Here is a 55934-nt window from a genome sequence, read left to right as displayed (position 1 = left end):
CTCAGGCGCGGTGCTGCGCTTGCTGAAGGCGGTGTAGGAGGGCTCGCTCTCCACCACCAGGGGTGCGGGCGCCAAGCGCTCATCCAGGGCCAGGCGGCGCAGTTCGTAGGCGGCGGTCAGCTCGTCCACCAGCATGCCGTCGATGCGCTCGCGGTCCAGCATCAGCCACAGGCTGCGCCGGTTCACCACGGTGTGGATATGCGGCTGCAGGGCCGGATCCTGCTGCAGCGCGCTGAACTCAGGCCCGTAGACGACGCCGGGCAGCACCCCGAGCGTGACGCCGCCCTGCAGCCACTCGCGCAGGTTGCGCGCCCTGAAGCCGGGTAGGTCGGCGCGGCGCACGAACAGGCGCTTGCGGGCCTGCAGCACCGGGGCGGAAAACCAGGCAAAGCGCTCGCGCTCGGGGCGGCGGAAGGCGCTGCCCATCATGTCCAGGCTGCCGGCTTCGAGCTCGCGCAGGCCGCGGCCGAAGGGCATTTCCTTGAACTCCAACTGGCAGCCCAGGCGGCGCATCAGCTCCTGATTGATTTCGATGTCGATGCCCTGGAGTTCGCCATCGGCTCCACGCGCGCTGTAGGGGGCGTCGTCACTCCAGCGCAGGCTCTTCACGCAGGCCGGCGCAGGCAGGCCCAGGCCCAGGGCCAGCAGGGGCAGGAGGAAGCGCAGCAGCGAAGGCTTGCGAAACATCGCGGGTGGTGGAATGCGGGCTTGTTCGATGCTAGCCGCGGGCTGCCGCGCGCCACCATGAAATCCTGCCCGCTCTGCGCCACCGAAGGTGGCCTGACCCTGTACCGCGATGAGCTGTTGCGCGTGGTGCGGGTGACGGACACCCCCGAGCACCCGGCCTTCTACCGGGTCATCCTGAACGCCCACGTGGCGGAGTTCAGCGCGCTGCCGCGCACGGAGCGGGAGCGCTTGATGGAGACCGTTGTGGCGGTGGAGCGGCTCCTGCTTGACACCCTGCGCCCGGCCAAGATCAACCTCGCCAGCCTGGGCAATGTGGTGCCCCATCTGCACTGGCATGTGATTGCCCGCTTCGCGGACGACGCCCAGTTCCCGGCGCCCATCTGGGCCAACGCCCAACGTGAACGGCCCACCGCAGCGCTGCAGGCCCTGCAGGCGCAATGGCCTGTACTGGATGCCCAGATCGCCCAGGCCGCGGCTTCAGTGCGCTGAGCCGACCGGGCGCTGCAGCGCGCCGCGGGCATCCAGCCCGTAGGGGGCCAGCAGGGTGGCGTAGCGGCCACTGGTCTTCAGCGTCTGCAGTGCGCCGTTGAAGCGCTCGACGAACTCGGCCTCGGTGCTGTGCCGGCTCCAGGCGCTGCCGCCGCGCTCGACGGCCAGCGCCAGCTCGCTGGGCACGATCAGATCCTGCAGGCCGAGGGCGCGCAGCTCGTGCACGCCGGTCAGCTCGTTGGCCAGCACGCCGTCAAGCCGGTGGCGCGCCAGCATTTGCCACAGGCTTTGCCGGTAGGGCACCTGGACGATCTGGCCGCGATACCTGCGATCTTCCAGCAGGGCCACGAACTCGCTGCCATAGGCCACCCCGGTCTGGCCGCCCAGGCGCCAGCCGGCGGCCACCAGACCGGCTAGGCGCAGATGCTGGGTGGGGCCGGTGTCCGGGCGGCGCACGAACAGCACATTGCGCAGCTGCAGCAGCGGGCGCGAGAAGCGCGCATAGGCCTCGCGTTCGGGCCTCGCCAGCGTGGCGGGGATCACGTCCACCTCGCCCGCGCGCAGGGCGGCCAGGGCGCGGGCGAAGGGCAGCTCCTGCAAGCGCAGCTCGCAACCCAGCAGGGCCAGCAGTTCGCGGTGCAGCTCGATTTCAATGCCCCCCACGCTGCCGTCGGGCAGGCGCATGGTGTGGGGCGGGTCCTCGCTCCAGGCCAGCGTCTTGACGCAGGCTGCTCCGGCGGGCACCGCCATGCCGAGCAGGCCGAGCAGCAGGCTGGCAAAAGCCTGGGCAAGGGCGCGGCGGGACACGGCAGGCGGCATGGGCGATTTGAGTGTGGAGGGCCTGGCTGACGCCAAGCTGGCGCGCCCGGGAGCAGGCAGGCACCCGCATGGTGCGGGCTGTGCGCAGTGTGGTGCAAGATGGGTTTCACCTTGCTCCGAAGTGGGGCGCGGGCCCAAGCGCAAGCTCGACAGACTGCTAGTCTCGCTCGGCACGACCCTTGCACCGCCCTTGTGCATCCACCGGGAGTCCCATGCACGCACTCCAGCTACCGCCGCCCCAGCATTTCGACGAGATGCTGCTGGCCAGCGGCGCCATCCGTCCGCAGTACCAGGGCTTTGCCGACTGGCTGCAGGGGCAGACGCCGCGGCAACTGGCCGCCAAGCGCGCCGAGGCCGATCTGCTGTTCCACAAGGTCGGCATCACCTTCGCCGTCTACGGCGACGAGGCCGGCGCCGAGCGCCTGATTCCCTTCGACACCGTGCCCCGCATCGTCCCTGCCGACGAGTGGGCGACGCTGCAGCGTGGCCTGGCCCAGCGCGTCACGGCGCTGAACCGCTTCCTGCACGACATCTACCACGGCCACGACATCGTCAAGGCCGGGCTGGTGCCGGCCGAGCAGGTGTTTGCCAATGCCCAGTACCAGCCCGCCATGCAGGGGCTGGACCTGCCGCATGGCATCTACGCGCACATCACCGGCGTGGACCTGATCCGCCATGCCGACGGGCATTACTACGTGCTGGAGGACAACCTGCGCGTGCCCAGCGGCGTCAGCTACATGCTGGAGAACCGCAAGATGATGATGCGGCTCTTCCCCGAGCTGTTCGACCGCTACTCGGTGGCGCCCGTGGCCCACTACCCGACGCTGCTGCTCGACACGCTGCGCCAGTCCGCCACCGCCGACGACCCTACCGTGGTGGTGCTGACGCCGGGCCCTGCCAACAGCGCCTACTTCGAGCACGCCTTCCTGGCCCAGCAGATGGGCGTGGAACTGGTGGAGGGGCAGGACCTGTTCGTCAAGGGCGGCTATCTGTACATGCGCACCACGGTGGGACCTAAGCGGGTGGATGTGATCTACCGCCGCATCGACGACGCCTTCCTCGACCCGCTCGCCTTCCGCGCCGATTCGATGCTGGGCGTGCCGGGGCTTCTATCTGTCTACAAGCTCGGCCACCTGGTGCTGGCCAATGCCATCGGCACCGGCGTGGCGGACGACAAGTCCATCTACCCCTATGTGCCGGACATGGTGCGCTTCTACCTGGGCGAAGAGCCCATCCTGCGCAACGTACCGACCTGGCAATGCCGCAAGCCCGACGAGTGCGCCCATGTGCTGGCGAACCTGAAGGACCTCGTCGTCAAGGAGGTGCACGGGGCCGGCGGCTACGGCATGTTGGTGGGGCCGGCGGCCACCGCGCAGGAGATTTCCGACTTCGCCGAGCGCGTCAAGGCCGACCCCGGCAACTACATCGCCCAGCCCACGCTGGCGCTCTCCAGCTGCCCAACCTTCGTGGAGAGCGGCATCGCGCCGCGTCACATCGACCTGCGTCCCTTCGTGCTGAGCGGCCGCGAGGTGCGCATGGTGGCGGGCGGGCTGACGCGGGTGGCCCTGAAGGCCGGTTCGCTCGTCGTCAACTCCTCGCAGGGTGGCGGCACCAAAGACACCTGGATCCTGGAGGCCTGAGATGCTCTCGCGAACCGCCTCCCAGCTCTACTGGATGAGCCGCTACATGGAACGGGCCGAAAACCTGGTGCGCATGCTCGACGTCACCCAGAGCCTGAGCCTGATGCCGCAGAGCCGCGGCGCCGCCACCGAGCTGGCCGCACCGCTGGCCGTGACGGGTGCCCTGCAGGCCTACCAGGCGCGCCACCCGCGCTTCGACGCCCGCAGCCTGTTCGAGTTCATGGCGCTGGACCTGGACAACCCGGCCTCGGTGCGTTCCTGCCTGCGCAGCAGCCGCGAGAACGCCCACGCGGTGCGCGGCCAGATCACCGCCGAGATGTGGGAGGCTGTCAACGCCACCTGGCTGGAAGCCAAGAGCCTGCCAGCACGGCTGCGCGACAACCCATCCAGCTTCTTCGACTGGGTGAAGGAGCGCTCGCACCTGATGCGCGGGGCCACGGTGGGCACCTTGCAGCGCAACGACGCCTACTGCTTCATCCGCCTGGGCACCTTCATCGAACGCGCCGACAACACCGCGCGCCTGCTGGACGTGAAAAGCCAGTTGATCGAGCCGGCCGAGGACAGCCTGCAGCCGGTGGCGGCGCGCCAGGACAGCAGCGCCGAGTTCTACGCCTGGAGCGCGCTGCTGCGCTCACTCTCGGCCTTCGAGGCCTATCACGCGGTGTACCGCGACAGCCTGGACGCGCGTCGCGTGGCTGAGCTCCTGATCCTGCGCGATGACGTGCCTCGCTCGCTGCGCAGCTGCGCCGCCCAGGTGGCCGATGTGCTGCCGCAGATCGAGTGCCAGAGCGGCAGCCTGGACGCCGGCCGCACCCCGAAGCTGCTGGCCGGGCAGATGGCGCTGCAACTGCAGCATGCGGACATCGATGCCATCTTGGACACCGGCCTGCATGCCTGGATCACGCGCTTCCTGGAGGAGTCCGCGCAGCTCTCCGGCGCCATCAGCCGTGCCTACTTCGAGGCGCATTGACCATGTTGTTGCACATCGCCCACGACACCACCTACCGCTACGACGCCCCGCTGCGCCTTTCCACCCAGTACCTTCGTCTGAGCCCGCGGCCCACGCCCGGTCTGCAGGTGCTGCGCTGGGCCCTGGAACTGCCGGGCCCGGCCGTGCAGGCGCTCGATGCCTGGGGCAACACCCTGCATGTGCTGACGCTGGAAGGCGACCGCCGCGAGATCCATCTGCGCGCTTTTGGCGAGGTGCTGACACCGGACGGCCCGCAGCCGCCCGAGCCCGAGGACGCCTTGCCGGCCCCGGTGTTCCTGCGCCCCACGCTGCTGACCACCCCTGACGCGGCCCTGCAGGCCTTCGCCCTGCAGCACGCCGCCTCCGTGCAGGCGGCGCCCGCGGCCGGCCTGATGCAGCTCATCGAAGCCCTGCTGCAGCGCATGCCCTACATCCCTGGCGGCACCGACGCCGCCACCCCGGCCGGCCAGGCTTTCGCCACCGGCCATGGCGTGTGCCAGGACCACGCGCAGGTCTTCATCACCTGCTGCCGTCTGCTGGGCCTGCCGGCCCGCTATGTGTCCGGCTACCTGGCCACCGACGCCGAGCATGTGGCCAGCCACGCCTGGGCCGAGGCGCGGCTGCCGGCCGGCTGGGTGGGTTTCGACATTTCGAACCGCTGCCGCGCCGACGGGCATCACGTGCGGCTGGCTTTCGGGGCGGATTACGCGGATGCCTGCCCGGTGCGTGGCATGCGCAGCGGTGGCGGCCTGGAACAATTGGCGACTTCCGTCCGAGTCACCGCTGCCCCCGACCAATGACCTACTGTGTCGCCATGCGCCTGCGCGCCGGCCTGCTGTTTGCGTCCGACACCCGCACCAATGCCGGTGTCGACCACATCGCGCAGTTCCGCAAGATGACGCTGTTCCACATCCCGCACCAGCGCGAGATCGTGATGCTGAATGCCGGCAACCTGGCCACCACGCAATCGGTGGTCTCGCTGCTGCAGCAGCGCCTGCTGCACGAGGTGCCGAACATGCTCAACGTGTCCAGCCTGTACGACGCCGCCGTGCTGGTGGGCCAGACCTTGCGCGAGGTGGTGGCGCGCGACAGCGATGCCGGCCACGGCCCCAGCCAGGGCGTCGACTTCGGGGCCAACTTCCTGCTCGGCGGCCAGATCATGGGTGAGGGCCCGCGGCTCTTCCACATCTACCCGCAAGGCAATTTCATCGAGGCGACGGAAGACACGCCGTACTTCCAGATCGGCGAGAGCAAGTACGGCAAACCCATCATCGACCGCGTCATCCGCTACGACAGCACCGAGCTGCCCGAGGCGGCCAAGTGCACGCTGGTCAGCTTCGACTCCACCATCCGCTCCAACCTCAGCGTCGGCCTGCCCATCGACATGGTGCTGCTGCGCGCCAACCGCTTCGAGGAGCCGATGAAGGCGCACCGCGTGACCGCCGAGTCGGCCTACTTCCAGCAGCTGCGCAAGGGCTGGAGCGAGGGCTTGCGCAAGGTCTTCGAATCGCTGCCCGACGAGCCCTGGTTCGAGACCTGATGCGCATCGCGCTGTTCAGCGCCAAGCGCTACGACCGCCAGAGCTTTCTGGCAGCCGGCGCACGCGACATCGAGTTCATCGAAGCCCGGCTCGACCTGCACAGCGTGGGCGCGGCGCAGGGCTGCGAGGCCGTGTGCGCCTTCGTCAATGATCAGCTCGATGCGGCCGTGCTGGCGCAGTTGCAACGGCTCGGGGTGCGCCTGCTGCTGTTGCGCTGTGCGGGCTACAACCATGTGGACCTGGCGGCCGCGCAGCGCCTTGGGCTGGTGGTGGCACGGGTGCCCGAGTACTCGGCGCATGCGGTGGCCGAGCACACCCTGGCCCTGCTGCTGACCCTGATTCGCAAGACACACCGCGCCCATGCCCGGGTGCGCGAGGGCAATTTCGAGCTCGACGGTTTGCTGGGCTTCGACTTGCACGGCAAGACGGTCGGCGTGATCGGCACCGGGCGCATCGGCCGCTGTGTGCTGCGCATCTTCCAGGGCCTGGGCTGCGAATTGGTGGCGCATGACCCCCAGCCGGACGCCACGCTGGGCGTGGCCTATGTGGGCCTGCAGGAATTGCTGCAGCGCTCCCGCGTGGTGCTTCTGCAATGCCCGCTGAACGGGCACACGCACCACCTGATCAACGCCGAGCGCCTGAGCTGGATGCAGCCCGGCGCGGTGCTGGTCAACACCAGCCGGGGCGCGGTGATCGACACGCCGGCAGTGATCCAGGCGCTCAAGAGTGGGCAGCTGGGTGGGCTGGCCATCGATGTCTACGAAGAGGAGGCCGAACTCTTCTTCGCCGACCATTCGGACGAAATCCTGACCGACGACGTGTTCGCGCGCCTGCTGACCTTTCCGAACGTGCTGGTGACGGCGCACCAGGCCTTCTTTACCGAAGAAGCGCTGGCCGCCATTGCACGGACCACGCTGGACAACGCGGCCGCCTATGCCGCCCAGGGCCTACCGCTGCATCCCGTGGCCGCTTGAAACGACAAAGCCCGGCAAGGCCGGGCTTTGTAGGCATGCAGGCTTGCGCGCAGATCAGCGGCGGCGACGTGCTGCGCCCCCGGCGCAGAGCAGCGACAGCCCTAGCAGCGCCAGGCTCGCGGGCTCCGGCACCTGGCCGGGATTCGGCTTGCCGAAGCGGGCGTTGTCCGTGTCGGCCACGAAGCTGAAGTCGCCCACCAAGCCGGTGTCACCGAAGCTCAGGGTCAGGTTCGAGTAGAGGTCGAACGGGGTGTCGCTGTAGTCGAAGCCTTGCAGCAGAGTGCGATCCGAAAAGATCGCATTGACCTCCAGGCCGGCCGCGCCTTGCGCAAGCGGCGGTGGGGGGCAGTCTCCGTCCACTTCGCAGGCCTGGACGTCGTAGAAGGCGGCGCCGAGCGCCGAGCCTGTGCTGACCTCTTGGTCCCCGACGACGTCGAACACGATGCCACCGGGCATGCCTTCGATGAGGAGCGACAAGATGGGCGAATTGGTGCTGCTGTTGGAGAGTGTCCAGTAGTTGTTGATGCTGTCGCCCTCCAGCGTCAAGCTCCAGCCGCTGCCGGTCACGCCGCCGAAGCCAGACCCAGCGGCACCGGAGACCCAAGTACGCGCATCGGCGCCCGAGGCAAAGAAGGCCGTCACCCGGATGCCTGCCATGTGCTCGCCCGTGGTGAGAAAACCATTCACCTCGTTGAGGCTCTGAAGGGTGCCAGCGGTCTGGTTGACGCTGACGAGGACGGGGTCCGCGGAGGCGCTGGCAGCACACGCCAGCAGCGTGGCGACTTGGGCCCATTTGCGAAAGATTGGCATGGCGACTCCTGTTCAAAGTTGAAGCGGGCGAGGGAATTGAGAACTCTCGCGCTACTTGTGTAGGTTGAAAGCAAGTCTTGTTCCTACCTTTTGAAACAAGTACTTGGCGCGCGTTTCGGAGCGATTGGGCGTTGCCTGTAAAGCAGGCCGACGCGTGATCGCCCGCCTGCGGGCCGACCCGCTCGGGTCAACCCGAGCGGGGAAAGTCCCCGCGTTGCTGGTACACACAGTTACGCCGAAAGGAGGATTGATCTTCCTAGACTTCCGCCCCAGCCGAACGGGTCAACCCCGGGCGGCCAACGGGGCGATCGCGCGCCCCACCTGCTCAGGCAGTACGAGGGGCTTGCGGTCAAAGCTCCCGTGTAGGCAAAGAAAGCGGCACCCCGCCGCTCGCGTTCCCGCAGTAACCGGATGACCTCCGGACCGCAGTTCGCATGACCCCTACCGGGGTCCCTTTGTTTCTCCCATTTGGAGCGTTGGAATGTCGATCTCGAAGAAGGCCCCGCAGCGGGCCCTGTTGTCCCTTTGCCTGAGCGTTGGCCTGGTGGGCCTGGCCCAGGCAGGTGGTGCGGCCGATACCGTGAACACCGTCCGCGGCGCGTTCACCGACCGCATGATCATCAAGTACCGCGACGGTGCTCCGGCTGCCCTGATGGCGGCCGACGGTGCGTTCGTGCCCCCGGGCTTGGCCCGGATGGCCCAGGAGGCTGGCCTGAGCATGAGCGAGCTCAAGACCAATGGCCTCGGCGCCAAGGTCTACAAGCTCAACAAGTGGGCTAGCGTGAGCGAGCTGCAGGCCATGGCCGCGCGAATGGCGGCAGCCGACAGCACCATCGAGTACGCCGAGCCGGACCGTCGCATGTACGCGCTGATGACGCCCAACGACACCGACTTCAGCAAGCTCTGGGGCATGGGCACGGGCGCTGGCGGCATCCGTGCCACCACCGCCTGGGACACCCACAACGGCGCCGGCGTCGTCGTGGCCGTGCTGGACACCGGCATCCGCGCCTCGCACCCCGACCTGAGCGGCCAGACCGTGGCCGGCTACGACATGATTGCCGACACCTTCGTGTCGAACGACGGCAATGCGCGTGACAGCGACCCGTCTGACCCGGGTGACTGGTCCACCGCCGGTCAGTGCGGCACCGGTGAGCCGGCCTCGAACTCCAGCTGGCACGGCACCCACGTGGCCGGCACCATTGCGGCCAAGGGCAATAACAGCCTGGGCGTGATCGGCGTGGCCTACGGCGCCAAGATCCAGGCCGTGCGCGTGCTGGGTCGTTGTGGCGGATACACCTCGGACATCGCTGACGCCATGATCTGGGCCTCGGGCGGCACTGTCTCCGGTGTGCCGGCCAATGCCACGCCGGCCAAGGTCATCAATATGAGCCTGGGTGGCGGCGGCGCTTGCGACACGACCAGCCAGAACGCCATCAACAGCGCCCGCTCGCGCGGCACGACAGTGGTGGTGGCTGCGGGCAATGAGAACCAGAACGCCAGCAACAGCAACCCCGCCAACTGCGCCGGCGTCATCGCCGTGGCAGCCGTGGGCCCGACCGGTGGCCGTGCGTCCTACTCCAACTACGGCACCGTGGTCGATGTTGCGGCTCCTGGCGGCAATATGAGCACGGGCACGGCCAACGGCATCTACTCGACGCTGAACGCTGGCACGCAAGGCCCGGGCGCTGACAACTACGCCTACTACCAAGGCACCTCGATGGCCACGCCGCACGTGGCTGGCGTTGCGGCGCTGCTGTACCAGGCCAAGCCGACGGCGACGCCGGACCAGATCGAGGCCGCCATCAAGAACAGTGCCCGTGCCTTCCCGGCTACCTGCAGCCAGTGCGGCACCGGCATCGTCGACGCCCCGGCGGCCATCGCGGCCATCACCGGCGGCACCACCCAGCCTCCGGGCGGTACGGCCAATGAAGTCGAGTCCAACAACACCACTGGCACCGCCAATCTGGTGGCCACCAGCAACACCACGGTGAATGGCAGCCTGTCCAGCACGACCGACACGGACTACTTCCGCGTCGATCTGCCGGCCGGCAAGACCCTGACCGCCACGCTCAACGGTGGCACCAAGGACTACGACCTGTACATCTACAACAGCTCCGGGACCACCCTGGCCTACAGCGACAAGAGCGCCGGCCAGATCGATACCGCCAGCAGCGCCAATACCGGGACGACCACCTCGACCCGCTATGTCCGCGTCAAGTACTACAGCGGCGGCACTGGCACCTACACCTTGAACCTGAAGTGGTAAGCCCCTTCTAGGAACTCGGCTGCGAGGCCCCGGGCGACCCCCGGGGCCTTTTTCATGGGCTTCTTACACTTCAGCCTTTCCGCCTTTCCCACCATGGCCGGCCTGCGTCCCGAATCTCCCCGCCCCACCGCCATCACCTTGCACCAGGCCAGCCAGCGCCTGGAGCTCAGCTTTGACGACGGTGCCGCGTTCAGCCTGCCCTTCGAACTGCTGCGCGTGTGCAGCCCCTCGGCCGAGGTGCAAGGGCATGGCCCTGGGCAGGAGGTGCTGCAGGTGGGCAAGCGTGGCGTGCAGATCACGGCGCTGGAGCCCGTCGGGCATTACGCCCTGCGCCCGGTGTTCAGCGATGGCCACGACAGCGGCCTGTACTCCTGGGATTACCTCTACCAGCTCGGACGCGACCAGGATCGCCTCTGGGCCGACTACGAAAGCCGGTTGCGCGCCGCAGGCGCCAGCCGCGATCCGGCATGACTGACGACAAGACCCATTTCGGCTTCCAGCAGGTCGACGAGCGCGAGAAGGCGCGCAAGGTGCGCGGGGTGTTTGATTCCGTGGCCTCGCGCTACGACCTGATGAACGACCTGATGTCGGCTGGCGCCCACCGCGCCTGGAAGGCCTACACGGTGGCCGTTGCCGGCCTCGTGGGGGGCGAGACCGTGCTGGACATCGCGGCCGGCACCGGCGACCTGACGCAGGCCTTCGCCAAGCGCGTCGGTCTGCGTGGCCTGGTGCTGCATTCCGACATCAACGAGGCCATGCTGCGCCAGGGGCGCGACCGCCTGCTCGATGCCGGCACGCTGACCCCCAGCCTGCTGGCCGATGCCGAGGCGCTGCCCTTTGCCAGCGAGCGCTTTGATCTCGTCAGCGTGGCCTTCGGCCTGCGCAACATGACGCACAAGGACAAGGCTCTGGCCGAGATGAACCGCGTGCTCAAGCCCGGCGGTCGCCTGCTGGTGCTGGAGTTCAGCAAGGTGGCCGCACCCCTGCAGAAAGCCTACGACTGGTACAGCTTCTCGGTGCTGCCGCGCTTGGGCCAGTGGATTGCCGGTGATGCCGAAAGCTACCGCTACCTGGCCGAGTCGATCCGCATGCACCCCGATGCCGCCACCCTCAAGCAGATGATGAAGAGCGCCGGCTTCGGTCATGTGGATGTGCACAAGCTCAGCGCCGGCGTGGTGGCCCTGCACGTGGGCATCAAATGCTGAAGCGCGGCCTGGGACTGCTGGCCACTGCCCTGACCCTGGCGGCCTGTTCGCCGAGTGACCCGGACCACAAGGTGGCGGCGCGGGTGAACCGCGAGGAAATCAGCGAGCGCCAGGTGGACGCCTTCATCAAGCAGCAGCCGCAGGCGAAGCCGGAGCAGGGCGAGGCCCTGAGCCGCAAGGCCCTGGACCTGCTGATCGACCAGGAGCTCGCGGTGCAGAAGGCCGAGGAGCTGCGTCTGCACAAGGACCCCAAGGTGCTGCAGCAGATGGAAGCGGCGCGCCGCCAGATCCTGGCCGCTGCCTATGCCGACCAGGTGCGTGCCGCGGCCGGCAAGCCCACGCTGGAAGAGGTGCAGCGCTATTACGACGCCACCCCCGCGCTGTTTGCCGAGCGCCGCATCTACAACCTGCAGCGCCTTGACATCGAAGCGCCGCCCGAGCAGCTGGACACCCTGCGCGCACGCCTGGCCGCCAGCAAGAACCTGACCGAGTTCACCGCCTACCTGAAGGCGCAGAACCTGCGCTTTGCTGCGCAGCAGACGGTGGCCGCGGCCAATGAATTGCCGCTCGCCAGCCTCGGCACCCTGGCGCAGATGAAGGACGGGCAATCGCTGCTCAACCGCACGCCCAATGGCTTGCAGGTCGTCATCCTGCTCAGCTCGCGCCCGCAGCCGGTGGATCTGGAGCGCGCCCGGCCGATGATTGAGAACTTCCTTGGCAACCAGCGCCGCAACGAGCACTGGCAACAGGAACTCAAGACCCTGCGCGCGGCGGCCAAGATCGAATACCAGGGGCGCTTCGCCACAGCCCCCACCGCGCCGGCCGCTTCGTCGCCTGCGGCGGCCGGGGCCTCAGCCGTGCTGGCCCCCAACCCCTCGACCACGCCTCAGTACACGCACTGAGGGCGGCGCGGGCTCAGGCGCCCAGACGCCCGGCCAGGATCTGCACGATGCGCTCGGCCGCCTTGCCGTCCCACAGGGCGGGGCGGCGGCCGCGCTTGCCACTCCCGGCCAGCACACCCTCGCAGGCGGCGATGACGGCGGCGGGCTCGGTGCCGGCCAGGATGTTGCTGCCTTCATCCACGGTGATCGGACGCTCGGTGTTGTCGCGCATGGTCACGCAGGGCACGCCCAGTGCCGTGGTCTCTTCCTGCAGGCCACCGCTATCGGTCAGCACCAACGCGGCGTCCTTCCACAGATGCAGGAAGGCCATATAGGGCTGCGGGCCCAGCAGGGTGACGTTGGGGCCCAGGTCGATGCCGGCGGCTTCCAGGTTCTTGCGCGTGCGCGGGTGCACCGGGAAGCAGACCGGCACCTGCTCGCCGATGCGGCGCAGCACGCCGGCTACGCGGCGCAGGTTGTCATCGCCATCCACATTGCTGGGGCGGTGCAGGGTCACCACCGCGTAGCGCGGGTGCGCGGCCTTGAAGGCCTGGGTCTCGAAGCCCGAGGTGTCGGCCGTGGCCAGCTTGGCGGCCTGGTAGAGCACGTTGTCCACCATCACATGGCCGACGTCGAACACCGCGTCCATCGGCTTGCCCTCGCGCTTCAGGTGCTCCAGGCCGCTGGGTTCGGTGACGAAGAACCAGTCGCTGATCGCGTCGGTGACGAGGCGGTTGATTTCCTCCGGCATGGCCATGTCGCCGCTGCGCAGGCCCGCTTCCACATGGGCCACCGGGATCTGCGCCTTCTTGGCCACGATGGAGCAGGCCAGCGTCGAGTTCACGTCGCCCACCACCAGGCAGCAATCGGGGCGCTGTTCGTTGCAGAGCTGCTCGTAGGCCAGCATGATCTTGCCGGTCTGCTCGGCATGGCTGCCGCCGCCGCAGCCCAGGCGCACATCGGGCTGGGGGATGCCGAGCTCCTCGAAGAAGATCTCGTTCATCTCGCGGTCGTAATGCTGACCGGTGTGCACGATCTTGAAGTCCAGCCGGCCATCCAGCTGCAACGCCCGCACCAGCGGGGCGATCTTCATGAAATTGGGACGCGCACCGGCGACCAGGTGGATCAGGGGCTTGGCCATTGGATTCAGGGGGAGGGAAGGCTGCGCGGATTCTCCGCGCAGGGCGAGAATGCCGCGCCCTCAAGACCCCCTTGTTCGCGGAGTTCCCCATGAAGATCCTCGTCACCGGCGCGGCCGGTTTCATTGGCATGCACGTCAGCCAGATCCTGCTGGCACGTGGCGACGAGGTCCTGGGCCTGGACAACCTGAACGACTACTACGACCCCCAACTCAAGCACGACCGCTTGGCGCGCCTGACGCCGCAGCCGGGCTTCCGCTTCGTGAAGCTGAGCGTGGAGGACCGCGCCGGCATGGAAGCGCTGTTCGCGGCGGAGAAGTTCGACCGCGTCGTCCACCTGGCCGCGCAGGCCGGCGTGCGCTACTCGCTCACCAACCCGCACGCCTACATCGACGCCAACATCCAGGGCTTCATGAACATCCTGGAGGGCTGCCGGCACCATCAGATCCAGCATCTGGTCTACGCCTCCAGCTCCAGCGTGTACGGGGGCAACACCCTGATGCCCTTCAGTGAGCACCACAGCGTGGACCACCCGGTCAGCCTGTACGCCGCCACCAAGAAGGCCAACGAGCTGATGGCACACACCTACAGCCATCTCTACCGGCTGCCCACCACGGGCCTGCGCTTCTTCACGGTGTACGGCCCCTGGGGCCGGCCGGACATGGCGTTGTTCCTGTTCACCAAGGCCATCCTGGAAGGGCGCGCCATCGACGTCTTCAACCACGGCCAGATGGTGCGCGACTTCACCTACATCGACGACATCGCCGAAGGCGTGGTGCGCGTGCTGGATCGCCCGGCCGAGGCGGACCCTGCCTACGACCCGATCCAGGCCGATCCGGCGCGCTCGAACGCGCCGTATCGCGTGTTCAACATCGGCAACCACGACCCGGTGACGCTGATGCAGTTCATCGAGGCCATCGAGGCAGCCATCGGCGTGGAGGCCAAGAAGAATTTCATGGATCTGCAGCCGGGCGATGTGCCGGCCACGCATGCCGATGTGTCGGAGCTGGAGGCCACCACCGGCTTCAAGCCAGCGATGCCGGTGCCGCAGGGCATCAAGAACTTCGTCGCCTGGTACCGCGACTACTTCAAGGCTTGATCAAAGCGGGCTCAGGTCCTTCAGGGCCTGACCCTTCAAGTCCTTCTCAGCCAACATCGGCGCCACACCCACGTCGGGCCACTGGATCCCGATGTCTGCATCGTCCCAGCGCACACAGCCCTCGGCCTGCGGGGCGTAGTAGTCAGTGGTCTTGTAGAGGAAGTCGGCCGAATCGCTCAGGGTCAGGAAACCATGGCCGAAGCCGGCCGGGATCCAGAGCTGGCGGTGGTTGTCGGCGTTCAATTCCACGCCCACCCAGCGGCCGAACGTGGCGCTGCCTTGGCGCAGATCGACTGCGACATCGAAGACAGCCCCGGCCACGCAGCGCACCAGCTTGCCCTGGGCGTGCGGCGCGCGCTGGAAGTGCAAGCCGCGCAGCACACCCTTGGCCGAGCGGCTGTGGTTGTCCTGCACGAAGCGCACCGTGCTGCCCACGGTGGCGTTGAACCGTGCCTCGTTCCAGCTCTCGGTGAAGAAGCCGCGTGCATCGCCGAAGACCTTGGGCTCCAGGATCAGCACGCCGGGCAGGGCGGTCTCAATGACGTTCATGGGTCAATCTCTGCAGGTACTGGCCGTACTGCGTCTTGGCCAGGGGCGCGGCCAGGCGCAGCAGCTGTTCGGTGTCGATCCAGCGCTTGGCATAGGCAATCTCTTCGGGGCAGGCCACCTTCAGGCCCTGGCGCTTTTCCAGCGTGGCGATGAACTGGCCGGCTTCGAGCAGACTGTCGTGCGTGCCGGTGTCCAGCCAGGCATAGCCACGGCCCATGATGGAAACGTGGAGCTGCTGCATCGCCAGGTAACGGGCGTTCAAGTCGGTGATCTCCAACTCGCCGCGCGGGCTCGGTTTGAGGTCGCGCGCCAGGTCGCAGACCTGGGTGTCGTAGAAGTAGAGCCCGGTGACGGCGTAGTTGCTCTTCGGCGCCTTGGGCTTTTCTTCGATCGAGACCGCGCGCTTGTGCTCGTCAAAGGCCACCACGCCATAGCGCTCGGGGTCGGTGACGTGGTACGCGAACACCGAGGCGCCTTGCTGGCGCGCGTCGGCCTCCTGCAGCAGCACGGGCAGGTGGTGGCCGTAGAAGATGTTGTCGCCCAGCACCAGGCTGGAGGGCGCACCGCCAATGAAGTCTCGGCCGATCAGGAAGGCCTGCGCCAGGCCATCGGGGCTGGGCTGCACCGCGTAGCGGATGCTCATGCCCCATTGCGAGCCATCGCCCAGCAACTGCTCGAAGCGCGGCGTGTCCTGCGGGGTGGAGATCAGCAGCACCTCGCGGATGCCCGCCAGCATCAGGGTGCTGAGCGGGTAGTAAACCATCGGCTTGTCGTACACCGGCAGCAGTTGCTTGCTGACGGCCAGCGTGGCCGGGTGCAGGCGCGTGCCGGCGCCGCCGGCCAGGATGATGCCCTTGCGATGGCTCGTCATGCGATCACCTCGTCAAGCATGCGGCGCACGCCTTGCTCCCAATGGGGCAGGCGCAGGCCAAACGTGGATTCAAAGCGGCGGCAGTCCAGGCGCGAATTGAGCGGTCGGCGCGCCGGAGTGGGGTAGTCGCTGCTCGGGATGCCCTGGACCTCCTGGCAGCGCAGGGCCTGGCCCTTGGCGCGCGCCTGTTCGACGACGAAGCGGGCGTACGCGGCCCAGCTCGTCTCGCCGCTGGCGCACAGGTGGTAGGTGCCGGAGCGCTCGGGCTGGTCCAGCAGGCTGCGCAAGGCATGGGCCGCGCCATCGGCCAGCAGCTCGGCGCCGGTGGGCGCGCCGATCTGGTCGTTCACCACACGCAGCTGTTCGCGCTCCGCGGCCAGCCGCAGCATGGTCTTGGCGAAGTTGCCGCCGCGCGCCGCATAGACCCAGGAGGTGCGCAGGATCAGGTGCGTGCAGCCGCTGGCGCGGATGCCTTGCTCGCCCGCCAGCTTGCTGGCGCCGTAAACGGAGAGTGGGCCGGTGGTGGCGTCTTCGTCGCGCGGCTGATCGCCACTGCCGTCGAAGACGTAGTCGGTGCTGTAGTGCACCAGCGGGATGCCCAACTCGGCTGCCAGCGCCGCCAGGCGCTTTGGCGCCTCGGCGTTGACGCGCTGCGCCAGTTCGGGCTCGCTCTCGGCCTTGTCCACGGCGGTGTAGGCCGCGGCATTGACGATGGCCTGCGGTGCCACCGCACGCAGCTGCGCCGCCAGGGCCTCCGGGTTGGCGAGGTCGGCGCGCTCGCGGTCCCAGGCCAGCAGCTCGCCCAGCGGCGCCAGGGCCCGTTGCAGCTCCCAGCCCACCTGGCCCTTGGCCCCCAACAGAACGACTTTCATGCGTATTGGGTTTCGATCCAGTCGCGATAGGCGCCGCTTTGCACGCGCGCCACCCAGTCCGGGTGGTCGAGGTACCACTGCACGGTCTTGCGGATGCCGGTCTCGAAGGTCTCGGCCGGGCGCCAGCCCAGCTCGCGCTCGATCTTGCGGGCGTCGATGGCGTAGCGGCGGTCGTGGCCGGGACGGTCCTTGACGTAGGTGATCAGGCGCGCGTACGGACCCTCGGCGCTCGGGCGCAACTCGTCCAGCAAGGCGCAGACGGTCTGGACGATGTCGACGTTGGCCTTCTCGTTCCAGCCGCCGACGTTGTAGGTCTCGCCCACGCGGCCACGCGCCAGTACGGTACGGATGGCGCTGCAGTGATCCTTCACATACAGCCAGTCGCGGATCTGTTGACCATCGCCATACACCGGCAGGGGCTTGCCCGCCAGCGCGTTGACGATCATCAGCGGGATCAGCTTCTCGGGGAAATGGAAGGGCCCGTAGTTGTTGCTGCAATTGGTCGTCAGCACCGGCAGCCCGTAGGTGTGGTGCCAGGCGCGCACCAGGTGGTCGCTGGCAGCCTTGCTGGCGCTGTAGGGGCTGTTGGGCTCGTAGGGGTGGGTCTCGGTGAAGGCTGGGGCGTCGGGTGCCAGGCTGCCGTAGACCTCGTCGGTGCTGACATGCAGGAAACGGAAGTCGCCCTTGATGTCCTCGCTCAGGCCCGACCAGTAGGTGCGCGCCGCTTCCAGCAGGGTGAAGGTGCCTTCGACGTTCGTCTTGATGAAGGCGCCCGGGCCGTGGATGGAGCGGTCCACATGGCTTTCGGCTGCGAAATGAAGGATGGCGCGCGGCTGGTGGGTGGCGAGCAATTGGTCGAGCAGGGCGCGATCGCCGATGTCGCCATGCACGAAGTGGTGGCGTTCGTCGCCCTTCAGGCTGGCGAGGTTCTCGCGGTTGCCGGCGTAGGTCAGGGCGTCGAGCGTGACGACCTTCTCGTGGCTTTGCGCCAGCCAGTCGAGCACGAAGTTGCTGCCGATGAAACCGGCGCCGCCGGTCACAAGAATCGTCATGGCCTCAGGCCCTTCCGTAGGTGTCGGAGTAGCGGACGATGTCGTCTTCGCCCAGGTAGCTGCCGCTCTGCACCTCGATGATCTCCAGCGGCACCTTGCCCGGGTTGGCCAGGCGGTGCACCTCGCCCAGCGGGATGTAGGTGCTCTGGTTCTCGCTCAGCAGGGTGGTCTTGTCGCCCACCGTCACCTCGGCCGTGCCGCTGACGACGATCCAATGCTCGGCGCGGTGATGGTGCATCTGCAGGCTCAAGGAGGCGCCCGGCTTGACCTGGATGCGCTTGACCTGGAAGCGCTCGCCGTGGTCGATGCCGTCGTACCAGCCCCAGGGGCGGTGCACCTTGCGGTGCAGCAACTGCTCGCCGCGGCCTTCCTTCTGGAGGCGCTCGACGATGGCCTTGACCTCCTGGCTGCGCGCGCGGTCGATCACCAGCACCGCGTCCGGCGTCTCGACCACCATCACGTTCTCCACGCCCACCGCGGCCACCAGGCGCGAGCCGGCGTGCACCAGGGTGTTGCGGCAGTTGGAAAGCAGGGCGTCGCCGCGCGTCACGTTGCCGCTGGCGTCCTTCTCGCCCACCTGCCAGACGGCTTCCCAGGCGCCCAGGTCGTTCCAGCCGGCGCTCAAGGGCACCATGGCCAGCGGATGCGCGCTGCCGGGGCAGCGCTCCATCACTGCGTAGTCCACCGATTCGCTGGGCACGGCGGCGAACAGGGTCTTGTCCGGACGCACGAACACGCTGTCCTGTTGGCGCTGGGCAAACGCGGCCTCGGTGGCGGCCAGGATGTCGGGGCGGAACTCGGCCAGGGCCTGGAGCCAGCTGCTGGCGCGCATCACGAACATGCCGGCGTTCCAGCTGTAGCCGCCCTCGCTGAGATAGCGCTGGGCCGTGGGGAGGTCGGGCTTTTCCACGAAAGCCTGCACCACCTCGCCGGCGCTGCGGATGTAGCCATAGCCCGTCTCGGGGCGGTCGGGCGTGACGCCCAGCACCACCAGGCTGCCGTCGGCAGCTCGGCGGGCCGCCTGGCGCATGGCGGCGGCGAAGGCGGCGGGGTCGGTCACCGTCTGGTCGGCCGGGGTCACCACCAGGATCGGGTCGCGGCCTTCCAGCGCGGCCTGCAGCGCAGCCAGCGTCACGGCGGGAGCGGTGTTGCGGCCGCAGGGCTCCAGCAGCACGGCACCAGGCGTCAGGCGTACTTCGCGCAGCTGTTCCAGCACCAGAAAGCGGTGTTCCTCATTGCCCACCACCAGCGGAGCGGCCACGGCCAAGCCCGGTTCGGCCAGCGCGGCCAGGCGTTCGGCGGCCTGCTGGAACAGGCTGCTGTTGCCGGACAGCACGAGGAATTGCTTGGGGTAACCGGCGCGCGACAGCGGCCACAGCCGCGTGCCGCTGCCGCCGGCCATGATGACCGGCTGGATGTCGAGGGGGGTGCTCATGGCGGAATGCTGAAAGCTGCCGCAGGGCGGCACAGGGCCGCGATCGTAGTGGAGGGGTCATTGCGGGCCCGCAGGCCGCCCCTGGGGCAGGGGGCTTTCTAGAATGCCCGCATGCTGATCGAACCCTTCGCCCCCGCCCTGCAGGAGCAGCTGGTGCTGTGGCTGAACCATGTGATGAGCCGTGAACCCGCGGCCATGGCCAAGCTGAAAGACTTCGTGGGGCGCCGCCTGAGTGTGGCGGTGCGCGGGGCACCCGCCTGGGCGCCGCAGCTGCCCGATCTGCACCTGGCCATCACCCCGGCCGGCCTGTTCGAGCGCCTGGCGCCCGAGGAGGCCGGTGAGGCCGCGCTGGCCATCGAGCTGGACGCCAGCAACCCGCTGCAATCGGCGCTGGCCGCGCTGAAGGGCCAGCGCGAGGGCGTCAGCGTGCGCGGTGACGCGGCCCTGGCCGGCGCGGTGAATTGGCTGTTCGACAATCTGCGCTGGGACCCGGCCGACGACATCGCCCGCTTCGTGGGTCCTGCACCGGCGCAGATGCTGGCCCAGGCTGCCGCGGGTCTGAAGGCCGCGCTCAGCCAGTTGCTGAAGCGCTGATGCGGCGCTTTCTGCGCCTGGCGCTGATCTTCTGGACCGTCGTCCGCTACGGTCTGGACGACCTGGCCCTGTCGGGCTTTTCCGACCAGCGGGTGCGCTGGCTGCGCCGGCTCACGAGCGTGGGTCGCAGCTGGGAGCAGCCGCGCGGCGTGCGCCTGCGCCTGGCGCTGGAGCGTCTGGGGCCGATCTTCGTCAAGTTTGGCCAGGTGCTTTCCACCCGGCGCGATCTGGTGCCGCCCGACATTGCCGAGGAGCTCGCCAAGCTGCAGGACCGCGTGCCACCCTTCTCGGCGGAGCTGAGCCGCCGCCTGGTCGAGCGCGCGTTCGCCAAACCCATCGAGGCCCTGTTCGCGCGCTTCGACGCCGAACCGGTGGCCAGCGCGTCGATTGCCCAGGTGCACTTCGCCCAGCTGCACGATGGGCGCGAGGTCGCCGTCAAGGTGCTGCGCCCGGGCATGCTGGACATCATCGAAGACGATCTCGGCCTGTTGCGCACGCTGGCGGCCTGGGTCGAGCGCCTCAGCGCCGATGGCCGCCGCCTGAAGCCGCGCGAGGTCGTGGCCGAGTTCGACATGTACCTGCATGACGAGCTCGACCTGGTGCGCGAGGCCGCCAATGCCGCGCAGCTGCGCCGCAATATGGACGGGCTGAACCTGGTGATGGTGCCCGAGATGATCTGGGACCTCTGCACCGCAGAGGTGATCGTCATGCAGCGCATGCACGGCCTGCCCATCAGCCAGGTGGACGGCCTGCGCGAGGCTGGCGTGGACATCAAGAAGCTGGCGCGCGACGGCGTCACCATCTTCTTCACCCAGGTGTTCCGCGACGGCTTCTTCCACGCCGACATGCACCCCGGCAACATCCTGGTCAGCGTCGCGCCCGAGACGTTCCAGCGCTATGTGGCACTCGATTTCGGGATCGTCGGCACACTCTCCGAGTTCGACAAGGACTACCTGGCGCAGAACTTCGTCGCTTTCTTCCGGCGCGACTACAAGCGCGTGGCCGAGCTGCATGTGGAGTCGGGTTGGGTGCCGCCCGACACGCGCATCGACGCACTGGAAGCCGCCATCCGCACCGTCTGCGAGCCGCAGTTCGACCGCCCGCTCAAGGACATCTCGCTCGGCCAGGTGCTGCTGCGCCTGTTCCAGACCTCGCGCCGCTTCAATGTCGAGATCCAGCCCCAGTTGGTGCTGCTGCAAAAGACCCTGCTGAACGTCGAAGGCCTGGGCCGCCAGCTTGACCCCGACCTCGACCTCTGGGCGACGGCCAAGCCCTTCCTGGAGCGCTGGATGGACGAGCAGGTCGGCGCACGTGCGCTGGCGCGCGTGCTGAAAAAGGAAGCGCCACGCCTGGCCCAGTTCCTGCCCGAGCTGCCGCGCCTGCTGCACGACGCCCTCAAGCAGCAGGCCGCCGGGCGCTCGACCGAGGCCACGCAGCAGCTGGTGAACGAGCTGCGCCGCACCAACCGCATGCTGCAGTCCCTGCTGTGGGCGCTGCTGGGCTTCACCGGTGGTGCGGTGGCGGCGGTGCTGCTGCTGCGTTGGTTCCAGCTGCCCCTGCTCTGAGGCGCGCCGGCCCCCTCGTGGGCCCCACCGGGTTTGGGGTAAAGGTCTAGAAGCGGGCGCCACCCCCGCCACCATAATCCCGCCCGCGCCGCCGCCCCCTGCCCGGGAGCCGCGGCGCCTTTCCATCCGTCCCGGTGCCGTGCCCATGAACACCACGCTGATCGTCTTCGTCGTCCTGTACCTGCTCGGCACCCTGGCCATCGGGGTCTGGGCCGGCTCCCGCATCAAGAACACCTCGGACTTCGCGATTGCCGGTCGCAGCCTGCCGCTGGTGATGGTGATCACGACCACCTTCGCCACCTGGTTCGGTGCCGAGACGGTGATGGGCATCCCCGCCAAGTTCGTGCAGGGCGGCCTGGGCGCCATCGTCGAGGACCCCTTCGGCGCCGGCACCTGCCTGATCCTGGTGGGTCTGTTCTTCGCCGCCAAGCTTTACCAGCGCAACCTGCTGACCATCGGCGACTTCTACCGCCAGCGCTACGGCAAGGGCGTGGAGGTGTTCTGCTCGGCGGCCATCATCCTCAGCTACCTGGGCTGGGTGGCGGCGCAGATCACGGCGCTGGGTCTGGTCTTCAATGTGCTGACCAATGGCGCCATGAGCCCGGCCACCGGCATGATCATCGGCACCCTGGCGGTGCTGATCTATGTGGTGATCGGCGGCTTCCTGGCCGTGGCCTGGACGGACTTCATCCAGATGATCGTGCTGGTGGTCGGCCTGTCCGTGATCGCCGTCTTCGCGGCCGACCTGGCTGGCGGCGCCGGCAAGGTGCTCGACCTGGCGAGCCAGAAGGACCTGTGGAAGTTCTTCCCCGAGCCCAGCTTCACCGACATGGCGATGTTCATCGGTGCGGCCCTGACCATGATGCTGGGCTCGATCCCCCAGCAGGACGTGTTCCAGCGCGTGATGTCCGCCAAGGACGCCAAGACCGCCCAGCGCGGCGCGGTGATCGGCGGCACCGCCTACATCCTGTTCGCCTTCGTGCCGATGTTCATCGTCAGCGCCGCCGTGGTGGTGATGGGCAACGAAGTGATGGAGCTGGCCGCCAACGACTACCAGCGCGTGCTGCCCGCCTTCATCATGGGCAAGATGCCGCTGATCATGCAGATCCTGTTCTTCGGAGCGCTGCTGTCGGCCATCAAGAGCACCTCCTCGGCCACGCTGCTGGCGCCTTCCACCAGCTTCGTCGAGAACATCCTCAAGCAGATGCGCCCGGGCATGACGGACAAGCAGCAGCTGCTGGCGATGCGCTGGACCATCGTCATCTTTGCCGGCCTGGTGCTGGCCTACGCCATCGCCATGCAGGGCACCTCGATCTACGAGCTGGTGTCGGCCGCCTACCAGGTCACGCTGGTGGGGGCCTTCATCCCGCTGGTGTTCGGCCTGTACTGGTCGCGGGCCAGCACGCAGGGCGCGATCTTCTCGCTGGTGGCCGGCGTGGGCACCTGGATCGCCTTCTTCCCGCAGGTCACCACCTGGGGCGAGGTCTTCCCGGGCCAACTGGCCGGCCTGATCGCGGCCTTCTTCGGCATGGTGCTGGGCTCGCTGGCGCCGCAGTGGCTGGCGAACCGCCACGAGCATGTCGACCACCACTTGAAGCCGCACCCCTGAACCCCATCTGTTCCGGGCCTGCGCCCATTCCGCATGGCGGGATGGGGGTTTCTTAGAATCGCGGGCTTTTTGCCCGCTCCCGGAGTTGTTCCATGCCCATCTACGCCTACCGCTGCAGCGCCTGTGGCCATGCCAAGGATGTGCTGCAAAAGCTGACTGACGCCCCGTTGAGCACCTGCCCGGCCTGTGGCGCCGACACCTTCGCCAAGCAGCTGACGGCTGCCGGCTTCCAGCTCAAGGGCTCGGGCTGGTACGCCACCGATTTCAAGGGTGGCGCCAGCGCGCCGGCGCCAGCGGCCGCGGAGGCCGCCCCGGCACCGGCGGCCGCCGGCTGCGGCACCGCCTGCAGCGGCTCCGGCTGCCATTAAGGAACCCGTGTCCACGCTGCGCAAATACCTGATCGCCGGCCTGCTGGTCTGGCTGCCCCTGGCCATCACGGTCTGGGTGCTACATGCCGTCCTGGGTCTGCTGGATGGCATCTTTGCCGCAGTGCTGGGCGCGGCCGCCAAGGTCGCCCCACCCGGCCTGGCCGGCTTCCTGGGCGAGCTGCACAAGATTCCTGGCCTGGGCGTGCTGGTGCTGGCCCTGCTGCTGCTGGCCACCGGCGTGTTCGTGGCCAATTTCGTCGGCCAGTGGTGGTTGCGCCAGTGGGATGGGTTGATGCACCGCATCCCCATCGTCAAGAGCATCTACAGCTCGGTCAAGCAGGTTAGCGACACCCTGTTCTCCAGCAAGGGCAACGCCTTTCGCGAGGCCGTGCTGGTGGAGTACCCGCGCGCCGGCAGCTGGACGATCGCCTTCGTCACCGGCAAGCCCGCGGCCGAGGTGGCGCCGCTGCTGGGCGATGGCAGCGAGCATGTCTCGCTCTACGTGCCCACCACGCCCAATCCGACCTCGGGTTTCTTCCTGATGGTGCCCAAGAGCCAGCTGCGCCCGCTCGCCATGAGCGTGGATGCCGCGCTCAAGCACATCATCTCCATGGGGGTCGTGGCCCCCAGCGCTCCTTCGCCGGCGGCAGCGGTAGCGCCGAGCGACCCCAATCCGATCGGCTGAGCCCGCCGGCGTCGGGCTCAGCCAGGGCATCGCCAATCCCCCCTTTTTTTCAGTTTGTGTGGCCGCGCCGAAGTGGCCAGGAGTCAGAAATGCGTACGAGTTACTGTGGTGATGTGAGCGAGGCCCTGCTGGGTCAAGAGGTGACGCTGATGGGCTGGGCCCACCGCCGGCGTGACCATGGCGGCGTGATCTTCATCGACCTGCGCGACCGCCAGGGCCTGGTGCAGGTGGTCTGCGACCCCGACCGCGCCGAGATGTTCAAGACGGCCGAGGGCGTGCGGGGCGAGTTCTGCCTGCAGGTCAAGGGCAAGGTCCGCGCGCGCCCGGCCGGCACCGAGAACGCCAACCTGGTGAGCGGCAAGATCGAGGTGCTCTGCCACGAGCTGACGGTGCTGAACCCCAGCGTCACGCCGCCGTTCCAGCTGGACGACGACAACCTCAGCGAGACCACGCGCCTGACGCACCGCGTGCTGGACCTGCGCCGCCCGGCCATGCAGAAGAACCTGATGCTGCGCTACCGCGTGGCGATGGAGTGCCGCAAGTTCCTGGACGAGAACGGCTTCATCGACGTCGAGACGCCGATGCTGACCAAGAGCACCCCGGAAGGCGCACGCGACTACCTGGTGCCCAGCCGCGTGCACGACGGCATGTTCTTCGCGCTGCCGCAGAGCCCCCAGCTCTTCAAGCAGCTGCTGATGGTGGCCGGCTTCGACCGCTACTACCAGATCACCAAGTGCTTCCGCGACGAGGACCTGCGCGCCGACCGCCAGCCCGAGTTCACCCAGATCGATATCGAGACCAGCTTCCTGACCGAGGAAGAGATCCGCTCGATGTTCGAAGGGATGATCCGCCACGTCTTCCGCAAGGCCATGAACGTGGAGCTGGGTGACTACCCGGTGATGAAGTACGCCGAGGCCATGCACCGCTTCGGTTCCGACAAGCCCGACCTGCGCGTCAAGCTCGAGTTCACCGAGCTGACCGACTGCATGGGCGATGTGGACTTCAAGGTCTTCAGCGGCCCGGCCACCACCCCGGGTGGCCGCGTGGTGGCGCTGCGCGTGCCCGGCGGCGCCGAGATGAGCCGCGGCGAGATCGACGCCTACACCGAGTTCGTCAAGATCTACGGCGCCAAGGGCCTGGCCTGGGTCAAGGTCAATGAGGTGGCCAAGGGCCGCGAGGGTCTGCAGTCGCCCATCGTCAAGAACCTGCACGACGCGGCGATTGCCGAGATCCTGAAGCGCTCGGGCGCGCAGGATGGCGACATCCTGTTCTTCGGTGCCGACAAGGCCAAGGTCGTCAACGACGCCATCGGTGCGCTGCGCATCAAGATCGGCCACAGCGAGTTCGCCAAGGCCAAGGGCCTGTTCGAGGACCGCTGGGCGCCGCTGTGGGTGGTGGACTTCCCGATGTTCGAGCACGACGAGGAAAACGGCCGCTGGGCCGCCGTGCACCACCCCTTCACCGCACCGAAGGACGGGCATGAGGACTACATGGCCACCGACCCGGGTCGTTGCATTGCCAAGGCCTACGACATGGTGCTGAACGGCTGGGAACTGGGCGGCGGCTCGGTGCGTATCCACCGCGCCGAGGTGCAGGCCAAGGTCTTCGAGGCGCTGAACATCAGCGAGGAAGACCAGCGCGTCAAGTTCGGCTTCCTGCTCGACGCCCTGCAGTACGGCGCGCCCCCGCATGGTGGCCTGGCCTTCGGCCTGGACCGCCTGGTGACGCTGATGACCAAGGCCGAGTCGATCCGCGACGTGATCGCCTTCCCGAAGACCCAGCGCGCCCAGTGCCTGCTGACCGGCGCGCCGAGCAATGTGGACGAGAAGCAGCTGCGCGAGCTGCACATCCGCCTGCGCAATGCCGCAGCCACCGCGGCTTGATGGCGGCGTGATCGAATCCCAGGGCAGCTTCGGCTGCCCTTTTTCATTTCTGGTGACAAATCGTATGAAGCGCGTACTTGGTCTCTGTGTGGTGATGGCATTGAGCGCCTGCGGCAAGCAAGGCACCGAGCTGGGGCAGGGCGGTTCGGTGGTGACGGGCTCGGGCGGCCCGGCTGGCGCCAAGAACGCGGCCAAGGAGCTGGTGAAGTGCGACGCGCCGGTGGCCACGCTGGCGCTGGTGGAGAACCCGAACGGCTATGTCTACGGCGGCGCGCGCGGCCTGCCCGAGACGCCGCTGCCGCTGGTGCGCCTGCTGGCGCAGCAGAGCGGCTGCTTCCGCGTCGTGGACCGCAATATGGGTCTCAAGCAGATCGTGCAGGAGCATGAGCTGAAGGAGTCCGGCCTGCTGCGCCAGAAGGACAGCACGGTCCACAAGGGCAAAGGCTACGAGGCGCAGTACATGCTCACGCCCTCGCTCACCTTCAGCGAGATGGACGCCGGCCGTCAGGTCGGCGGCATCCTGGGGCAGATCCCGGTGCTGCGGAACTTCGTCGGGGCGGCCGAGCAGGTCAAGCTCAAGGAGGCCCAGGTGACCCTGCTGCTGGTGGACAGCGAGACCACCGAACAGGTGGCCGCGGCCACGGGCTCGGTGCGCGTCACCGACCTGGGCGTGGGCGGCTTCATGATGGGCAAGCTGGGCGGCGCGGCCGGGGCCGGCTGGGCCAACAGCAACGAGGGCAAGGTGATCGCCGCCGCTTTCCTGGATGCGCACAACCAGCTGGTGCAGCAGGCGCGCGAGCTGGCCGCCAAGGACCTGCCGCCGCCGGTGGCGACGAAGAAGAACAAGCCGGACTGATTTCCCGCCTCAGCGCAGCGGCAGCGGCGCCCCTGTCTTCACGCTGCGGATGGAGAAGCTGCTGGTGATGTCCTGCACCATCGGCAGGGCCTGCAGCCGGCGCACGCAGTGTTCGTAGTCGGCCAGCTCGCGCACCACCACCTCCAGAAGGTAGTCGTGCGCGCCTGACACCACATGGCAGGCCAGCACCTCGGCCATGGCCTGGGCGGCACCCTCGAACTCGCGCACGGCGTCCTCGCGGTGATGCTGCAGGCGCACGTTGACGAACACCGTCACCCCGAGGTTCAAGGCCTTGCGGTTCAGCACCGCGCGGTAGCCGTCGATCAGCCCCGCCTCTTCCAGGCGCTTGAGCCGGCGTGCGCAGGGGGATTGCGACAGGGCGACGCGCTCGGACAGCTCGGCGATGCTGAGGCGGCCATCACGCTGCAGCAGGTCGAGGATTTGCAGGTCCAGGGCGTCCATGGGTTGAAATCGCTTCTTGATGATTTGATTTTGGTGATTTTCGCCAATAGCGATCCGTTCCGGCATCGAAATCGCTGAAATCCACCCCGACCGCCTGGTCAGAATTCCTAGGGTTAACACGGAGTTCGACGACCATGCAGTTCCGCGCCGCCAGCCCCTGGGCCCTGATTCGCCTGCCGGCCCTGAGTGCCAGCCAACTGGGTTGGGCGGCCATGGGCCTGACCCTGCTCATCTGGGCGGGCTTCTTCCTGTCGCTGCGTGCAGGGGCCAAGGCGGCGCTGGCGCCCACCGACCTGGCGCTGCTGCGCTTCCTGCCGGCGGCGCTGCTGCTGGCCCCGCTGGCCTGGGCGCGGCGCCGCCGCCTGCTGCAGGTGCCGCCGCGGCTGCTGTTGGCCATCCTGTTCGGCGCGGGCCTGCCCTACTTTCTGCTGGCCGGCTGGGCCATGCGCCACGCGCCGGTGGCCGATGGCGCCACCCTGATTCCGGGCACGCTGCCGCTCTCCGCCGCGCTGCTGGCCGCGTTTGCCGGCGGCCGCACGGCCCTGGCGCGCTGGCCGGCGCTGCTGGCCATTGCGGTAGGCGTGCTGGTGCTGCTGGTGCTGGGCTCGGGCGCCAGTGGGGCCGCCTGGGTCTATGGGCTGTTCCTGCTGTGCAGCCTGCTGTGGTCGAACTACACCCTGGCGCTGCGCCGCGCCGGGCTGCAGCCGCTGGAGGCGGTGGCCCTGCTGGCGCTGCTGTCCAGCCTGCTGCTGCTGCCCTTGCTGGTCTGGCAGCCCCCCACGGCCCTGCTGGCCCTGCCCACCGACACCCTGCTGCTGCAGTTTCTGGTGCAGGGCCTGGGCGTGGGCCTGGTGTCTACCTTCAGCTTCAGCCTGGCGGTGGCGCGCCTGGGTGCGCAGCGTTGTGCCGCCGCTGGCGCGCTCACGCCGGTGCTGGCCGGCCTGCTGGCCTGGGCGCTGCTGGGCGAGGCACCGGGCCTGGCCACGCTGGTGGGCATGGGCTTGATCGTGGGCGGCGTGCTGTGGAGTCAGCGCCGCGTATAACGCGGCATGCCTTTCAAGATCCCTGAGTCGGTGCTGGTGGTGATCCACACTCCGGCGCTGGACGTGCTGCTGATCGAACGTGTGGAGCCGCCCGGTTTCTGGCAGTCCGTCACCGGCGCCAAGGACCATGCGGACGAGCCCTGGACCGTGACGGCCTGGCGCGAGGTGGCCGAGGAAACCGGCATCCGCGCCGGCAGCCTTGCCGACTGGGAGCTGGAAAACGTCTACGAGATCTACCCGCGCTGGGCGCACCGCTACGCCCCGGGGGTGACGCACAACCGCGAGCGCGTGTTTGGCCTCACCGTGCCGGCCGGTACGCCGGTGCAGCTGAACCCGCGTGAGCACCGGGCCTGGCGCTGGCTGCCCTGGCAGCAGGCGGCCGATGCCTGCTTCTCGCCCTCGAACGCCGAGGCCATCCTGCAGTTGCCCCGGCGCCTACCCCGGCGCCAACCCTGATGGCCGGCCGCTGCTGCCCGCGCGCATGATGGCGCGGTGAGCCGCGCCAGCCCTCCTGCCACCTCCGCCGCGCTGCGCCAGCGCCTGCGCCTGGCCCTGGCCGTGGCCCTGTGCGGCAGCCTGCTGTCGCTGGCGGCCGGCTATGGCTTGGCGCGCAGCACCCAGCGCCAGGCCGAGGCCGAGCTGCAGCGCCTGAGCCAGCGCGTGGCCCTGGTGCTGCAGCAGCGCGTCGAGGCCCCCACCGAGGGCCTGCGCGGCCTGCGCGGCATGCTGGAGGCCACGCAGCGCCTGGAGCAGCCGGCGCTGGAGCGCTATGTGCAATCGCGCGAACTGCTGGGGCGCTTTCCGGGTGTGCAGGGCTTCGGCTGGGTGCAGGCCACCGCGCAGGGCTATGCCTGGCAGGCCTTTGCCGCCGCGCCCGGCACGCAGGCCCCGCCGCTGGATGGCGACCCGGCCTGGCGTGCCACGCTGGACGCCGCGGTGGCACAGGCCCAGCCGCAGCTCTCGGCCCCCACCGGCCAGGGCTGGGTGCTGGCGCTGCCGCTCTACCAGGCGGGCAAGCCGCAGCAGACGGCGCAGCAGCGCATCGATGCCCTGCAAGCCCTGCTGCTGGCGCCGCTGCAACCCGCCGGCCTGCTGCAGGACCTGGAGGCCCTGGGCGCCGGTGATCTGGCCCTGCGCCTGAGCGACCGCGCCCAACCCGCCACGCCGCTGCACATCAGCCCCGGCTGGCGGCCCGGTGTGGCCGGCCAGACCCAGCTGCTGCAGGTGCTGGGCCGCGGCCTGCTGCTGGAAAGCCAGCCCAGCCCGGCACTCAGCGCAAAGTACCCGCTATGGCCTGCGGCCGGCCTGGCGGCGGCCGGCGTGCTGCTCAGCTACCTGTTCGGCCTGCTGCTGGTGCAGCAGCTGCGCGCCCGCGAGCGGGTGGAGCTGGAGAACCAGGCGCTCACGCGCGAACTGGAACAGCTCTCGCGCGTGGCGCGGCGCAGCTCCAACGCCGTGCTGATGGCCGACCCGGAGGGCCGCATCAGCTGGGTCAACGAGGCCTTCAGCCAGCTGCACGGCTGGCGCGCCGAGGAAGCCCTGGGCCACAAGGTGGAGGAGCTGCTGCAGATCGAGCTGGGCGACGGCGAGCGCGCCGCGCGCGGCCGCGACGGCAGCCTGCACTGGGTGCTGCAGGAATGCCTGCAGAGCCCGCAGGGGCCGATCCTGATCCAGACCGACATCCACGAGCGCAAGCGCATGGAAGCCGAGCTGGCCGCCGGCCGCGAGCTGCTGGACCGCAGCGGCCGCATTGGCGGCGTGGGCGGCTGGGCGCTGGATTTGCGCACGCAGACCATGCGCTGGACCGAGCAGGCCTGCCGCCTGCACGAGCTGCCGCTCGACCACCAGCCCAGCCTGGAAGAGGCGCTGGGCTACTTTGCGCCCGAGGCGCAGCTGAGCCTGCACGAGGCCCTGGACGCGGCGCGCGAGCACGGCCGCGGCTTCGAGCTGGAGCTGCCGCTGGTGACGGCGCGCGACCGCAAGATCTGGGTGCGCGTGGTGGGCGAGGTCGAGTTCCAGGGCGGCCGGCCGGCCCATCTGCACGGCACCTTGCAGGACGTGAGCGCGCGCCGCGAGGCCCAGGAGCAGGTGCGCCGCAGCGCCGAGCAGCTGCGTGCCGCCATCGACGCCGTCGACCAGGCCTTTGCGCTCTACGACCCGCAGGACCGCCTGGTGTTCTGCAACGAGCGCTACCGCCAGCTGCTGCCCCAGGGCCCCGAGCTGTTCGAGCCCGGCACGCCCTACCGCAGCCTGCTCACCGAGCTGGCCGAGCGCGGCCTCGTGCCAGCCGCCAGCGGGCAGGAAGAAGCCTGGGTGGCACGGCGTCTCGCCGAGCGCCGCGCCGGCGCCGTCAACGAACTGCTGCATCTGAGTGACGGCCGCGTGCTGCGCGTCATCGACCGCCGCATGAGCGATGGCCATGTGGTGGGCTTTCGCATCGACATCACCGAGCTGGTGCAGGCCAGCGAGCGCGCGCAGGCGGCCGCCACCGCCAAGAGCCAGTTCCTGGCGAACATGAGCCATGAGATCCGCACGCCGCTGCATGCCGTGCTGGGCATGCTGGCCCTGCTGGGCCGCAGCGGCCTGAACGCGCGCCAGAGCGACTACCTGGGCCAGGCCGACAGCGCGGCGCGCGCCCTGCTGGCCCTGCTGAACGACACGCTGGACTTCGCCAAGATCGAGGCCGGCAAGATGGGCCTGGACCCCCAGCCCATCGTGTTCGAGGACTTCTGGCGCGAGCTGGCGCCGCTGTGGGCCGCCGGCCTGCGCGACAAGCCGGTGGAGCTGATCTTCGACCTCGACCCCGCGCTGCCCGCCGCCGTGCTGGGAGACGCGCTGCGCCTGCAGCAGGTGCTGCTGAACCTGGGCTCCAACGCCGTCAAGTTCACCGAACGCGGCGAGGTGCGCCTGCAGGTGCGCCTGCTGGCTCGCGAGGCGGGGCGCTGCCTGCTGGCCTTCAGCGCCAAGGACACCGGCATCGGCATTGCGCCCGAGCACCAGCAGCGCATCTTTGCCGGCTTCACCCAGGCCGAAGCCAGCACCACGCGCCGCTTTGGCGGCACGGGTCTGGGCCTGGCCATCAGCCAGCACCTGGTGGCGCTGATGGGCGGCCATCTGCAGGTGCGCAGCGTGCCGGGGCAGGGTAGCGAGTTCTTCTTCGAGCTGCGCCTGCCGGTGGTGGAGCTGCCCGCGGCCCCCGCCCCACCCGCACAGGTGCTGCGCGCCTGGCTGCCGCAGCCGGCGGGCCGCGCCGTGCTGCAGGCCCTGGTGCAGCAGCTGGGCTGGCAGCTGGAGCTGCTGGAGACGCCGCTGCAGCTCGACACCCTGGCCGTGGGCGCACCGCTGCTGCTGGACCCGGGTGCCGGCGACGAGCCGCTGCGCCGCCTGCGCAGCCGCCGGCCCGAGCAGCCCTGCCTGGTGCTGGGCAGCCTGCAGCTGCAGGAGCGCTGGCAGGCCGAGGGCCTGCTGGACGGCCCAGCGCTGGCCCTGCTCAAGCCGCTCACGCCCGGAGCGCTGCGGCGCGCGCTGGTGCGCCTGCAGCAGCCGGCCGAGCACGCCGGGGTGCCCCAGCCGCGCCTGCCGGGCCTGCGCCTGCTGGTGTGCGAGGACAACCCCACCAACCAGCGTGTGGTGGGCGAGCTCCTGCGCCTGGAGGGCGCCCAACTGCAGCTGGCAGACGATGGCGCGCAGGGCCTGGCGGCGCTGCAGGCCACCCCCGAGGCCTTCGACGCCGTACTGATGGACCTGCAGATGCCCCAGCTGGATGGGCTGGAGGCCACGCGCCGCCTGCGCCGTGCCGGCCTGCGCCTGCCGGTGATCGGCATGTCCGCCAACGCCAGCGCGGCCGACCGCCAGGCCTGCCTGAACGCCGGGCTGGACGACCTGATCGGCAAGCCCTTCGAGCTGGAGCAGCTGGTGGTCACGCTGCGGCGCTGGACCGGCCGGGCCGCCCCCTTGCCGGGCCGTCCCGCGCCGGTGACGGACAGCAACCTTGCCGACCCCGTGCACGCACTGGCCCTGGCCGCCGGCGTGAACCTGAGCACCGCGCTGGCGCGCCTGGGCGGCCAGCGTGCCGTCTACTCGCGCTGCCTGGACGGCTTCCTGGCCGAGCTGCGCGAGCCGCGCGCGCTGGACGCGCGCCGCCTGCACAGCCTGCAGGGCAATGCCGCCACGCTGGGCGCGCAGGTGCTGGCCGACGAACTTCAGGCCCTGGGCGGCGCGGCCGCACGCTCCGGCCCCGAGCAAGAGGCCTGCGTGCGCACCCTGCTGGACGAAGCGCGCCCCGGCCTGGAGGCCCTGGCCGTGGCGCTGCACGGCGAGCTCGGGGTGCAGGCCGCCCCCGAGCCCGCGCCCGCCGCCGGAGCGGCTGCGCCTGCGCCCCTGCGCGCCGAGCTGGAGGCGCTGCTGACCCTGCTGCGGAGCTCCGATCTGGCCGCGCTGGAGCGCCTGCCGCGCCTGCGTGCGCTCGGCCTGGGGCGTAAGCTGAAGGACCTGGAGACCCTGGTGGACCAATTCGATTTCGCCGCCGCCGCCGAGCTGGTGCGGCGCTGGCTGCAAGAACCCGCCCCATGAACGAACCCGATCCGTCCGCCGCGCCGCGCCTGCTGGTCGTCGACGACCAGCCCATCAACATCCAGGCGCTGTACCGCAGCTTCGCGGCCGACCACCAGGTCTTCATGGCCACCACCGGTCGCCAGGCCCTGCAGGTGGCCGAGCAGCAGCGGCCCGACCTGATCCTGCTCGACCTGGAGCTGCCCGACATGGACGGCCTGGCCGTCTGCCAGGCGCTCAAGGCGCAGGAGCTCACGCGCGACATCCCGGTCATCTTCGTCACCGCGCATGGCAATGACGAAGTCGAGACGCGCGGGCTCGAAGCCGGCGCGGTGGACTTCATCCACAAGCCCATCAACCCCGCCGTGGTGCGGGCGCGCGTGCGCACCCACCTCACGCTCAAGCAGCAGTCCGACCAGCTGCGCCGCCTGGCCTTCATCGACGGCCTGACCGGCCTGCACAACCGCCGCGCGCTCGACGAGCGCCTGAACGCCGAACTGCGCCACGCCGCGCGCACCGCCCAACCGCTGGCGCTGGCCATGATCGACGTGGACTTCTTCAAGGCCTACAACGACCATTACGGCCACCAGGCCGGCGACGACGCGCTGCGCGCCGTGGCCCAGGCCCTGCAGCGCGGCATGCTGCGGCCGGTGGACCTGGCGGCGCGCTACGGCGGCGAGGAGTTCGTCTGCCTGCTGCCCGAAACCGAGGCCCCCGGCGCGCTGGCCGTGGCCGAACGCCTGCGCGCCGCCGTGCAGGCCCTGGCGCTGCCGCATGCCCGCTCCAGCGTGGCCGAGGTGCTGACGGTCAGCATCGGCGTGGCCGCCTGGCTGGCCAGCGCGGGGCGGCCCATGCTGACGCCCGACACCCTGCTGCAGGCCGCCGACGCGGCCCTCTACGACGCCAAGCATGGCGGCCGCAACCGCGTGTGCGGCCGCGACTTCGAAGCATGAGCGACATTCAGGAATCTACGCTGCGCCTGGCCACCTACAACATCCACAAGGGCGTGCGCGGCCTCGGGCCGGCTCGCCGGCTGGAGATCCACTCGCTGCGCGAGGGTGTGCGCGAGCTGGCTGCCGATCTGGTGGCGCTGCAGGAGGTGCGGGCGTTCAACCACCACGAGGCGCGCCGCTTCGCCCACCAGGGCTGGCCTGAGGAGGGGCAGGCCCAGTACCTCGCGCCCGAGGGCTTTCACACCGTCTACCGCAGCAATGCCGTCACCAATGGCGGCGAGCATGGCAATGCGCTGCTCTCGCGCTGGCCCATCCTGCATGTGGGCCACCACGACGTCTCCGACCACCGGCTGGAACAGCGCGGCCTGCTGCATGTGCAGGTCGACTGGCCGGGCTGCCCGCTGCATGTGGTGGTGCTGCACCTGGGCCTGTTTGCCGGCAGCCGGCTGCGCCAGGTGCACCGCCTCGGCGCCTATCTGGAGCGCGAGGTGCCGCCGGATGCCGCGCTGCTCGTCACCGGCGACTTCAACGACTGGCGCGAGCGCCTGGATCCGGCCCTGGCCGATCTGCAACTGCACCGCGCCGAGGTGGACGGCCACCGGCCCCAGACCTTCCCCTCGCGCGCGCCGATCTTCGCGCTCGATCGCGTCTACCTGCGTGGTCTGCGCTGCCGCCGCATCGAAGTGCCGCGCGGCCTGCCCTGGGCGCGCGTGAGCGACCACCTGCCCCTGGTGGCGGAGCTGGAGCCCGACCGGTGATGCGCGCGCGCGCCGCCCCCTGCGGCGGCCACGAGATCCGCCTGCTCGAAGGCGGCGATGAACTCTTCCCTGCGCTGTGCGAGGCCATCCGTGCTGCCACCCACGAGGTCTGGTTCGCCAGCTACATCGTGCACACCGATGCCCCTTCAGAAGCGGTGCTGGACGCGCTGCGCGCCGCGGCGCGGCGCGGCGTGCGCGTGCGCATGGTGGTGGATGGCTTCGGCGCCCGCCACGCCTTGCCCTGGTGGCAGGAGCGGCTGGAGGGCAGCGGCGTGGCGCTGGCGGTGTTCCGCCCCATCGACCGCTGGTGGCACTGGCTGCAGCCGGGCCAGCTGCGTCGCCTGCACCAGAAGCTCTGCGTGGTGGACGGCGAGCACGCCTTCGTGGGCGGCATCAACCTCATCGACGACCGGCGCGACCTGAACCACGGCGAGCTGGAGGCGCCGCGGCTCGATTACGCCGTGCACCTGCGCGGCGCGCTGGCGCACGACGTGGCGCGCGCCGCCCGCAAGGTCTGGACGCGCGCTTGGCTGGGCCGCGATTTCAGCGAGGAGCTGCGCGACTGGCTGCTCGCCCCCGAGCTGGTGGACCGCTCGCGCGAGCTGCTGGGCCGCTGGTGGCAGCGCACGCGCGGCCTGCTGGGCGTGCGCAAGGCCTTGCGCGCCCAGCAGCGCGCCGCCCAGTCCGACCGCCGCCCGGTGCGTGCCGCCTTCGTGCTGCGCGACAACCTGCGCCACCGCCACGACATCGAGCGCGAGTACCTGCACGCGCTGCGCAGCGCGCAGACCCGCTTCGATCTCATCTGCCCTTACTTCTACCCCAGCGCCCGCCTGCTGCGCGCGCTGCTGGGCGCGGCCCGGCGTGGCGTGCAGGTGCGCCTGCTGCTGCAGGGCCGCTTCGACTACCGCCTCGCCGCGCTGGCCGCGCGCGCGCTGTATGCCGAGCTGCTGGCGCGCGGCGTGCGCATCTATGAATACCGCGCCGCCTTCCTGCACGCCAAGGTGGCGCTGGCCGATGCCGAATGGGCCACCGTGGGCAGCAGCAATCTCGACCCGACCTCGCTGCTGCTGAACCTGGAAGCCAATGTGGTCGTTTACGACGCCGGCTTCAACCAGGAAATTGGCCAGGCCTTCGAGCGCGCGCTCGAAGGGGCCGAGGCCATCCACCCGGCCGGCGCACCGCAAGGCCTGGGCGCCTGGCTGAAGCGCCTGCTGGTGGCGTGGATTGCGCAGACCTATCTGCGGGTGGCGGGCGGGCCGGAGCGTTACTGAGCCTGGCCGCAGGCCAGGCGTTACTTCGGCGCGGCCCCCTGCAAGGGGAGATCCGGCAACGCGGCATCAAAGCGCGCCACCCAGCCGGGATCCACCTTGAGGCTGCACAGCAAGTGCCGGCTGGGCGGCTCCGGCATGCCGGGCGGTTGCAGGGCAACGAACTCGTTCGGGCCATAGCCCTGGCGCTGCAGCATCAGCGCCAGTTCGCTGCGGGTGCTGATCATGAAGTCGGCACGGCCGCGCGCCAGCATCGGCAGGGCGCGGGCCGTGCCGGCGCTGACCAGCTGGGCCGGGCGGGCACGGCCCGCAATCCAGCGGTCCAGCTCGGCGCCGTAGGACACGCCCTCGAAGCTGAGCAGCTCGAAGCGCGGGTCTTGCAGCGCGGCTTGCGCATCGGGCCGTTCCGCCAGCTGCGCCATCACGGCGGGCGGGCCGATCAGCACCTGCTGCTCCTCCCGTACCAAGGCCTTGGAGTAGCGGCCGAAGCCGGCCCGCTCGGGGGTGTAGAACGCGCCGAGCAGGCAGAAGGCCGTGCGGTTGGCCTGCAGCTCGTGCAGGCTGCGGCGCAGCGGCATGAACTCCAGGCGCACGCTCAGGCCGGCGGCGTCAAAGGCCTGCCGGGCGCGCTGCAGCAGCAGCGGCCCGTTGAGCACGGCCCCCTGACCATCCGGGGCGCGCATCGACTCCAGCACATGCACGGGCACGGGCGCTTCAGCCCAGGCGGGCGCCCGCATTGAAAGCAGGATGGCGAGCAGCGTGCCGAGGCGCGGCAGGGGGGTGTGCATGGCGGGCCTAGGGCGGGGGCTGTGGCTGCCAGGGCACCGCCGGCAGCGCCGCATCAAAGCGCGCCACCCAGGCGGGGTCGACCTTGCGGCTGCACAGCAGATGCCGGGTGGGTGGTGCCGGCATGCCGGGCAGCAGTACGGCCTCGAAGCGGCCCATCGGGTAGCCCTCGCGGCGGCGCATGGCTTCGAGCTCGCTGCGCGCGCCGATCATCAGATCGGCATGGCCGCGCTCCAGCATCGGCAGGGCACGGGCGGTGCCGGAGCTGGCGCGCACGGGCGACTGCGGGCGCAGGGCGATCCAGCGGTCCAGCTCCACGCCATAGGAAACGCCTTCGTACACGAGCAGCTGGAAGCGGGAGTCATGCAGCGCCAGCTGCGCCGTGGCGAGCTGCCGCAGCTGCGCAGCCACCCGCGCCGGGGCAATCAGCACCTGCTGCTCCTCCAGCACCACGGGGCGTGAGTAGCGGCCGAAGGCCTCGCGCTCCGGTGTGCGGAACACGCCCAGCACGCAGAGCGCTTCGTCATTGCGGCTCAGGGCCTGCAAGCTGCGGCGCAAGGGCACGGGCTCGAAGCGCACGGCCAGCCCGGCGGTGTCAAAGACCTTCTGCATGCGCTCCTGCAGCCCGGTGACCGGATGCGTCTGCGGCTGGCCGTCCGCACCGCGCGGGGCTTCGAGCACGTGCACGGGGATGGGCTCCGCGGCGGAAGCGGTGGCGGGGCCGACCAGGATGAGAAGGCTGAACAGGGTGCTGCGCATGGGGGCGAGGCGCAGGGCGCCACGGCCGATTGTGCGGGCGCCTCGATTCAGCCAAACGAAGCTGCACCGTCGCTCCCGCCCGAGTGGGGGACGGCCGTACGCCTCAGAGCCAGACGGCATCGGGAGATGCCGCCAGGCCCGCGAGCTTGGTCAGCGCGTATTCGAGCCGTTCACGCGAGCCGTCCATCAAGGCCAGGCGCACATGGCGCCGGCCTTCGCCATCGCGGTTCATGGAAAAGCTGTCGCCCGCCGCCACGATCAGCTGGTGGCCGCGCGCGAGCGCCGCGAACTGGTCGCCGCTGCTCCAGGCCTGGGGCAGCTCCAGCCACAGATGGAAGGCCGTGGGGTGGGCCCGCAGGTTCAGGCCACCCAGGTAGGCGCGCGCCAGGGTCTGGCGGGCTTGCGCCTCCTCGCGTTGGCGATGCGCCATCTCACGCGCCTTGCCGCTGCGGATCAGCTGCGTGGCCAGTTCGGCCAGCAGCGGCGACACCATCCAGACACTGCTGCGCACGGCGGCGGCCAGCGCCGTCAGCCACTGCGGTGGGGCGTGCACATAGCCCAGGCGCACGGTGGAGGCCACCGACTTGGACAGGCTGGTGAGGTAAAGCGTGCGCTCGGGGGCCAAGCTGGCCAGCGGGGGCAGGGCTTCGGTGGCCAGAAAGCCGTACAGGTCGTCGTCCACCAGCTTGAAGTCGAACTCGCGGGCCAGGGCGGCGATCTGGCGCCGGCGCTCCAGCGGCAGGGTGGTGCCGGTGGGGTTTTGCAGATTGGGAATGCAGATCAGCAGTGCTGGTCGTTCCTGTTCGCACAGCGCACGCAAGGCCTCGGGCTGCAGGCCTTGCGCGTCCATGGGCACGCCGCGCAGGCGGCGACCCAGGAGCTGCACCACCGAGGCCACCCCGGGGTAGCAGAGCGATTCGCACAGCACCAGATCGCCCGGCCGTGTGAGCGCTGCCACCGCCAGCCACAAGCCGTGCTGGCCGCCACAGGTCAGCAGCACCTGCTCGGGTTGCGCGGCCAGGCCGGCCTCCTGCAGCCACTGCGCGCCGGCCTGCAGGTGCTGGCTGTTGGCGCCGTCGGGGGTGTAGTCCAGCATGTCGGGCAGGCGTGCGGACTGCGCCAGCTCGGCCAGCGCCGCGCGCACGAAGGACTCCTGCAGGGCGGCATTGGGCTTGACGATCGACATGTCCAGCCCCAGCACCGCGGGGGCCGCGGGCGCACCCGGCGGCGGCAAGGCGCGTTCGCACACGAAGGTGCCGCGCCCGACCTCGCCGCTGACCAGGCCTTCGCGGTGCACGGCCTGATAGGCACGCCCGACGGTGCCCGGCGTGATGCCCAGCGCGGCGGCCAGTTCCTTCAGGGTCGGCAGGCGTTCCCCGGCCTCCAGCACCCCTTGCTGGATGTCGCGCCGCAGCGTGTCGGCCAGGCGCAGGTAGATCGGGCCATCACCCTCGACCAGTTGGGGAATCCACATGGTGTATTTGGCGCATTGAGTTGATTCAACTAAGGCAATTCTCCATCGCAATCGGGCAATCGACCCTGCGTAGGTTGGAAATCCCAAGAACTGGGGGGGTGTTGTCGGATGGAAATTCGCTACATTGAGCCAATGCAATGTTGATCAATGAATCGATTCAAATGACTCATTATGTTTAATCAAGTAACCGACTCACTCGCCAGCACCGACCCCGACATCTGGGCCGTGGTGCAGGATGAAGCCCAGCGCCAGGAGGCGCACATCGAGTTGATCGCCTCCGAGAACTACACCTCGCCGGCCGTTCTGCAGGCGCTGGGTTCGCAGCTGACGAACAAGTACGCCGAGGGCTACCCGGGGCGGCGCTATTACGGGGGCTGCGAGGTCGTGGACCGCGCCGAGACGCTGGCGATCCAGCGCGCCTGCGAGCTGTTCGGTGCCGAGGCGGCCAATGTCCAGCCGCACTCCGGCTCGCAAGCCAACCAGGCGGTGTTCTTCGCGCTGCTGCAGCCGGGCGACCGCATCCTGGGCATGGACCTGAACCAGGGCGGCCATCTGACCCATGGCATGCCTCTGAACATCAGCGGCAAATGGTTCCAGGTCAGCAGCTACGGGCTGAACGCGCAGTGCGAGATCGACTACGACGCCATGGAGCGCCTGGCGCATCAGGTGCGGCCGCGGCTGATCATTGCCGGCGCCTCGGCCTATTCGCTGCGCATCGACTTCGAGCGTTTCGCCCGCGTGGCGCGCGCGGTCGGCGCCTACCTGATGGTGGACATGGCCCATTACGCGGGCCTGGTGGCGGCCGAGCAGTACCCCAGCCCCATTCCCCATGCCGATGTGGTGACGACCACCACGCACAAGGGCCTGCGTGGCCCGCGCGGCGGGCTGATCCTGATGAAGCGGTCGTTTGCGCGGGCCATCGATGCGGCGATCTTTCCCGGCCTGCAGGGCGGCCCCCTGATGAACGTGATTGCCGCCAAGGCGGTGGCGCTGCGCGAGGCAGCCACGCCCGCTTTCGTCCAGCACCAGCGCCAGGTCCTGCGCAATGCCCAGGTGATGGCCGAGACCCTGCAGGCGCGTGGCCTGTCCATCGTCAGCGGGCGCACCGAGAGCCATCTGATGCTGGTGGACCTGCGGGATTCGCGCCTGACCGGGCTGGACGCGCAGCAGCTGCTCGAAGGTCTGGGCCTGACCTGCAACAAGAACGCGGTGCCGGGCGATCCGCGCAAGGCGGCCTTGACCAGCGGCATTCGCCTGGGCAGCCCTGCCATGACGACGCGCGGCTTTGGCGAGGACGAAGCGCGTCAGGTCGCCGTCTGGGTGGCCGACGCCCTGCAAGCCCCCGAGGACGAGGCGCTGCTGGCCCAGATCCGCCACCAGGTGCGCGCGCTGTGTGCGCGCTTCCCCGTCTACCGCTGAAGGACTCCGCATGCGCACCACCTGGCAAGAATTCCGTGCCGACCAATCCCTGTCCGCCTGGGTCGCCGGCCTGCTGGCGGTGCTGATCTCCTATGCGGGGCCGCTGGTCATCGTGTTCGAGGCCGCGCGCCAGGCCCAGCTCTCGACGGCCATGACCTCGTCGTGGATCTGGGCCATCTCGATCGGCAGCGGCCTCACCGGTCTGATCCTCAGCTGGCGGCTGAGGACGCCCATCATCACCGCCTGGTCCACGCCCGGCGCCGCGCTGCTGGTGGCGACGCTGCCGACGCTGAGCTTGCCGCAGGCCGTCGGCGCCTATCTGGTGGCCTCGGCGGCCATCACCCTGATCGGCGTTTCGGGCCTGTTCGACCGCTTCATCGCCCACATTCCCAAGGGCCTGGCAGCCGCCATGCTGGCAGGCATCCTGCTGCGCTTCGGCACCGGGGTGTTCGCCTCCATTTCGGCCAGCCCCCTGTTGGTGCTGCTGATGATTGCGACCTTCCTGGTGTTCAAGCGCCTGCGCCCGCGCTACGCCATCGCGGCCGTGATGGGGGTTGGCATCGCCACGGCCATGGCCCTGGGTCAGACCCATTTCGCAGGCGTCGAGTTCGAACTGGTGCGCCCCACGCTGGTGATGCCCGAGTGGTCCACGCATGCCGTGCTCAGCCTGGGCCTGCCGCTGGCGCTGGTCACCTTGACCGGCCAGTACGTGCCCGGCATGGCGGTGCTGCGCAGCTCGGGCTACCCGGTGCCGGCGGCCGGCATCGTCGGTCTCACCGGCCTGGTGTCCCTGCTGCTGGCGCCCTTCGGCTCGCACGGGGTCAATCTGGCGGCCATCACCGCGGCCATCTGCACCGGCAAGGAGGCGCACGAGCAGCCCGCCAAACGCTATGTGGCCGGCGTGGCCTGCGGGCTGATCTATCTGCTCATCGGTGCCTTTGGCGGCGCGCTGGCCCTGGTGTTTGCTTCGCTGCCGCCGCAGCTGATCGGCGCCCTGGCCGGGCTGGCCTTGCTGGGCGCCATTGCAACTGGACTGATCGGGGTGGTGCAGGACGAGCCCCATCGCGATGCCAGCCTCGTCACCTTGCTGGCCACGGCGTCCGGCATGAGCTGGCTGGGCCTGGGTTCGGCCTTTTGGGGCCTGCTGCTGGGCGGGCTTGCCTACCTGGTGCTGCACCGGCCCTGGACGCGCGACGCGCTGCCCCATGCGATGGCCAGCAAGGCCTGAGCCAAGCCATGAACACCACCCTCCCGAGTTTTGAATTTGTCGTGGTCGGCGGCGGGATCGCCGGCGTGGCGGTGGCCAGCGAACTGGCCGCCCACGGCCGCGTGCTGCTGATCGAGCGCGAAGCCAGTCTGGCGTATCACACGACCGGGCGCTCTGCCGCAATCTCGATGGAGAGCTATGGCAATGAGCTGATCCGTCAGTTGACGGGTGCCTCCCGCGCCTTCTTTCACGAGCCCGATCCTGCGTTCACCAGCGAGCCCTTGTGGGCGCCGCGCGGTGCGTTGATCGTGGGCGACGAGCTCAATCTGGCCAAGCTGCGCCAGCGCCATGCGGCTGTGCGGCGCCAGGTTCCGCAGGCCGAGTGGCTGGAGGGTGCCGAATTGCGCCGGCACCTGCCCTTTCTGGGCCCGCAGTGGGTCGCGGGCATTCTTGAGCCCTCGGCCTTCGACCTCGATGTCCACGCCATCCACAGCGCCTTCCGGCGTCGCCTGCGCCAGCTCGGCGGTCAGGTCAGGGCCGGCACGGAACTCCTGGCCGCCCACCAGGACGGCGGCGGCTGGTCGCTGCAACTGTCCGATGGCAGTCATGTGGCCGCCGGCAGCATCGTCAATGCTGCGGGTGCCTGGGCGGACGAGCTGGCCCGACGCTGCGGGGTGCGCCCGCTCGGCCTGCGCCCACTACTGCGCACCGTGGTGGTGGTGGACCCGGAGTGCGAGGTCAGCGGCTGCCCCTACCTCGGTACCGTGGACGAGCAGCTCTTCATCAAGCCCGAAGTCGGTCGCTTGCTGGTCTCGCCCTGCGACGAAACGCCCAGCGAACCCTGCGATGCCTTGCCCGATGAACTGGGGGTGGCCATCGCCATGGAGCGTCTGCTGCGGGCCACGCAATTGCGCCCGCGCCGCGTGCTGAACCGCTGGGCAGGCCTGCGCGTCTTCGTGCCGGACCGCTCGCCGGTGATCGGCGTGGACCCTGAGAAGGACGGCTTCGTCTGGTGCGCCGCCCTCGGGGGTTACGGCATCCAGACCGCGCCTGCGGTGGCACGTCTTTGTGCCGCGCTCACCCGTGGCGCTGCCCTGCACGCCGAGCTGCAGGGCCTGGACCCCAAACAGACCAGCCCCGTCCGACTGCACGCCCGCAGCCGCGAGTGCCTGCTCGCGGTCGCCGATCTGCATTGACCCTGCCTGACTTTCTCAACCCCTGCCAAGGACTTCCATGAGCGCGATTGCCGAACTCCCCGTTTCCCCCTCCAGCGCCCGGCGCAGCACCATCCTGTGCCACAAAGCCCCAGCCCCCTTGGGCACCTACTCGCAGGCCGTGCGCGTCGGCGACATGATCTTCCTGGCCGCGCAGACGCCAGTCATCCCAGGCACCAATGACATCGCCCCCGGCGGCTTCGAAGGCCAAGTGCGCCAGACCTTCCAGAACCTGCGCACCATGGCCGAGGGTTGTGGCGGCAGCCTGGCCGATGTGGTTCAGGTCACGGTCTACATCACCGAGATCGAGAAGTTCGCGCTGATGAACACCATCATGGCCGAGTTCTTCCAGCAGCCCTATCCGGCCCGCACCACGGTGGGTGCTGCCAGCCTGGCGCGTGGCACCTTGGTGGCCGTTGACGCCATCATGGTGCGCGGCGCGACGGCGGCCTGAGCCCGGCCTGACCTGGAGCCTGCTGTGGCCGATGCCTGCAAGTACAGCCTGCATTGCCTGCAGTGCCAGCGCCGCTACAGCGCGGATGCCGTCAGCTACTTCTGTCCCCATTGCGAGCTCGACGGCGCGCTGGACCTCGAGTACGACTACCGGGGCCAGCGTGCGGCATTCGTGGCAGCCTTGGGTCCAGGCAGCCCCTTCGACATGTGGCGCTACCACCCGCTTCTGCCCGTTTCGGGTGATGGCGTGCCGGCGCTGCACACGGGCGGATCGCCGCTGTACGAGGCGGCAGCGGCGGGCGGGGGACGCGTCTTCATCAAGGACGACAGCCGCAACCCCAGCGGTTCACTGAAGGACCGCGCGAGTGCGCTGGCCGTCACGCTGGCGCAGCAGCGCGGTGCCTCGGTGATCGCCGCCGCCAGCACCGGCAATGCTGCGGCCGCCCTGGCCTGCATGAGTGCGGCCAGCGAACTGCGCTGCGTCATCTTTGCGCCAGCCAACGCGGCGCGCGAGAAGCTGGCGCAGATCCGCGCCTATGGCGCGGAGGTCACCGAGGTCCAGGGGGCCTACGACGAGGCCTTCGCGGCCTGCCACCATGCCTGCCTGCAGCACGGTTGGTACAACCGCAGCACCGGGCTCAACGCCTACATGACCGAAGGCAAGAAGACCGTGGCCTTCGAGATCTACGAGCAGCTTGGCCGGCGTGTGCCTGACCGCGTCTACGTGCCGGTGGGCAACGGCTGCATCGTGGGGGCCGTCTACAAAGGCTTTCGCGAGCTCGTCGATATGGGTCTTGAGGCCCGGGTGCCGCAGATCATCGGCGTGCAGGCGACGGGCAGCGACTATCTGTGGCGTGCCTGGCAAGCCGGCAACGGACCGCACGCCGCCCAGGCGCTGGCGCCGCGCACAGCGGCCAGCAGCATCAGCGTGGCACTGCCGCGCGACCGCATCAAGGCGCTGCGCGCCGTGCAGGCCAGTGGCGGTGAGTTCCTGCGCGTCAGCGATGCGGCGATCTACGAGTCGGTGATCGGACTCGCACGGCGCTGCGGCGTTTTTGCCGAGCCCGGCGCGGCAACGGCCTATGCCGGTGCCCTGGTGCATGGCGCCTTCACGGCACCGCTGACCTCGGTCGTGCTGGTGACGGGCAGCGGCCTGAAGGATGTGTCGGGACTGCTCAGCAGTGGCCTGCTGTCCCGACCCGCCCACGCGGCTGCGCTGGAGACCTTGACGGACGGAGTTCGCGCTTGCTTGAGGGCGGCGGCGTGGGGGCCGCCGCCTCCGCTTGCAAGGGCTTAGAACACCCGCAGCGCCCCATGCTGGCGCGCCAGGCTCGCCAGCGTGCCCGCCTGTACCATCGCAAACGCGGCCTCGATGTCCGGCGCCAGGTAGTGGTCGGTGTTCATCGCCGGGGCCTTGGCGCGCAGCTGCGTGTGGGCCCGCTCCAGCGCGGCCGAGCTCTTCAGCGGGCGCAGGAACTCGAAGCCCTGGCAAGCGGCCAGCCATTCGATCGCGACGATGTGGCCGGTGTTGTCCAGCATCGGGCCGAGCCGGCGCGCGCCGAAGGTGGCCATCGAGACATGGTCTTCCTGGTTCGCGCTGGTGGGCAGGCTGTCCACGCTGGCCGGGTGGGCCAGGCTCTTGTTCTCGCTGGCCAGGGCCGCCGCGGTCACATGGGCAATCATGAAGCCGCTGTTCAGGCCGGCGTTCTCGGTCAGGAAGGCGGGCAGGCGCGAGACGCCGGTGTCGATCAGCATGGCGATGCGGCGCTCGGCGATGGCGCCGACCTCGGCAATGGCCACCGCGAGCGCGTCAGCCGCCAGGGCCACCGGCTCGGCGTGGAAGTTGCCGCCGCTGATCATGGTGGCCGTGCCGTCCTTCTCGGCGAAGACGAGCGGGTTGTCGGTCACCGCATTGGCCTCGCGCAGCAGCACATCGCGCACGTAGCGGGCCTGGTCCAGGCAGGCGCCCATCACCTGGGGCTGGCAGCGCAGGCAGTAGGGGTCCTGCACGCGGTCGTCGCCCTCGGCGTGGCTGGCGCGGATGGCGCTGCCCTTGAGCAGTTCGCGGTACACGGCCGCCACCTCGATCTGACCCGGCTGGCCCCGCACGGCGTGGATGCGCGGGTCAAAGGGGCCGTCGCTGCCGCGGGCGGCGTCCAGGCTCAGCGCGCCGCTGACCACGGCGCTGGCGTACAGCACCTCGAAGCGCAGCAGGGCGTCCAGCGCCAGCGCGGTGCTGGTCTGGGTGCCGTTGATCAGGGCCAGGCCTTCCTTGGCAGCGAGCTGCAGGGGCTGCAGGCCGGCGGCCTTCAGCACCTCGGCGGCCGGGCGGCGCTGGCCGTCCACCAGCATCTCGCCTTCACCCATCAACGCCAGGCTCATGTGCGAGAGCGGGGCCAGATCGCCCGAGGCGCCCACCGATCCCTGGCAGGGCACGTAGGGCGTCAGGCCGGCGTTGAAGACATCCAGCAGGGCCTGCACGACCTCGGGCCGCACGCCCGAGATGCCGCGGGCGAGGGATGCCAGCTTGGTGGCGAGCATCAGGCGCACCACGCGCTCGTTCATCGGCGCGCCCACGCCCACGCAATGCGAGCGGATCAGGTTGCGCTGCAGGGTGTCGAGTTCGTCCTTGGCAATGCGCTTGCTGGCCAGCTTGCCGAAGCCGGTGTTGACGCCGTAGACGGCGGCGTCGCCCGCCGCGGCTTTCTGCACCACGGCGGCGCCGCGCTGCACGTCCTCCCAGGCCTCGGGCACGAGTTCCAGGCGCACGCCGCCTTGCTGGATGGCGCGCAGCTGGTCGAGGCTCAGCGAGCCGGGGGTGAGTTTCAGAGTGGTGGTCATGTTCAGAGGCTCGGCAGGTTGAGGCCTTGGGTCTTGGCGCAGGTCTTGGCGATGTCGTAGCCCGCATCGGCATGGCGCATCACGCCGGTGCCGGGGTCGTTCCAGAGCACGCGCTTCAGGCGCTCGGCCGCGTCCGCCGTGCCGTCGGCCACGATCACCACGCCGGAATGCTGGCTGTAGCCCATGCCCACGCCGCCACCATGGTGCAGGCTCACCCAGGTGGCGCCGCCGGCGGTGTTCAGCATGGCATTCAAGAGCGGCCAGTCGCTCACCGCATCGCTGCCGTCCATCATGCTTTCGGTCTCGCGGTTCGGGCTGGCCACGCTGCCGCAGTCCAGGTGGTCGCGGCCGATGACGATCGGGGCCTTCAGCTCGCCCTTGGCGACCATCTCATTGAAGGCCAGGCCGGCCAGATGGCGCTGGCCCAGGCCCAGCCAGCAGATGCGCGCCGGCAGGCCCTGGAAGGCGATGCGCTCACGCGCCATGTCCAGCCAGCGGTGCACACGCGTCTCTTCGGGGAAGAGTTCGTTGATCTTGGCGTCGGTCTTGTAGATGTCCTCGGGGTCGCCACTCAGGGCCACCCAGCGGAAGGGGCCGCGGCCCTCGCAGAACTGCGGGCGCACATAGGCGGGCACGAAGCCGGGGAAGTCGAAGGCGTTCTTCACGCCCTGGTCCAGCGCGACCTGGCGGATGTTGTTGCCGTAGTCCACGGTCGGGATGCCCATGGCCTGGAAGTCCAGCATGGCCTGCACGTGCACCGCGCAGCCGCGCGCAGCGGCGGCCTTCAGGTCGGCGTGCTGGGCCGAATCGGCTGCGGCGGCCTGCCATTGCTCGACGGTCCAGCCGATCGGCAGATAGCCATTGATCAGGTCGTGGGCCGAGGTCTGGTCGGTCACGATGTCCGGCTTGATGGCGGTGCCCGCCTTCGCGCGCTTCACCAGTTCCGGAAGGATTTCGGCGGCGTTGCCGAGCAGGGCGATCGAGACGGCCTTCTTCTCGGCCGTGTACTTGGCGATGCGCGCCAGCGCGTCGTCCAGGTCCTTGGCCTGCTCGTCCACATAGCGGGTCTTGAGGCGGAAGTCGATGCGGCTCTGCTGGCACTCGATGTTCAGCGAGCAGGCGCCGGCAAAGGTGGCGGCCAGGGGCTGGGCGCCGCCCATGCCACCCAGGCCGGCGGTCAGCACCCAGCGGCCGGCCAGGCTGCCGCCGTAATGCTGGCGGCCGGCCTCGGCGAAGGTCTCGTAGGTGCCCTGCACGATGCCTTGCGTGCCGATGTAGATCCAGCTGCCGGCCGTCATCTGGCCGTACATCATCAAACCCTTGCGGTCCAGCTCGTTGAAGTGCTCCCAGGTGGCCCAGGCCGGCACCAAATTGCTGTTGGCCAGCAGCACGCGCGGGGCGTTCGGGTGGGTGGGGAACACGCCCACCGGCTTGCCGCTCTGGATCAGCAGGGTCTGGTCGTTCTCCAGCGTCTTCAGGCTGCTGAGGATGCGGTCAAAGGCCTCCCAGTTGCGCGCGGCCTTGCCGATGCCGCCGTACACCACCAGGTCCTCGGGGCGCTCGGCCACCTCGGGGTCCAGGTTGTTCTGGATCATGCGGAAGGCGGCTTCGGTCAGCCAGTTCTTGCACGAAAGCTCGGTGCCACGGGGGGCGCGGACGACGCGGGGTGAGGACATGGGAGGGCTCCAACGGGACGGGATGGAGCCATCCTAAGTTGTCTAGACAAGTGCCGTCAAGGGGCTGCACAATCGAGCCATGGCAGACATCGAACCCCGGTATGTGCTGGTGCAAAGTCATCTGCGCGATGGCATCAAGAGCGGCCAATGGACGGTGGGCGACCGCCTGCCCAGCGAGGCCGAGCTGGTGGCGCAATTCGGCGTCAGCCGCATGACGGTGAACCGCGCGCTGCGCGAGCTGGAGCAGGAAGGCCTGGTGCGGCGCCAGCAGGGCGCGGGCAGCTTCGTGGCGCCGCTGGAGCGCGTGGCCTCGACCCTGGTGATCCGCGACATCCACGAGGAAATTGCCGCGCGTGGCCACCGCCACGAGGCCGAGCCGCTGCAGATGGGCGAGCGCCGCGCACGCCGCCAGGAGGCCGAGCGCCTGGGCCTGGAGACCGGCGCGCGCATCTTCCACAGCCGCATCCTGCACCGCGAGAACGGCCTGCCGCTGCAGCTGGAAGAGCGCCTGGTCAACCCGGCCTGCGCGCCCGACTACCTGCAGCAGGATTTCCGCCGCATCACCCCCACCGCCTACCTGCTGCAGGTGGCGCCGCTGACCGGTGCCGACTACCAGATCGAGGCCGTGGGCGCGAGCGTCGAAGACGCCGCCGCCTTGGGGCTGCAGGCCGGCGACCCCTGCCTGGTGATTGAACGCCGCAGCCGCAGCCCGGCCGGCACCGTGACCTGGGTGCGCCTGGTGCATCCGGGCCAGCGCCATCTGCTCAAAGGGAGTTTTGAGGCATGAGTGATCTGACGCTGTGGCGTGACGCGCGCCTGGCCACCTTCGCAGGCGATCAGCCCTGGGGCGCGATTGAGAACGGCGCGCTGCTGACGCGCGGCGAGCGCATCGAATGGGTCGGGCCGCTGGCCGATCTGCCGCGCGGCACCCCCGTGCAGCGCGAACATGCGCTGCAGGGCGCCTGGGTCACGCCCGGGCTGATCGACGCCCACACGCATCTGGTCTACGGCGGCCACCGCGGCCATGAGTTCGAGCTGCGCCTGCAGGGCGCCAGCTACGAGGAAATCGCCCGCGCCGGCGGCGGCATCCGCTCCACCGTGGCGCATACCCGCGCCGCCAGCGAGGCCGAGTTGCTGGCTTCTGCATCCAAGCGCCTGGCGGCCTTGAAGGCCGAGGGCCTGACGACCATCGAGATCAAGAGCGGCTACGGCCTGAGCCGCGAGCACGAGGCCAAGATGCTGCGCGTGGCGCGTGGCTTGGCCGCCCAGGGCGTGCAGGTGCGCACCACCTACCTGGGGCTGCACGCGCTGCCGCCCGAGTTCGAGGGCCGGGCCGACGCCTACGTGGACAGTTGCCTGGAAGACCTGCCGCTGCTGCAGGCGGAAGGCCTGGTTGATGCGGTGGATGCCTTCTGCGAAACCATCGGCTTCACGGCCGCGCAGGTGGAGCGCCTGTTCGAGCGCGCCCGCGCGCTGGGCCTGCCCGTCAAGCTGCATGCCGAGCAGCTCAGCGACCAGGGCGGCAGCCAGCTCACCGCGCGCTTCCGCGGCCTGAGCGCCGACCACTTGGAGTGGCTGAGCCCCGAGGGCGTGCAGGCCATGGCCGCCGCGGGCACCGTGGCCATGCTGCTGCCCGGCGCCTACCACTGCCTGCGCGAAACCAAGCTGCCGCCGATTGCCGCCCTGCGCGAGGCCGGCGTGCCCATGGCCCTGGCCACCGACCACAACCCCGGCACGGCGCCCGTGCTGTCGCTGCTGGCCACGCTGCAGCTGGCCTGCATCCACTTCCGCCTGACCCCCGAGGAGGCGCTGCGCGGCTTGACCGTGAACGCGGCGCGCGCGCTAGGCCTCAAGGATCGTGGCGTGTTGGCGGCGGGCACGCGCGCCGACTTCTGCATCTGGGGCGTCGACCACCCGCGCGAGCTCAGCTACTGGCTGGGGGGGCGGCCCCTGTTGAATCGTGTCTTTGGCGGCTTGGCCGACCAGGAGCTTGCATGAGCAGCGTCTACACCCTCACCCGCGGCTCCGTGCCGCTGCTGATCAGCCTGCCCCATGTGGGCTTCGAGATCCCCTCCGAGCTCTGCCCCCATTACGTGGACAAAGCCCGCACCAGTGCCGACACCGACTGGCACCTGGAGCGCCTGTACCGCCCGATCGCCGAGCGCCTGGGCGCCAGCCTGCTGGTGCCGCGCTACTCGCGCTACGTCATCGACCTGAACCGCCCGGACAACGACGCGCCCATGTACCCCGGCGCCAGCAACACCGAGCTGTGCCCGACGCGTGACTTCGAGGGCCAGCCGCTGTATCACGCCGGCCGTGAGCCCGATGGGGCCGAGCGCCAGCGCCGCTTGCAGCTCTACTGGCGGCCGTATCACCAGGCGCTGGCGGGCGAGTTGGCGCGGCTCAAGGCCGAGCATGGCGTGGCGTTGCTGTGGGATGGGCATTCGATCGAATCCGAGCTGCCCTGGTTGTTCGAGGGCCGGCTGCCGGATCTGAACCTGGGCAGCGCCAGCGGGGCTGCGTGTGCCGCGCCCATCCTGGCCCAGGTGGCCGAGGTGCTGGCGGCGCAGACGCGCTACTCGCAGGTGGTGGATGGGCGCTTCAAGGGCGGGCACATCACGCGGCATTACGGCAGGCCGGAGCATGGCGTGCATGCGCTGCAGATGGAGATGGTGCAGGCGATCTACATGCTGGAAGACAAGCGGGAGCCGGCGCCGCGGCCGTATTTGGTGGAGCGTGCTTCCGAGTTGGAGCCCGTGCTGGAGCGCTTGTTGACGGCTTATCTGGCTGCGGTTCGGTGATGCTGCTTGCGTGGGAGCCCGCAGGGGTCTTCAACCCCTGCACCCCGACCCGCATTTCTTTGCTGCGCCAAAGAAACGCGGGGCAAAGAAAGGCGCTAACCCACACAGCCGCCCTAGGGGCGGGCTGTGATGGCGGTGCTTGGGCTCACACTGAGACGAGCCCTCATCTGACTTCGACGGGCAGGACGACGAAGGCGCCCGGAGTACCGGTCGTCCCTGGCAGCGAGGACCATGGCCTCCGAGCTCCGAAGAACTCACCCCCAACCAGCCCGTGGAGCCGCTCTGTTGCTCGTTGGGGGTCCATTCATCGCAGAAAGCCTGTGATGGTTTGCGGTGGTCTAGACGGCCGGTACTCCGGCCAGCTTAGCGGGCAGGTTTTCGCAGTCAGAGGAGGGCTGTGGGAGCCATGTGAGCCGGACGTGCAGTCGCGGCCGACCCTAGGTCGGCTGCGTGCATTGAGCGCCTTTCTTTGGTCACTTTCTTTGGCGCAGCAAAGAAAGTGACCCGCCGGCCGGGGCGGAATCCCGGCGGGCTCTCACACAGGACAGACAAGACATGAGCAACAAACTCTGGACCCCCGCCGCCTGGCTCGAAGGCCGTTGGCAAGAAAACGTCCTGCTCGAAATCGACAGCGACGGCCACTGGCAAGCCGTCACCCCCAACGTCCCGCAACCGTCGGACGCGAGGGTTTTGAACGGTCCGGTCATTCCCCCCCTGGTTGACGCCCACAGCCACGCCTTCCAACGCGCCATGGCCGGCGGTGCCGAGACCCGTGACAGCGAGAGCGACGACTTCTGGAGCTGGCGCGAGGCCATGTATGCCGTGGCGCTCTCCATCAGCCCCGAGGAACTGAAGCGGGTGGCGATGCGCCTCTACCGCGAACTGCTGCGCGGCGGCTACACCCAGGTGTGCGAGTTCCACTACCTGCAGCACCAGCCCGACGGCCAGCCCTATGCCGACGAGCTGACCATGGCCTGGGCCCTGATCGATGCGGCCGAGGAGGCCGGCATCGGCATCACGATGCTGCCCGTGCTCTACGCCCACCAGGGCTTCGGCAGCAAGGGCCTGAAGCCGACGCAGCGCCGCTTCAAGACCGATGCGGACTGGGTGTTCAACGCGCAGCGCCGCATCAACAGCCAGCGCAGCGCCACGCTGAACGCCGGCGTGGCCCTGCACTCGCTGCGCGCCGCCCACCCCGAGGACATCGCCGCGCTGATGAAGCAGCTTGGCGAGCAGGACCTGCCCATCCACATCCATGTCGCCGAACAGACCGGCGAGGTGCGCGACTGCCTGGCCCATACCGGCCAGCGGCCGATCGAATGGCTGTGCCGGCAGCAGGGCCTGGACGCGCGCTGGCAGCTGGTGCATGCCACGCACGCCGAGCCCTTCGAGGTGGAACTGCTGGCCCGCCAGGGGGCGGGCGTGGTGATCTGCCCGACCACCGAGGCCAATCTGGGCGATGGATTGGCGCCGCTGACCGGCTACCTGGACACCGGCGTGCCGCTCACCGTGGGCAGCGATTCCGAGGTCGGGCGCGAATGGCGCGAGGAGTTGCGCTGGCTCGAATACGGCCAGCGCCTCGTCAAGCGCCAGCGCAATGTGGCCAGCCAACCCGGCCGCCAACCCAGCAGCGCCGCGCGCCTCTTTGACGCCATGCTGGCCGGCAGCGGTCGCGCCGCCGGCTTTGCCGCCTGGGGCTTGGAAAAGGGCGCGCGTGCCGACTGGCTGGTGCTGGACCTGAGCGCCGAGGGCCTGGAGGGCGTGCCCATGGCGCGTTGGCTGGACGCGCTGGTGTTCGCCAGCGCCGGCCCGCTGTGGGCCGAGGTGGGGGTGGCGGGGCGGGTGCTCGGCCGTCTTTGACGCTGCGCAAGGCCGCTGGGCGGCCTTGCGGCGATGCTGGCGGGATGGGAGATGCCACCCCCGCCGCTGACACCGTGTTCCTGGCCCGCCAGCTGAGCAAGACCTATGGCGAGGGCGAGGCCGCCGTGCATGCGCTGCGCGGCGTGGACCTGGCGGTGCAGCGCGGCGAGTTCATCGTGCTGCTGGGCGCCTCCGGCAGCGGCAAGTCCACGCTGCTGAACATCCTGGGCGGGCTGGACATTCCCAGCAGCGGCGAGCTGCGCTTTGGCGACCATTGGCTCAGCGGCGCCAGCGAGGCCGAACTGACGCGCTACCGGCGCGAGCATGTCGGCTTCGTATTCCAGTTCTACAACCTGATCCCCAGCCTGACCGTGCGCGAGAACGTCGCCCTGGTCACTGACATCAGCGCCCACCCCATGCCGGTGGACGAGGCCATCGCGCACGTCGGTCTGGCGCCGCGCGCGGACCACTTTCCGGCCCAGCTCTCGGGCGGCGAGCAGCAGCGCGTGGCCATCGCCCGCGCCATCGTCAAGCGGCCCGACTTGCTGCTGTGCGACGAACCCACCGGCGCGCTGGACTACCAGACCGGCAAGCTGGTGCTGGAGGTGATCGCGCGCATCAACCAGGAGCTGGGCACCACGGTCATCGTCATCACGCACAACGCCGCCATCGCCGGCATGGCCGATCGCGTCATCCACCTCAGCGACGGGTGCATCCAGCGCATTGAGCGCAACCCGCACAAGCTCACGCCGGCCGAGCTGAGCTGGTGAGCCGCAGATCCGCGCGATGAAAGCCCTGGACCGCAAGCTGCTGCGCGACCTGCGGCTGATGTGGAGCCAGGCGATCACCATCGCCCTGGTGGTGGCCTGCGGCATGGGCGGCTTCCTGACCACGCTCTCGGCCGTGGATTCGCTCGCCGCCGCGCGCGAGGCCTTTTACGCCCAAGGCCGCTTTGCCGATGTGTTCGCCGGCCTCAAGCGCGCCCCGCTGAGCCTGGAGGCGCGCCTGCGCGAGCTGCCCGGCGTGGCCGAGGTGCAGACCCGCATCGACCAGGTGGTGCGCCTGGAGCTGCCGGGGGTGGACGACCCGGTGCTGGGCCAGCTGATCGGCCTGGACCTGCGCAGCCCGCCGCGCCTGAACCAGCTCTTCGTCTCGCGCGGGCGGGGCCTGCAGGCCGGCGCCACGAGCGGCCGCGGTGCCATCGAGGTGCTGGTCTCCGCCGCCTTTGCCGAGGCGCGCGGCCTGGTGCCCGGGGCGCGCTTCAAGGCCTTGATCAACGGGCGCGAGCGCGAGCTGCAGGTGGTGGGCTGGGCGCTCAGCCCGGAGTTCATCTTTGCCGGCTTGGGCGGCATGCCCGATCTGCGCGGCTTTGGCGTGCTGTGGCTGGACCGCGAGCAGCTGGCTGGCGCCTACGACATGCGCGGCGCCTTCAACCAGGTGGCGCTGAAGCTGGCCCCGGGCGCCGACGCGGTGGCCTTGACGCGCCAGCTGGACGAGCTGCTGCGGCCCTTCGGTGGGCGCGCGGCCCAGGGCCGCGCGGAGCAGACCTCGCACGCCATGCTGGACAACGAGATCAAGGAGCAGCGCGTGCTGGGCACCCTGCTGCCGGTGATCTTCCTGGGCGTGGCGGCCTTCTTGCTCAATGTGGTGGTGGCCCGCCTGGTGCTGACGCAGCGCGAGCAGATTGCTGCGCTCAAGGCCCTGGGCTACGGCAACGCGCGCATTGCGCTGCACTACCTGCAGATGGTGCTGCTGGTCGTGACCCTGGGCCTGCTGCTCGGCCTGGTGCTGGGCAAGACCCTGGGCCTGCTGATGACCCAGCTCTACGCGGAGTTCTTCCGCTTCGTGCGCTTCGAGCATGTGCTGGCGCCCGGCCTGGTGCTGGGCAGCGCGGCGCTTTCGGTGGCCATGGCCGTGGCCGGCACGCTCAATGCCATTGCCGCCACCGTGCGCCTGAGTCCGGCGGAGGCCATGCGGCCCGCCACCCCCGGGCGCTACCGCCCCGCGGTGCTGGAGCGCCTGCCGCGGGTGCGTGCCAGCGTGCCGCTGCGCATGATCCTGCGCCAGATGGAGCGCCGCCCCTGGCGCAGCGCCCTGGCGGTGGCCGGCGTGGCGGCCGCGGTGGCCATCGTGGTGCTGGGCAATTTCTTTCGGGATGCGATCGACACCATCGTCGACGCGCAGTTCAACCAGGTGATGCGCTCCGACCTGATCGTCTGGCGCGCCGAGGCCGGCGATGCGCAGGCCCGCCTGGAGCTGGCCCGCCTGCCCGGCGTGCTGCAGGTGGAGCCCGGGCGCGACCTGCCGGTCACCTTCCGCAACGGCCTGCGCCAGCAGCGCGGCAGCCTGCAGGGTTACGCGGCCCAGCCCGAGGCGCGCCGCATCGTCGACGTGGACGGGCGCGCCAGCCGGCCCAGCGCGACCGGCCTGCTGCTGACCGACCGCCTGGCCGACAAGCTCGGCCTGCGCGTGGGCGACACGGTGCAGCTGGAACTGCAGGACGGCAGCGGGCGCCTGCTCAGCCTGCCGCTGGAGGCCACGGTGCGCGAAATGATGGGCCTGAATGCCTACATCGAGCGGCGCGCGCTCAACCGCCTGCTGCGCGAGGGGGACGTGGCCTCGCAGTTCGCCCTCATCGTCGAGCGCGGGCGCGAGGCCGAGGTCCTGCAGGCCCTGCGCGAGCGCCCCCTGGTGGTGGGCAGCTTCAGCAAGGCCACGCTGCTGCGCAACATGGAAGAGATCAGCGCGCGCAATGTGCGCATCATGAGCACCATCCTGACCCTGTTTGCCAGCGTCATCGCGGTGGGCGTGGTCTACAACAACGCGCGCATCGCGCTGGCCGAGCGCAGCTGGGAGCTGGCCTCACTGCGGGTGCTCGGTTTCACGCGCGCCGAGGTGTCCACCCTGCTGCTGGGCGAGATGGCGATCGTCATCGCCCTGGGCCTGCCGCTGGGCATGCTGCTGGGTTCGGGGCTGACGCACGCGCTGGTGGGGTTGATGAAGACGGACCAGTTCCTGTTCCCGGTGGTCATCCAGGCGCGCACCTACGCCTGGGCGGCGCTGGCGGTGCTGGCGGCCGGCGTGGCCAGCGCGCTGGTGGTGCGCCGGCGCATCGACCGGCTTGACATGGTCGCCGCGCTGAAGACGCGTGAATAGAAAGGCAGACAGGCATGCAGATGCGAACGAAATGGTTGATGGCCGGAGCTGGCGTGGCGCTGCTGGCCCTGCTGGGCTGGGCCTTTGCGCCCCGGCCCATCCAGGTCGATCTGGCCGAGGTGCGCACCGGCCTCTTTGAGGCCGGCATCGAGGAAGACGGCAAGACGCAGGTGGTGCAGCGCTACCAGGTGGCCGCGCCGCTGGCCGGGCGCTGGCTGCGGCCCACGCTGGAGGCGGGGGACGCCGTGCAGGCCGGCCAGGTGATGGGTCACATCGAAGCCAGCCTGGCGCCGCTGCGCGACGCCCGCAGCCGCGCCGAGCTGGCCGCGCAGGCCGAGGCCGCCGAGGCCGCGCTGGGCCGTGCCCAGGCCCGGCTGGCCGCCGCCGCCGCAGCG

Annotated in this window: 50 protein-coding genes and 1 pseudogene (1 of these 51 running past the window's edge); 36 read left to right on the top strand and 15 right to left on the bottom strand. The window is 69.6% G+C overall.

What is annotated here, in order from left to right; all coding sequences use genetic code 11:
• Nucleotides 1-687 carry the 5' portion of a substrate-binding periplasmic protein gene (locus I7X39_RS13760; protein ID WP_198111739.1) on the bottom strand. The gene continues 102 nt to the left of window position 1, outside the view, so 687 of the gene's 789 nt are visible here — the first part of the coding sequence; it begins with the start codon at nt 685-687; the stop codon falls past the left edge of the window.
• A gap of 57 nt (nt 688-744) precedes the next feature.
• Between I7X39_RS13760 and I7X39_RS13755 the strand changes: the two genes are divergently transcribed.
• On the top strand, nt 745-1176 hold the full coding sequence (locus I7X39_RS13755; protein WP_198111738.1) for an HIT family protein: 432 nt from the start codon (nt 745-747) through the stop codon (nt 1174-1176).
• Here the strand turns inward: I7X39_RS13755 and I7X39_RS13750 are convergent.
• A complete protein-coding gene (locus I7X39_RS13750; protein WP_198111737.1) occupies nt 1165-1983 on the bottom strand; it encodes a substrate-binding periplasmic protein in 819 nt (272 codons plus the stop codon). The two genes, I7X39_RS13755 and I7X39_RS13750, sit on opposite strands and share 12 nt — an antisense overlap.
• Nucleotides 1984-2207: 224 nt before the next feature.
• On the opposite strand from I7X39_RS13750, the gene I7X39_RS13745 reads away from it, so the two are divergent.
• The 5 genes from I7X39_RS13745 to I7X39_RS13725 are packed head-to-tail and all read left to right on the top strand — an operon-like array spanning nt 2208 to nt 7119.
• The gene (locus tag I7X39_RS13745; RefSeq protein ID WP_198111736.1) at nt 2208-3635 is read left to right on the top strand and encodes a circularly permuted type 2 ATP-grasp protein; all 1428 of its coding nucleotides are present in this window, start codon (nt 2208-2210) and stop codon (nt 3633-3635) included.
• Between the two features lies 1 nt (nt 3636).
• Nucleotides 3637-4605, top strand: coding sequence for an alpha-E domain-containing protein (locus tag I7X39_RS13740; protein ID WP_198111735.1), 969 nt, complete (start codon nt 3637-3639; stop codon nt 4603-4605).
• A gap of 2 nt (nt 4606-4607) precedes the next feature.
• A complete protein-coding gene (locus I7X39_RS13735) occupies nt 4608-5405 on the top strand; it encodes a transglutaminase family protein (protein WP_198111734.1) in 798 nt (265 codons plus the stop codon).
• Nucleotides 5402-6145, top strand: a complete 744-nt coding sequence (locus tag I7X39_RS13730; protein WP_198111733.1) for a proteasome-type protease — start codon at nt 5402-5404, stop codon at nt 6143-6145. The genes I7X39_RS13735 and I7X39_RS13730 overlap by 4 nt, the downstream gene beginning before the upstream one ends.
• Nucleotides 6145-7119, top strand: coding sequence for a 2-hydroxyacid dehydrogenase (locus I7X39_RS13725; RefSeq protein ID WP_198111732.1), 975 nt, complete (start codon nt 6145-6147; stop codon nt 7117-7119). Before I7X39_RS13730 ends, I7X39_RS13725 begins: the two co-directional genes overlap by 1 nt.
• Before the next feature lie 54 nt (nt 7120-7173).
• Here the strand turns inward: I7X39_RS13725 and I7X39_RS13720 are convergent, their stop codons facing one another.
• Nucleotides 7174-7929 (bottom strand): PEP-CTERM sorting domain-containing protein, encoded by a 756-nt coding sequence (locus tag I7X39_RS13720; protein WP_198111731.1) that lies wholly within the window; start codon nt 7927-7929, stop codon nt 7174-7176.
• A 481-nt stretch (nt 7930-8410) separates the two neighbouring features.
• On the opposite strand from I7X39_RS13720, the gene I7X39_RS13715 reads away from it, so the two are divergent.
• From I7X39_RS13715 to I7X39_RS13700, 4 genes are all read left to right on the top strand, one after another.
• Nucleotides 8411-10195, top strand: a complete 1785-nt coding sequence (locus tag I7X39_RS13715; RefSeq protein WP_198111730.1) for a S8 family peptidase — start codon at nt 8411-8413, stop codon at nt 10193-10195.
• A 93-nt stretch (nt 10196-10288) separates the two neighbouring features.
• Nucleotides 10289-10666: a gamma-butyrobetaine hydroxylase family protein gene (locus I7X39_RS13710; protein WP_198111729.1), complete on the top strand. Its 378-nt coding sequence runs from the start codon at nt 10289-10291 to the stop codon at nt 10664-10666.
• The gene (ubiE, locus tag I7X39_RS13705) at nt 10663-11400 is read left to right on the top strand and encodes a bifunctional demethylmenaquinone methyltransferase/2-methoxy-6-polyprenyl-1,4-benzoquinol methylase UbiE (RefSeq protein WP_198111728.1); all 738 of its coding nucleotides are present in this window, start codon (nt 10663-10665) and stop codon (nt 11398-11400) included. Before I7X39_RS13710 ends, ubiE begins: the two co-directional genes overlap by 4 nt.
• Nucleotides 11394-12302 (top strand): EpsD family peptidyl-prolyl cis-trans isomerase, encoded by a 909-nt coding sequence (locus I7X39_RS13700; protein WP_198111727.1) that lies wholly within the window; start codon nt 11394-11396, stop codon nt 12300-12302. The genes ubiE and I7X39_RS13700 overlap by 7 nt, the downstream gene beginning before the upstream one ends.
• A 13-nt stretch (nt 12303-12315) precedes the next feature.
• Here I7X39_RS13700 and wecB read toward each other — a convergent pair whose 3' ends face one another.
• Nucleotides 12316-13422: a non-hydrolyzing UDP-N-acetylglucosamine 2-epimerase gene (gene wecB, locus I7X39_RS13695; RefSeq protein ID WP_198111726.1), complete on the bottom strand. Its 1107-nt coding sequence runs from the start codon at nt 13420-13422 to the stop codon at nt 12316-12318.
• Nucleotides 13423-13511: 89 nt separating this feature from the next.
• Between wecB and I7X39_RS13690 the strand changes: the two genes are divergently transcribed.
• Nucleotides 13512-14519 (top strand): NAD-dependent epimerase, encoded by a 1008-nt coding sequence (locus tag I7X39_RS13690; protein ID WP_198111725.1) that lies wholly within the window; start codon nt 13512-13514, stop codon nt 14517-14519.
• Here the strand turns inward: I7X39_RS13690 and rfbC are convergent, their stop codons facing one another.
• The 5 genes from rfbC to I7X39_RS13665 are packed head-to-tail and all read right to left on the bottom strand — an operon-like array spanning nt 14520 to nt 19298.
• Nucleotides 14520-15068, bottom strand: a complete 549-nt coding sequence (gene rfbC, locus I7X39_RS13685; protein ID WP_198111724.1) for a dTDP-4-dehydrorhamnose 3,5-epimerase — start codon at nt 15066-15068, stop codon at nt 14520-14522.
• Nucleotides 15055-15939 (bottom strand): glucose-1-phosphate thymidylyltransferase RfbA, encoded by an 885-nt coding sequence (gene rfbA, locus I7X39_RS13680; protein WP_198111723.1) that lies wholly within the window; start codon nt 15937-15939, stop codon nt 15055-15057. Before rfbA ends, rfbC begins: the two co-directional genes overlap by 14 nt.
• Nucleotides 15936-16811, bottom strand: coding sequence for a dTDP-4-dehydrorhamnose reductase (rfbD, locus tag I7X39_RS13675; protein ID WP_198111722.1), 876 nt, complete (start codon nt 16809-16811; stop codon nt 15936-15938). Before rfbD ends, rfbA begins: the two co-directional genes overlap by 4 nt.
• Nucleotides 16808-17863, bottom strand: coding sequence for a dTDP-glucose 4,6-dehydratase (gene rfbB, locus I7X39_RS13670; RefSeq protein ID WP_198111721.1), 1056 nt, complete (start codon nt 17861-17863; stop codon nt 16808-16810). The genes rfbD and rfbB overlap by 4 nt, the downstream gene beginning before the upstream one ends.
• A 4-nt stretch (nt 17864-17867) precedes the next feature.
• Nucleotides 17868-19298 carry a mannose-1-phosphate guanylyltransferase/mannose-6-phosphate isomerase gene (locus I7X39_RS13665; RefSeq protein WP_232351955.1) on the bottom strand — a complete coding sequence of 477 codons (1431 nt, stop codon included), beginning with the start codon at nt 19296-19298 and terminating at the stop codon, nt 17868-17870.
• Between the two features lie 111 nt (nt 19299-19409).
• On the opposite strand from I7X39_RS13665, the gene I7X39_RS13660 reads away from it, so the two are divergent.
• From I7X39_RS13660 to I7X39_RS13630, 7 genes are all read left to right on the top strand, one after another.
• Nucleotides 19410-19892: a hypothetical protein gene (locus I7X39_RS13660; RefSeq protein ID WP_198111720.1), complete on the top strand. Its 483-nt coding sequence runs from the start codon at nt 19410-19412 to the stop codon at nt 19890-19892.
• Entirely contained in the window at nt 19892-21457 is a 1566-nt protein-coding gene (gene ubiB / locus I7X39_RS13655; RefSeq protein ID WP_198111719.1) for a ubiquinone biosynthesis regulatory protein kinase UbiB, read from the top strand. The genes I7X39_RS13660 and ubiB overlap by 1 nt, the downstream gene beginning before the upstream one ends.
• Nucleotides 21458-21602: 145 nt before the next feature.
• Nucleotides 21603-23066: a high affinity choline transporter 1 gene (locus I7X39_RS13650; RefSeq protein WP_198111718.1), complete on the top strand. Its 1464-nt coding sequence runs from the start codon at nt 21603-21605 to the stop codon at nt 23064-23066.
• 92 nt (nt 23067-23158) lie between these two features.
• Complete coding sequence (locus tag I7X39_RS13645) at nt 23159-23434, top strand: FmdB family zinc ribbon protein (protein ID WP_198111717.1); 276 nt, start codon at nt 23159-23161, stop codon at nt 23432-23434.
• A 16-nt stretch (nt 23435-23450) separates the two neighbouring features.
• Nucleotides 23451-24119, top strand: coding sequence for a DUF502 domain-containing protein (locus I7X39_RS13640; protein ID WP_198111874.1), 669 nt, complete (start codon nt 23451-23453; stop codon nt 24117-24119).
• Nucleotides 24120-24208: 89 nt separating this feature from the next.
• Nucleotides 24209-26002, top strand: a complete 1794-nt coding sequence (gene aspS, locus I7X39_RS13635) for an aspartate--tRNA ligase (RefSeq protein ID WP_198111716.1) — start codon at nt 24209-24211, stop codon at nt 26000-26002.
• 64 nt (nt 26003-26066) lie between these two features.
• On the top strand, nt 26067-26858 hold the full coding sequence (locus tag I7X39_RS13630) for a CsgG/HfaB family protein (RefSeq protein ID WP_198111715.1): 792 nt from the start codon (nt 26067-26069) through the stop codon (nt 26856-26858).
• Between the two features lie 9 nt (nt 26859-26867).
• On the opposite strand, the gene I7X39_RS13625 is transcribed toward I7X39_RS13630, so the two are convergent.
• Nucleotides 26868-27320, bottom strand: a complete 453-nt coding sequence (locus tag I7X39_RS13625) for an Lrp/AsnC family transcriptional regulator (protein ID WP_198111714.1) — start codon at nt 27318-27320, stop codon at nt 26868-26870.
• Between the two features lie 134 nt (nt 27321-27454).
• Between I7X39_RS13625 and I7X39_RS13620 the strand changes: the two genes are divergently transcribed.
• The 6 genes from I7X39_RS13620 to clsB are packed head-to-tail and all read left to right on the top strand — an operon-like array spanning nt 27455 to nt 35896.
• Nucleotides 27455-28363: an EamA family transporter gene (locus I7X39_RS13620; RefSeq protein WP_198111713.1), complete on the top strand. Its 909-nt coding sequence runs from the start codon at nt 27455-27457 to the stop codon at nt 28361-28363.
• A 6-nt stretch (nt 28364-28369) separates the two neighbouring features.
• The gene (gene nudB / locus I7X39_RS13615; protein ID WP_198111712.1) at nt 28370-28819 is read left to right on the top strand and encodes a dihydroneopterin triphosphate diphosphatase; all 450 of its coding nucleotides are present in this window, start codon (nt 28370-28372) and stop codon (nt 28817-28819) included.
• A gap of 36 nt (nt 28820-28855) precedes the next feature.
• Nucleotides 28856-32935, top strand: a complete 4080-nt coding sequence (locus I7X39_RS13610) for an ATP-binding protein (RefSeq protein ID WP_198111711.1) — start codon at nt 28856-28858, stop codon at nt 32933-32935.
• Nucleotides 32932-33867, top strand: a complete 936-nt coding sequence (locus I7X39_RS13605; RefSeq protein WP_198111710.1) for a diguanylate cyclase — start codon at nt 32932-32934, stop codon at nt 33865-33867. Before I7X39_RS13610 ends, I7X39_RS13605 begins: the two co-directional genes overlap by 4 nt.
• Nucleotides 33864-34625, top strand: coding sequence for an endonuclease/exonuclease/phosphatase family protein (locus I7X39_RS13600; RefSeq protein ID WP_198111709.1), 762 nt, complete (start codon nt 33864-33866; stop codon nt 34623-34625). Before I7X39_RS13605 ends, I7X39_RS13600 begins: the two co-directional genes overlap by 4 nt.
• Complete coding sequence (clsB, locus tag I7X39_RS13595) at nt 34625-35896, top strand: cardiolipin synthase ClsB (RefSeq protein WP_198111708.1); 1272 nt, start codon at nt 34625-34627, stop codon at nt 35894-35896. The genes I7X39_RS13600 and clsB overlap by 1 nt, the downstream gene beginning before the upstream one ends.
• Nucleotides 35897-35916: 20 nt before the next feature.
• Here the strand turns inward: clsB and I7X39_RS13590 are convergent, their stop codons facing one another.
• From I7X39_RS13590 to I7X39_RS13580, 3 genes are all read right to left on the bottom strand, one after another.
• Entirely contained in the window at nt 35917-36681 is a 765-nt protein-coding gene (locus tag I7X39_RS13590) for a transporter substrate-binding domain-containing protein (protein ID WP_198111707.1), read from the bottom strand.
• A 7-nt stretch (nt 36682-36688) separates the two neighbouring features.
• Nucleotides 36689-37438: a substrate-binding periplasmic protein gene (locus I7X39_RS13585; RefSeq protein WP_198111706.1), complete on the bottom strand. Its 750-nt coding sequence runs from the start codon at nt 37436-37438 to the stop codon at nt 36689-36691.
• Between the two features lie 103 nt (nt 37439-37541).
• On the bottom strand, nt 37542-38912 hold the full coding sequence (locus tag I7X39_RS13580) for an aminotransferase-like domain-containing protein (protein WP_198111705.1): 1371 nt from the start codon (nt 38910-38912) through the stop codon (nt 37542-37544).
• Nucleotides 38913-39083: 171 nt separating this feature from the next.
• Here I7X39_RS13580 and glyA point away from each other — a divergent pair, with 171 nt between their 5' ends.
• The 5 genes from glyA to thrC are packed head-to-tail and all read left to right on the top strand — an operon-like array spanning nt 39084 to nt 44502.
• Nucleotides 39084-40331 (top strand): serine hydroxymethyltransferase, encoded by a 1248-nt coding sequence (gene glyA, locus I7X39_RS13575; RefSeq protein ID WP_198111704.1) that lies wholly within the window; start codon nt 39084-39086, stop codon nt 40329-40331.
• Nucleotides 40332-40341: 10 nt separating this feature from the next.
• Nucleotides 40342-41559 (top strand): benzoate/H(+) symporter BenE family transporter, encoded by a 1218-nt coding sequence (locus I7X39_RS13570; RefSeq protein WP_198111703.1) that lies wholly within the window; start codon nt 40342-40344, stop codon nt 41557-41559.
• An 8-nt stretch (nt 41560-41567) separates the two neighbouring features.
• Complete coding sequence (locus tag I7X39_RS13565) at nt 41568-42734, top strand: NAD(P)/FAD-dependent oxidoreductase (RefSeq protein WP_198111702.1); 1167 nt, start codon at nt 41568-41570, stop codon at nt 42732-42734.
• Nucleotides 42735-42771: 37 nt separating this feature from the next.
• Nucleotides 42772-43206, top strand: coding sequence for a Rid family detoxifying hydrolase (locus I7X39_RS13560; protein ID WP_198111701.1), 435 nt, complete (start codon nt 42772-42774; stop codon nt 43204-43206).
• A gap of 24 nt (nt 43207-43230) precedes the next feature.
• Nucleotides 43231-44502, top strand: a complete 1272-nt coding sequence (thrC, locus tag I7X39_RS13555) for a threonine synthase (protein ID WP_198111700.1) — start codon at nt 43231-43233, stop codon at nt 44500-44502.
• On the opposite strand, the gene hutH is transcribed toward thrC, so the two are convergent.
• On the bottom strand, nt 44499-46046 hold the full coding sequence (gene hutH / locus I7X39_RS13550) for a histidine ammonia-lyase (RefSeq protein WP_198111699.1): 1548 nt from the start codon (nt 46044-46046) through the stop codon (nt 44499-44501). The genes thrC and hutH overlap by 4 nt on opposite strands.
• A 2-nt stretch (nt 46047-46048) precedes the next feature.
• On the bottom strand, nt 46049-47722 hold the full coding sequence (gene hutU / locus I7X39_RS13545; RefSeq protein WP_198111698.1) for a urocanate hydratase: 1674 nt from the start codon (nt 47720-47722) through the stop codon (nt 46049-46051).
• Between the two features lie 79 nt (nt 47723-47801).
• On the opposite strand from hutU, the gene hutC reads away from it, so the two are divergent.
• The 7 genes and pseudogenes from hutC to I7X39_RS13510 all read left to right on the top strand — a co-directional run.
• A complete protein-coding gene (gene hutC / locus I7X39_RS13540) occupies nt 47802-48509 on the top strand; it encodes a histidine utilization transcriptional repressor HutC (protein ID WP_198111697.1) in 708 nt (235 codons plus the stop codon).
• Nucleotides 48506-49720 carry an imidazolonepropionase gene (gene hutI / locus I7X39_RS13535; RefSeq protein ID WP_198111696.1) on the top strand — a complete coding sequence of 405 codons (1215 nt, stop codon included), beginning with the start codon at nt 48506-48508 and terminating at the stop codon, nt 49718-49720. The genes hutC and hutI overlap by 4 nt, the downstream gene beginning before the upstream one ends.
• Nucleotides 49717-50523: an N-formylglutamate deformylase gene (gene hutG / locus I7X39_RS13530; protein WP_198111695.1), complete on the top strand. Its 807-nt coding sequence runs from the start codon at nt 49717-49719 to the stop codon at nt 50521-50523. The genes hutI and hutG overlap by 4 nt, the downstream gene beginning before the upstream one ends.
• A gap of 555 nt (nt 50524-51078) precedes the next feature.
• Entirely contained in the window at nt 51079-52383 is a 1305-nt protein-coding gene (gene hutF / locus I7X39_RS13525) for a formimidoylglutamate deiminase (RefSeq protein WP_198111694.1), read from the top strand.
• Between the two features lie 44 nt (nt 52384-52427).
• The gene (locus I7X39_RS13520) at nt 52428-53153 is read left to right on the top strand and encodes an ABC transporter ATP-binding protein (RefSeq protein WP_198111693.1); all 726 of its coding nucleotides are present in this window, start codon (nt 52428-52430) and stop codon (nt 53151-53153) included.
• Between the two features lie 16 nt (nt 53154-53169).
• Nucleotides 53170-55539 carry an ABC transporter permease gene (locus tag I7X39_RS13515; RefSeq protein WP_198111692.1) on the top strand — a complete coding sequence of 790 codons (2370 nt, stop codon included), beginning with the start codon at nt 53170-53172 and terminating at the stop codon, nt 55537-55539.
• A 14-nt stretch (nt 55540-55553) separates the two neighbouring features.
• Nucleotides 55554-55934: pseudogene (locus I7X39_RS13510) on the top strand (efflux RND transporter periplasmic adaptor subunit); the annotation flags it as partial.

This window comes from Inhella proteolytica, from assembly GCF_016093275.1.
Classification (GTDB): Bacteria; Pseudomonadota; Gammaproteobacteria; order Burkholderiales; family Burkholderiaceae_C; genus Inhella; species Inhella proteolytica.
The sequence above is the reverse complement of the archived record's forward strand: the minus strand, read 5'-3'. Positions and strand labels throughout refer to the sequence as shown.

Excerpts from the sequence above, each read along its gene's own strand:
- I7X39_RS13580 (WP_198111705.1), bottom strand. The coding sequence starts at position 38,912 with ATGTGGATTCCCCAACTGGTCGAGGGTGATGGCCCGATCTACCTGCGC.
- I7X39_RS13720 (WP_198111731.1), bottom strand. The coding sequence starts at position 7,929 with ATGCCAATCTTTCGCAAATGGGCCCAAGTCGCCACGCTGCTGGCGTGT.
- I7X39_RS13710 (WP_198111729.1), top strand. The coding sequence starts at position 10,289 with ATGGCCGGCCTGCGTCCCGAATCTCCCCGCCCCACCGCCATCACCTTG.
- I7X39_RS13650 (WP_198111718.1), top strand. The coding sequence starts at position 21,603 with ATGAACACCACGCTGATCGTCTTCGTCGTCCTGTACCTGCTCGGCACC.
- I7X39_RS13755 (WP_198111738.1), top strand. The coding sequence starts at position 745 with ATGAAATCCTGCCCGCTCTGCGCCACCGAAGGTGGCCTGACCCTGTAC.
- I7X39_RS13570 (WP_198111703.1), top strand. The coding sequence starts at position 40,342 with ATGCGCACCACCTGGCAAGAATTCCGTGCCGACCAATCCCTGTCCGCC.
- I7X39_RS13605 (WP_198111710.1), top strand. The coding sequence starts at position 32,932 with ATGAACGAACCCGATCCGTCCGCCGCGCCGCGCCTGCTGGTCGTCGAC.
- I7X39_RS13665 (WP_232351955.1), bottom strand. The coding sequence starts at position 19,298 with ATGAGCACCCCCCTCGACATCCAGCCGGTCATCATGGCCGGCGGCAGC.
- rfbD (WP_198111722.1), bottom strand. The coding sequence starts at position 16,811 with ATGAAAGTCGTTCTGTTGGGGGCCAAGGGCCAGGTGGGCTGGGAGCTG.
- I7X39_RS13560 (WP_198111701.1), top strand. The coding sequence starts at position 42,772 with ATGAGCGCGATTGCCGAACTCCCCGTTTCCCCCTCCAGCGCCCGGCGC.
- I7X39_RS13740 (WP_198111735.1), top strand. The coding sequence starts at position 3,637 with ATGCTCTCGCGAACCGCCTCCCAGCTCTACTGGATGAGCCGCTACATG.
- ubiE (WP_198111728.1), top strand. The coding sequence starts at position 10,663 with ATGACTGACGACAAGACCCATTTCGGCTTCCAGCAGGTCGACGAGCGC.
- glyA (WP_198111704.1), top strand. The coding sequence starts at position 39,084 with ATGTTTAATCAAGTAACCGACTCACTCGCCAGCACCGACCCCGACATC.
- I7X39_RS13660 (WP_198111720.1), top strand. The coding sequence starts at position 19,410 with ATGCTGATCGAACCCTTCGCCCCCGCCCTGCAGGAGCAGCTGGTGCTG.
- I7X39_RS13690 (WP_198111725.1), top strand. The coding sequence starts at position 13,512 with ATGAAGATCCTCGTCACCGGCGCGGCCGGTTTCATTGGCATGCACGTC.
- aspS (WP_198111716.1), top strand. The coding sequence starts at position 24,209 with ATGCGTACGAGTTACTGTGGTGATGTGAGCGAGGCCCTGCTGGGTCAA.
- rfbB (WP_198111721.1), bottom strand. The coding sequence starts at position 17,863 with ATGACGATTCTTGTGACCGGCGGCGCCGGTTTCATCGGCAGCAACTTC.
- I7X39_RS13745 (WP_198111736.1), top strand. The coding sequence starts at position 2,208 with ATGCACGCACTCCAGCTACCGCCGCCCCAGCATTTCGACGAGATGCTG.
- wecB (WP_198111726.1), bottom strand. The coding sequence starts at position 13,422 with ATGGCCAAGCCCCTGATCCACCTGGTCGCCGGTGCGCGTCCCAATTTC.
- I7X39_RS13515 (WP_198111692.1), top strand. The coding sequence starts at position 53,170 with ATGAAAGCCCTGGACCGCAAGCTGCTGCGCGACCTGCGGCTGATGTGG.
- rfbA (WP_198111723.1), bottom strand. The coding sequence starts at position 15,939 with ATGACGAGCCATCGCAAGGGCATCATCCTGGCCGGCGGCGCCGGCACG.
- hutU (WP_198111698.1), bottom strand. The coding sequence starts at position 47,722 with ATGTCCTCACCCCGCGTCGTCCGCGCCCCCCGTGGCACCGAGCTTTCG.
- I7X39_RS13620 (WP_198111713.1), top strand. The coding sequence starts at position 27,455 with ATGCAGTTCCGCGCCGCCAGCCCCTGGGCCCTGATTCGCCTGCCGGCC.
- I7X39_RS13625 (WP_198111714.1), bottom strand. The coding sequence starts at position 27,320 with ATGGACGCCCTGGACCTGCAAATCCTCGACCTGCTGCAGCGTGATGGC.
- I7X39_RS13520 (WP_198111693.1), top strand. The coding sequence starts at position 52,428 with ATGGGAGATGCCACCCCCGCCGCTGACACCGTGTTCCTGGCCCGCCAG.
- I7X39_RS13585 (WP_198111706.1), bottom strand. The coding sequence starts at position 37,438 with ATGCGCAGCACCCTGTTCAGCCTTCTCATCCTGGTCGGCCCCGCCACC.
- I7X39_RS13565 (WP_198111702.1), top strand. The coding sequence starts at position 41,568 with ATGAACACCACCCTCCCGAGTTTTGAATTTGTCGTGGTCGGCGGCGGG.
- I7X39_RS13630 (WP_198111715.1), top strand. The coding sequence starts at position 26,067 with ATGAAGCGCGTACTTGGTCTCTGTGTGGTGATGGCATTGAGCGCCTGC.
- hutC (WP_198111697.1), top strand. The coding sequence starts at position 47,802 with ATGGCAGACATCGAACCCCGGTATGTGCTGGTGCAAAGTCATCTGCGC.
- I7X39_RS13735 (WP_198111734.1), top strand. The coding sequence starts at position 4,608 with ATGTTGTTGCACATCGCCCACGACACCACCTACCGCTACGACGCCCCG.
- clsB (WP_198111708.1), top strand. The coding sequence starts at position 34,625 with ATGCGCGCGCGCGCCGCCCCCTGCGGCGGCCACGAGATCCGCCTGCTC.
- I7X39_RS13645 (WP_198111717.1), top strand. The coding sequence starts at position 23,159 with ATGCCCATCTACGCCTACCGCTGCAGCGCCTGTGGCCATGCCAAGGAT.
- ubiB (WP_198111719.1), top strand. The coding sequence starts at position 19,892 with ATGCGGCGCTTTCTGCGCCTGGCGCTGATCTTCTGGACCGTCGTCCGC.
- I7X39_RS13725 (WP_198111732.1), top strand. The coding sequence starts at position 6,145 with ATGCGCATCGCGCTGTTCAGCGCCAAGCGCTACGACCGCCAGAGCTTT.
- I7X39_RS13590 (WP_198111707.1), bottom strand. The coding sequence starts at position 36,681 with ATGCACACCCCCCTGCCGCGCCTCGGCACGCTGCTCGCCATCCTGCTT.
- I7X39_RS13715 (WP_198111730.1), top strand. The coding sequence starts at position 8,411 with ATGTCGATCTCGAAGAAGGCCCCGCAGCGGGCCCTGTTGTCCCTTTGC.
- I7X39_RS13600 (WP_198111709.1), top strand. The coding sequence starts at position 33,864 with ATGAGCGACATTCAGGAATCTACGCTGCGCCTGGCCACCTACAACATC.
- I7X39_RS13700 (WP_198111727.1), top strand. The coding sequence starts at position 11,394 with ATGCTGAAGCGCGGCCTGGGACTGCTGGCCACTGCCCTGACCCTGGCG.
- hutI (WP_198111696.1), top strand. The coding sequence starts at position 48,506 with ATGAGTGATCTGACGCTGTGGCGTGACGCGCGCCTGGCCACCTTCGCA.
- I7X39_RS13730 (WP_198111733.1), top strand. The coding sequence starts at position 5,402 with ATGACCTACTGTGTCGCCATGCGCCTGCGCGCCGGCCTGCTGTTTGCG.
- hutF (WP_198111694.1), top strand. The coding sequence starts at position 51,079 with ATGAGCAACAAACTCTGGACCCCCGCCGCCTGGCTCGAAGGCCGTTGG.
- hutH (WP_198111699.1), bottom strand. The coding sequence starts at position 46,046 with ATGACCACCACTCTGAAACTCACCCCCGGCTCGCTGAGCCTCGACCAG.
- hutG (WP_198111695.1), top strand. The coding sequence starts at position 49,717 with ATGAGCAGCGTCTACACCCTCACCCGCGGCTCCGTGCCGCTGCTGATC.
- nudB (WP_198111712.1), top strand. The coding sequence starts at position 28,370 with ATGCCTTTCAAGATCCCTGAGTCGGTGCTGGTGGTGATCCACACTCCG.
- rfbC (WP_198111724.1), bottom strand. The coding sequence starts at position 15,068 with ATGAACGTCATTGAGACCGCCCTGCCCGGCGTGCTGATCCTGGAGCCC.